General features: G+C 61.2%; 50 protein-coding genes, 4 tRNA genes and 1 pseudogene (2 of these 55 running past the window's edge). 28 read left to right on the forward strand and 27 right to left on the reverse strand.

Annotated features, from left to right (window positions below; translation table 11 throughout):
* The 9 genes from gltX to N5D61_RS04330 all read left to right on the forward strand — a co-directional run.
* Positions 1-1,172: the 3' portion of a glutamate--tRNA ligase gene (gene gltX / locus N5D61_RS04290; RefSeq protein ID WP_108576150.1), read on the forward strand. Its footprint begins 310 nt before the window's first position; only the last 1,172 of its 1,482 coding nucleotides appear in the window; the start codon falls outside the window, past its left edge; its stop codon occupies positions 1,170-1,172.
* Positions 1,173-1,365: 193 nt separating this feature from the next.
* A tRNA-Ala gene (locus N5D61_RS04295) sits at positions 1,366-1,441 on the forward strand.
* Positions 1,442-1,528: 87 nt separating this feature from the next.
* Positions 1,529-1,604: transfer RNA gene (locus tag N5D61_RS04300), tRNA-Glu, on the forward strand.
* Between the two features lie 52 nt (positions 1,605-1,656).
* Positions 1,657-1,732: transfer RNA gene (locus N5D61_RS04305), tRNA-Ala, on the forward strand.
* A 54-nt stretch (positions 1,733-1,786) separates the two neighbouring features.
* Positions 1,787-1,862: transfer RNA gene (locus tag N5D61_RS04310), tRNA-Glu, on the forward strand.
* 155 nt (positions 1,863-2,017) lie between these two features.
* Positions 2,018-2,557, forward strand: coding sequence for a TetR/AcrR family transcriptional regulator (locus N5D61_RS04315; protein ID WP_279891005.1), 540 nt, complete (start codon positions 2,018-2,020; stop codon positions 2,555-2,557).
* Between the two features lie 83 nt (positions 2,558-2,640).
* Entirely contained in the window at positions 2,641-3,081 is a 441-nt protein-coding gene (locus tag N5D61_RS04320) for a thioesterase family protein (RefSeq protein ID WP_279891006.1), read from the forward strand.
* Between the two features lie 66 nt (positions 3,082-3,147).
* Positions 3,148-4,107, forward strand: a complete 960-nt coding sequence (locus tag N5D61_RS04325; RefSeq protein WP_279891007.1) for a tRNA-dihydrouridine synthase — start codon at positions 3,148-3,150, stop codon at positions 4,105-4,107.
* Between the two features lie 114 nt (positions 4,108-4,221).
* Entirely contained in the window at positions 4,222-4,665 is a 444-nt protein-coding gene (locus N5D61_RS04330) for an Hsp20 family protein (RefSeq protein WP_108239742.1), read from the forward strand.
* 88 nt (positions 4,666-4,753) lie between these two features.
* Here N5D61_RS04330 and N5D61_RS04335 read toward each other — a convergent pair.
* Both N5D61_RS04335 and N5D61_RS04340 read right to left on the reverse strand, forming a co-directional pair.
* Positions 4,754-6,820: pseudogene (locus tag N5D61_RS04335) on the reverse strand (EAL domain-containing protein); the annotation flags it as partial.
* A gap of 118 nt (positions 6,821-6,938) precedes the next feature.
* On the reverse strand, positions 6,939-7,817 hold the full coding sequence (locus tag N5D61_RS04340) for a LysR family transcriptional regulator (protein WP_108239740.1): 879 nt from the start codon (positions 7,815-7,817) through the stop codon (positions 6,939-6,941).
* Positions 7,818-7,972: 155 nt separating this feature from the next.
* Between N5D61_RS04340 and leuC the strand changes: the two genes are divergently transcribed.
* The 5 genes from leuC to N5D61_RS04365 all read left to right on the forward strand — a co-directional run bounded on the left by leuC (position 7,973) and on the right by N5D61_RS04365 (position 13,758).
* Complete coding sequence (leuC, locus tag N5D61_RS04345; RefSeq protein ID WP_279891008.1) at positions 7,973-9,397, forward strand: 3-isopropylmalate dehydratase large subunit; 1,425 nt, start codon at positions 7,973-7,975, stop codon at positions 9,395-9,397.
* Positions 9,398-9,407: 10 nt separating this feature from the next.
* A complete protein-coding gene (gene leuD / locus N5D61_RS04350) occupies positions 9,408-10,046 on the forward strand; it encodes a 3-isopropylmalate dehydratase small subunit (RefSeq protein WP_108239738.1) in 639 nt (212 codons plus the stop codon).
* Positions 10,047-10,182: 136 nt separating this feature from the next.
* Positions 10,183-11,265, forward strand: a complete 1,083-nt coding sequence (leuB, locus tag N5D61_RS04355) for a 3-isopropylmalate dehydrogenase (protein WP_108239737.1) — start codon at positions 10,183-10,185, stop codon at positions 11,263-11,265.
* 111 nt (positions 11,266-11,376) lie between these two features.
* A complete protein-coding gene (gene asd / locus N5D61_RS04360; protein ID WP_108239736.1) occupies positions 11,377-12,489 on the forward strand; it encodes an aspartate-semialdehyde dehydrogenase in 1,113 nt (370 codons plus the stop codon).
* A 255-nt stretch (positions 12,490-12,744) separates the two neighbouring features.
* Positions 12,745-13,758, forward strand: coding sequence for a GlxA family transcriptional regulator (locus N5D61_RS04365; protein ID WP_279891010.1), 1,014 nt, complete (start codon positions 12,745-12,747; stop codon positions 13,756-13,758).
* A 43-nt stretch (positions 13,759-13,801) separates the two neighbouring features.
* Here the strand turns inward: N5D61_RS04365 and N5D61_RS04370 are convergent, their stop codons facing one another.
* A complete protein-coding gene (locus N5D61_RS04370; RefSeq protein ID WP_279891129.1) occupies positions 13,802-14,020 on the reverse strand; it encodes a glyoxalase superfamily protein in 219 nt (72 codons plus the stop codon).
* Between the two features lie 131 nt (positions 14,021-14,151).
* Between N5D61_RS04370 and N5D61_RS04375 the strand changes: the two genes are divergently transcribed.
* The gene (locus N5D61_RS04375) at positions 14,152-14,469 is read left to right on the forward strand and encodes a hypothetical protein (protein ID WP_108239733.1); all 318 of its coding nucleotides are present in this window, start codon (positions 14,152-14,154) and stop codon (positions 14,467-14,469) included.
* On the opposite strand, the gene N5D61_RS04380 is transcribed toward N5D61_RS04375, so the two are convergent.
* Positions 14,456-15,391, reverse strand: coding sequence for a hypothetical protein (locus N5D61_RS04380; RefSeq protein ID WP_279891011.1), 936 nt, complete (start codon positions 15,389-15,391; stop codon positions 14,456-14,458). The two genes, N5D61_RS04375 and N5D61_RS04380, sit on opposite strands and share 14 nt — an antisense overlap.
* A 264-nt stretch (positions 15,392-15,655) precedes the next feature.
* Positions 15,656-16,672 (reverse strand): zinc-dependent alcohol dehydrogenase family protein, encoded by a 1,017-nt coding sequence (locus N5D61_RS04385; RefSeq protein ID WP_279891012.1) that lies wholly within the window; start codon positions 16,670-16,672, stop codon positions 15,656-15,658.
* Between the two features lie 201 nt (positions 16,673-16,873).
* Here N5D61_RS04385 and N5D61_RS04390 point away from each other — a divergent pair, with 201 nt between their 5' ends.
* The gene (locus N5D61_RS04390) at positions 16,874-17,344 is read left to right on the forward strand and encodes a RidA family protein (protein ID WP_279891013.1); all 471 of its coding nucleotides are present in this window, start codon (positions 16,874-16,876) and stop codon (positions 17,342-17,344) included.
* Positions 17,345-17,406: 62 nt separating this feature from the next.
* Here N5D61_RS04390 and N5D61_RS04395 read toward each other — a convergent pair whose 3' ends face one another.
* Positions 17,407-18,309: a LysR family transcriptional regulator gene (locus tag N5D61_RS04395; protein WP_279891014.1), complete on the reverse strand. Its 903-nt coding sequence runs from the start codon at positions 18,307-18,309 to the stop codon at positions 17,407-17,409.
* Positions 18,310-18,406: 97 nt separating this feature from the next.
* Between N5D61_RS04395 and N5D61_RS04400 the strand changes: the two genes are divergently transcribed.
* A complete protein-coding gene (locus N5D61_RS04400) occupies positions 18,407-19,576 on the forward strand; it encodes an aspartate aminotransferase family protein (protein ID WP_279891015.1) in 1,170 nt (389 codons plus the stop codon).
* Positions 19,577-19,650: 74 nt separating this feature from the next.
* A complete protein-coding gene (locus N5D61_RS04405; RefSeq protein WP_279891017.1) occupies positions 19,651-21,120 on the forward strand; it encodes an MFS transporter in 1,470 nt (489 codons plus the stop codon).
* A 102-nt stretch (positions 21,121-21,222) separates the two neighbouring features.
* Here N5D61_RS04405 and N5D61_RS04410 read toward each other — a convergent pair whose 3' ends face one another.
* Entirely contained in the window at positions 21,223-22,500 is a 1,278-nt protein-coding gene (locus N5D61_RS04410; RefSeq protein ID WP_279891018.1) for an aminotransferase class III-fold pyridoxal phosphate-dependent enzyme, read from the reverse strand.
* Between the two features lie 75 nt (positions 22,501-22,575).
* A complete protein-coding gene (locus N5D61_RS04415) occupies positions 22,576-23,640 on the reverse strand; it encodes an ABC transporter substrate-binding protein (RefSeq protein WP_279891020.1) in 1,065 nt (354 codons plus the stop codon).
* A 313-nt stretch (positions 23,641-23,953) separates the two neighbouring features.
* On the opposite strand from N5D61_RS04415, the gene N5D61_RS04420 reads away from it, so the two are divergent.
* Positions 23,954-24,589 carry a cupin domain-containing protein gene (locus N5D61_RS04420; protein WP_279891021.1) on the forward strand — a complete coding sequence of 212 codons (636 nt, stop codon included), beginning with the start codon at positions 23,954-23,956 and terminating at the stop codon, positions 24,587-24,589.
* Between the two features lie 7 nt (positions 24,590-24,596).
* Here the strand turns inward: N5D61_RS04420 and N5D61_RS04425 are convergent, their stop codons facing one another.
* The 4 genes from N5D61_RS04425 to N5D61_RS04440 all read right to left on the reverse strand — a co-directional run bounded on the left by N5D61_RS04425 (position 24,597) and on the right by N5D61_RS04440 (position 28,805).
* Entirely contained in the window at positions 24,597-25,499 is a 903-nt protein-coding gene (locus N5D61_RS04425) for a LysR family transcriptional regulator (protein WP_279891023.1), read from the reverse strand.
* A 66-nt stretch (positions 25,500-25,565) separates the two neighbouring features.
* Entirely contained in the window at positions 25,566-26,102 is a 537-nt protein-coding gene (locus tag N5D61_RS04430; RefSeq protein ID WP_108239724.1) for a 2,4'-dihydroxyacetophenone dioxygenase family protein, read from the reverse strand.
* Between the two features lie 145 nt (positions 26,103-26,247).
* The gene (locus tag N5D61_RS04435) at positions 26,248-26,484 is read right to left on the reverse strand and encodes a hypothetical protein (RefSeq protein WP_279891024.1); all 237 of its coding nucleotides are present in this window, start codon (positions 26,482-26,484) and stop codon (positions 26,248-26,250) included.
* Positions 26,485-26,639: 155 nt separating this feature from the next.
* On the reverse strand, positions 26,640-28,805 hold the full coding sequence (locus N5D61_RS04440; protein ID WP_279891025.1) for a TonB-dependent siderophore receptor: 2,166 nt from the start codon (positions 28,803-28,805) through the stop codon (positions 26,640-26,642).
* A 300-nt stretch (positions 28,806-29,105) separates the two neighbouring features.
* On the opposite strand from N5D61_RS04440, the gene N5D61_RS04445 reads away from it, so the two are divergent.
* From N5D61_RS04445 to N5D61_RS04460, 4 genes are all read left to right on the forward strand, one after another.
* Entirely contained in the window at positions 29,106-29,858 is a 753-nt protein-coding gene (locus N5D61_RS04445) for an SDR family oxidoreductase (RefSeq protein ID WP_279891027.1), read from the forward strand.
* Positions 29,859-30,153: 295 nt separating this feature from the next.
* Complete coding sequence (locus tag N5D61_RS04450) at positions 30,154-31,236, forward strand: glycoside hydrolase family 3 N-terminal domain-containing protein (RefSeq protein WP_279891028.1); 1,083 nt, start codon at positions 30,154-30,156, stop codon at positions 31,234-31,236.
* A 117-nt stretch (positions 31,237-31,353) separates the two neighbouring features.
* Positions 31,354-32,118 carry a trans-aconitate 2-methyltransferase gene (tam, locus tag N5D61_RS04455; RefSeq protein ID WP_279891029.1) on the forward strand — a complete coding sequence of 255 codons (765 nt, stop codon included), beginning with the start codon at positions 31,354-31,356 and terminating at the stop codon, positions 32,116-32,118.
* A 137-nt stretch (positions 32,119-32,255) separates the two neighbouring features.
* A complete protein-coding gene (locus tag N5D61_RS04460) occupies positions 32,256-33,041 on the forward strand; it encodes a sulfite exporter TauE/SafE family protein (protein ID WP_108239718.1) in 786 nt (261 codons plus the stop codon).
* Between the two features lie 141 nt (positions 33,042-33,182).
* On the opposite strand, the gene N5D61_RS04465 is transcribed toward N5D61_RS04460, so the two are convergent.
* Complete coding sequence (locus N5D61_RS04465; RefSeq protein WP_108239717.1) at positions 33,183-33,512, reverse strand: hypothetical protein; 330 nt, start codon at positions 33,510-33,512, stop codon at positions 33,183-33,185.
* Between the two features lie 636 nt (positions 33,513-34,148).
* On the opposite strand from N5D61_RS04465, the gene N5D61_RS04470 reads away from it, so the two are divergent.
* Complete coding sequence (locus N5D61_RS04470; protein WP_279891031.1) at positions 34,149-35,135, forward strand: threo-3-hydroxy-L-aspartate ammonia-lyase; 987 nt, start codon at positions 34,149-34,151, stop codon at positions 35,133-35,135.
* Between the two features lie 48 nt (positions 35,136-35,183).
* Here the strand turns inward: N5D61_RS04470 and N5D61_RS04475 are convergent, their stop codons facing one another.
* The 4 genes from N5D61_RS04475 to N5D61_RS04490 all read right to left on the reverse strand — a co-directional run bounded on the left by N5D61_RS04475 (position 35,184) and on the right by N5D61_RS04490 (position 40,223).
* The gene (locus N5D61_RS04475; protein ID WP_218565131.1) at positions 35,184-36,485 is read right to left on the reverse strand and encodes an MFS transporter; all 1,302 of its coding nucleotides are present in this window, start codon (positions 36,483-36,485) and stop codon (positions 35,184-35,186) included.
* Between the two features lie 60 nt (positions 36,486-36,545).
* On the reverse strand, positions 36,546-37,703 hold the full coding sequence (tcuB, locus tag N5D61_RS04480; protein WP_279891032.1) for a tricarballylate utilization 4Fe-4S protein TcuB: 1,158 nt from the start codon (positions 37,701-37,703) through the stop codon (positions 36,546-36,548).
* Entirely contained in the window at positions 37,690-39,144 is a 1,455-nt protein-coding gene (gene tcuA / locus N5D61_RS04485; RefSeq protein ID WP_279891033.1) for an FAD-dependent tricarballylate dehydrogenase TcuA, read from the reverse strand. The genes tcuB and tcuA overlap by 14 nt, the downstream gene beginning before the upstream one ends.
* 149 nt (positions 39,145-39,293) lie before the next feature.
* Complete coding sequence (locus N5D61_RS04490) at positions 39,294-40,223, reverse strand: LysR substrate-binding domain-containing protein (RefSeq protein ID WP_279891034.1); 930 nt, start codon at positions 40,221-40,223, stop codon at positions 39,294-39,296.
* Positions 40,224-40,479: 256 nt separating this feature from the next.
* Between N5D61_RS04490 and N5D61_RS04495 the strand changes: the two genes are divergently transcribed.
* Positions 40,480-41,865 carry a methyl-accepting chemotaxis protein gene (locus N5D61_RS04495; protein ID WP_279891036.1) on the forward strand — a complete coding sequence of 462 codons (1,386 nt, stop codon included), beginning with the start codon at positions 40,480-40,482 and terminating at the stop codon, positions 41,863-41,865.
* A gap of 103 nt (positions 41,866-41,968) precedes the next feature.
* Here the strand turns inward: N5D61_RS04495 and N5D61_RS04500 are convergent, their stop codons facing one another.
* From N5D61_RS04500 to N5D61_RS04545, 10 genes are all read right to left on the reverse strand, one after another.
* The gene (locus tag N5D61_RS04500) at positions 41,969-42,925 is read right to left on the reverse strand and encodes a HAMP domain-containing sensor histidine kinase (protein ID WP_279891037.1); all 957 of its coding nucleotides are present in this window, start codon (positions 42,923-42,925) and stop codon (positions 41,969-41,971) included.
* 174 nt (positions 42,926-43,099) lie between these two features.
* Positions 43,100-44,326, reverse strand: coding sequence for an acyl-CoA dehydrogenase family protein (locus N5D61_RS04505; RefSeq protein ID WP_279891038.1), 1,227 nt, complete (start codon positions 44,324-44,326; stop codon positions 43,100-43,102).
* A 42-nt stretch (positions 44,327-44,368) separates the two neighbouring features.
* Positions 44,369-45,742 (reverse strand): LLM class flavin-dependent oxidoreductase, encoded by a 1,374-nt coding sequence (locus tag N5D61_RS04510; protein WP_279891041.1) that lies wholly within the window; start codon positions 45,740-45,742, stop codon positions 44,369-44,371.
* A 530-nt stretch (positions 45,743-46,272) separates the two neighbouring features.
* Positions 46,273-46,779 (reverse strand): peptide-methionine (S)-S-oxide reductase MsrA, encoded by a 507-nt coding sequence (gene msrA / locus N5D61_RS04515; protein WP_108239710.1) that lies wholly within the window; start codon positions 46,777-46,779, stop codon positions 46,273-46,275.
* Positions 46,780-46,996: 217 nt separating this feature from the next.
* Entirely contained in the window at positions 46,997-47,410 is a 414-nt protein-coding gene (locus tag N5D61_RS04520) for a hypothetical protein (RefSeq protein ID WP_279891044.1), read from the reverse strand.
* 50 nt (positions 47,411-47,460) lie between these two features.
* Positions 47,461-48,069, reverse strand: a complete 609-nt coding sequence (gene hxsA, locus N5D61_RS04525) for a His-Xaa-Ser repeat protein HxsA (RefSeq protein ID WP_279891046.1) — start codon at positions 48,067-48,069, stop codon at positions 47,461-47,463.
* On the reverse strand, positions 48,066-49,301 hold the full coding sequence (gene hxsC, locus N5D61_RS04530) for a His-Xaa-Ser system radical SAM maturase HxsC (RefSeq protein ID WP_279891048.1): 1,236 nt from the start codon (positions 49,299-49,301) through the stop codon (positions 48,066-48,068). Before hxsC ends, hxsA begins: the two co-directional genes overlap by 4 nt.
* Positions 49,301-50,788 carry a His-Xaa-Ser system radical SAM maturase HxsB gene (gene hxsB, locus N5D61_RS04535; protein WP_279891050.1) on the reverse strand — a complete coding sequence of 496 codons (1,488 nt, stop codon included), beginning with the start codon at positions 50,786-50,788 and terminating at the stop codon, positions 49,301-49,303. Before hxsB ends, hxsC begins: the two co-directional genes overlap by 1 nt.
* Positions 50,785-51,084, reverse strand: a complete 300-nt coding sequence (hxsD, locus tag N5D61_RS04540) for a His-Xaa-Ser system protein HxsD (RefSeq protein WP_279891051.1) — start codon at positions 51,082-51,084, stop codon at positions 50,785-50,787. Before hxsD ends, hxsB begins: the two co-directional genes overlap by 4 nt.
* 346 nt (positions 51,085-51,430) lie before the next feature.
* Positions 51,431-52,345 carry a LysR family transcriptional regulator gene (locus N5D61_RS04545; protein ID WP_108239707.1) on the reverse strand — a complete coding sequence of 305 codons (915 nt, stop codon included), beginning with the start codon at positions 52,343-52,345 and terminating at the stop codon, positions 51,431-51,433.
* A gap of 465 nt (positions 52,346-52,810) precedes the next feature.
* On the opposite strand from N5D61_RS04545, the gene N5D61_RS04550 reads away from it, so the two are divergent.
* The 3 genes from N5D61_RS04550 to N5D61_RS04560 form a co-directional block, all read left to right on the forward strand.
* Positions 52,811-53,845, forward strand: coding sequence for a zinc-dependent alcohol dehydrogenase family protein (locus N5D61_RS04550; protein ID WP_108239706.1), 1,035 nt, complete (start codon positions 52,811-52,813; stop codon positions 53,843-53,845).
* A gap of 678 nt (positions 53,846-54,523) precedes the next feature.
* Entirely contained in the window at positions 54,524-56,029 is a 1,506-nt protein-coding gene (locus tag N5D61_RS04555) for a hypothetical protein (protein ID WP_279891053.1), read from the forward strand.
* Between the two features lie 90 nt (positions 56,030-56,119).
* Positions 56,120-57,219, forward strand: partial view of an aminotransferase class I/II-fold pyridoxal phosphate-dependent enzyme gene (locus tag N5D61_RS04560; RefSeq protein WP_279891055.1) — the 5' portion only. Its footprint extends 298 nt past the window's final position; 1,100 of the gene's 1,398 nt are visible here — the first part of the coding sequence; its start codon is at positions 56,120-56,122; its stop codon lies beyond the right edge, outside the window.

The following is a 57,219-nucleotide window of genomic DNA, read 5'->3' on the forward strand; positions in this document are numbered from 1 at the left end:
CCTTCCCGTGCTTCTGCACCGCTGAAGAGCTGGACCAGATGCGCGCCGAGCAGATCGCTCGTGGCGAGACGCCCCGTTACGATGGCCGCGCGCTGTTGCTTTCCAAGGAAGAAGTGGAGCGCCGTCTGGCCGCGGGCGAGCCCCATGTCATCCGCATGAAAGTGCCTAGCGAGGGCGTCTGCGTCGTGCCGGACATTCTGCGCGGGGACGTGGAGATCCCGTGGGACCGCATGGACATGCAGGTGCTGATGAAGACCGATGGCTTGCCGACCTATTTCCTGGCCAACGTCGTCGATGACCACCTGATGGGCATCACGCACGTGTTGCGCGGCGAGGAATGGCTGCCGTCGGCACCGAAGTTGATCCTGCTCTACGAATACTTCGGCTGGGAAAAACCGGCGCTGTGCTACATGCCGCTGCTGCGTAACCCGGACAAGAGCAAGCTGTCCAAGCGCAAGAACCCGACTTCGGTCACGTTCTACGAGCGCATGGGCTTCATGCCTGAAGCGATGCTTAATTACCTGGGTCGGATGGGCTGGTCGATGCCCGACGAGCGGGAAAAATTCTCGCTGCAGGAAATGGTCGAGCATTTCGACTTGAGCCGCGTTTCGCTGGGCGGTCCGATCTTCGACATTGAGAAGCTGTCGTGGCTCAACGGCCAGTGGCTGCGTGAGTTGCCGGTGGAAGAGTTCGCGGCGCGCGTTCAGAAGTGGGCCTTCAATCAGGATTACATGATGAAGATCGCACCGCATGTGCAGGCGCGTGTGGAGACCTTTAGTCAGGTGGCACCCCTGGGCGGGTTTTTCTTCGCGGGCGGGGTCAACCCGGACGTGAAGCTGTTCGAGCACAAAAAGCTGTCACCGGAGCAAGTGCGCCAGGTGATGCAGTTGATTCTATGGAAGCTCGAGTCGCTGCGTCAGTGGGAGAAAGACACGATTACCCGCTGCATTCAGGCGGTGGTCGACCATCTTCAACTCAAATTGCGCGATGCCATGCCGTTGATGTTCGCGGCCATCACGGGGCAGGCCAATTCGGTTTCGGTGACGGACGCCATGGAAATTCTGGGTCCCGACCTGACGCGCTACCGGTTGCGCCAGGCCCTGGATTTGCTCGGCGGCGTTTCCAAGAAAGAAAACAAGGAATGGGAAAAGCTCCTCGCTGCGATGGCCTGAGTGAACGGCAAGCCCCTGATTTTGCGCGAGCGGAATCGGGGGAGGGCGGTAAGTGATTGTTATCCCGGAAAATTCTTTTGAAATTTGTTTAAAAAAAGTTTGACAGCTACAGGGGTCGCACTTAATATGCGCCCCGTCCACACGGCAACACAGAAACACGGCGGTGACGCAGTGTGATGTGAGAGTGTAATGTGGGGCTATAGCTCAGCTGGGAGAGCGCCTGCATGGCATGCAGGAGGTCAGCGGTTCGATCCCGCTTAGCTCCACCAGTTTAGAGGCTTCAAGGCGAGCTGCACAGCGTTGAGGTTTGTACCGAAAGATCGGAACCAGCACCGATCAGGTACACAAAGGGTTACGTCCCCTTCGTCTAGTGGCCTAGGACACCGCCCTTTCACGGCGGTAACAGGGGTTCGAGTCCCCTAGGGGACGCCACGATTCATCGAGATGGGCCGCAAGGTCGGTCTCCGCCGAGAGGCGTAAATCCGGGGCTATAGCTCAGCTGGGAGAGCGCCTGCATGGCATGCAGGAGGTCAGCGGTTCGATCCCGCTTAGCTCCACCAATTTTTGCCAGGGTTCGTGAGTGATGGTTTCACGAATCTGACTGAAGGTTTTGCGTCCCCTTCGTCTAGTGGCCTAGGACACCGCCCTTTCACGGCGGTAACAGGGGTTCGAGTCCCCTAGGGGACGCCACGATTTCTCGCTCTGCGAGACCAAGGGTCATTCGATTATTGAATGGCCCTTTTGTTTTTCTGGGGTTTGGTGCCCCACCCCTTGCTAATCCTTACCTCACGCTTGCCATCCCGCATGATGCAGATAATATTATCGTCATCATTCCGGAGGCGGCCATGAACGACAAAAAAGCACAGACCCGCGAACGCATTCTCAACGCGGCGAGCGTGGCGTTGATTGCGCGTGGCCCGGTTGAACCCAGCGTCAACGAAATTATGGGCGCAGCCGGCCTGACGGTGGGCGGCTTCTACGCCCACTTCGACAGCAAGGAAGCGCTGATGCTCGAGGCCTTCAACCAGTTGCTGAGCGAGCGGCGCGCCATGGTGGCGAACATCGATCATCAGCTCCCCGGCAGCGAGCGTCGTGCTTTATTGGCCGCGTTTTATCTCTCGCGCAGGCATCGAGATGCGGAGGAGCATGCGTGTCCGCTGCCGACAGCCATTGGCGAGATGGCGCGGCTGTCAGACGAATTTCGCGATGCCCTGTCCGAGCACATCGAACTGATGGTTGCTCAACTGGCCGCTTCTCCCGAAGAAACCGACAAAACGCTGGCTGATATCGCTTTGATGCTGGGCGGCCTGGCACTGGCCCGCGCCCTGGGCGCCAACGAGCTGTCTGACCGTGTGTTGCGAGCTGCCAAGTCGGCCATGCAATGAGGCGTTCGCGACAGGCCGAACCCCGGCCCCGATGCTTTTGGTTACACTGCTCGCCAACGCATTCATGAGCGGCGGGAATACGCATGGGCTGGGATCTGGCAACGCCATTCGTCATCGACTTACAGGTGAGCGAAGACGACATCGATGGACTGGGGCACGCCAACAACGCGGTCTACGTGACTTGGCTCGAGCGTTGCGCCTGGCGCCACTCTCAGCAATTGGGGCTGGATTTGACCGAGTACCGCCGCCTCGATCGTGCCATGGCCGTGGTGCGGCATGAAATCGACTACCTGGCCAGTGCTTATCAGGAAGATGAGTTGCAATTGGCCACGTGGATCGTCGACTGGGATCAGAAAATCAGAATGACCCGCCGCTTTCAGCTCAAGCGCCCTCGTGATGGGGTCACCCTATTGCGGGCGCAGACGACATTCGTCTGCATTGAACTGTCCAGCGGGCGGCCGAAACGCATGCCTGCCGAATTCCTTGAAGGTTATGCCCCGGCGTTGCAAATGGTCGCTTCCTGACGCGCGGCCCGTTCCCAAGCGTTTCGCCACTGCGTAAACTGCGTGACTTTTTTTCGAGTGTGCGCCATGCAAATTGCTCTGGCCCCCATGGAGGGCCTGGTCGACGACATTCTGCGCGATGTACTGACTCAGGTCGGTGGTATCGACTGGTGCGTCACCGAATTCATCCGGGTCACCGAGCGCCTACTGCCCGAGCACTATTTCCACAAGTTCGCTTCCGAGCTGCTCAACGGCGCGAAAACCCGGGCGGGTGTGCCGCTGCGGGTCCAGTTGCTGGGGTCCGATCCCGTGTGTCTGGCAGAAAACGCTGCCTTCGCCGCGCAGTTGGGGGCGCCGGTCATCGACCTGAACTTCGGTTGTCCGGCCAAGACGGTCAACAAGTCGCGGGGCGGGGCCGTGTTGCTCAAGGAGCCTGAACTGCTGCACTCGATTCTCAGCCACGTGCGCCGCGCAGTGCCCGCACACATTCCTGTCACGGCCAAGATGCGTCTGGGCTACGACAGTACCGAACCGGCGCTGGACTGCGCGCGGGCGCTGGAGGCGGGTGGTGCCGAGCATATCGTGGTCCACGCCCGGACCAAGGTGGACGGCTATAAACCGCCGGCGCACTGGGAATGGATCGGCAAGATTCAGGACGTGGTGAAGATCCCGGTCATCGCCAATGGTGAAATCTGGACAGTAGAGGACTGGCGCCGTTGTCGCGAGATCTGCGGCGCGCGGGACATCATGATCGGCCGCGGCCTGGTGGCGCGCCCGGATTTGGCGCGGCAGATCGCAGCGGCCGACGCGGGACGTGAGGTCGTCGAGATGACGTGGGAAGAGTTGCTGCCGCTGCTACGGGACTTCTGGTCGCAGGCCATGGCGAAGATGACCCGCATCCAGGCGCCAGGGCGCCTCAAGCAGTGGGTGGTGCTGTTGACCAAAAGTTACCCTGAAGCGACGTTGCTGTTCGATTCGTTACGCCGGGAGACGGACTGCGAGCGCATCAGTCAGATGCTGGGTGTGGTGGAGCCGGAAGTGGCCTGAAAAAATTTTCATAGTGACTCTTGAAACAGAAGTGACTGCACCTATTTAGGGATTACGCGATGCCGAAGTCGGGTCGCGGAGACAAACACTTGCTGATTCATTCAGGAGATTCACATGACTACTGCATTTTCTTTGGCCCCACTGTTCCGTTCGTCCGTAGGCTTTGATCGTTTCAACGATCTGTTCGAATCGGCGGCCCGCAACGAGTCGGCCAGCAGCTACCCTCCCTACAACGTCGAAAAACACGCTGACGATCAATATCGCATCGTCATCGCGGCAGCAGGTTTTCAAGAAGAAGACCTCGAGTTGCAGGTCGAGAAAGGTGTGCTGACCGTCACTGGCAGCAAACGCGACAAGCCGGCTGAAGGCGTGACCTTCCTGCATCAAGGCATCGCCCAGCGCGCGTTCAAGCTGTCCTTCCGTCTGGCCGATCACATTGAAGTGCAAAATGCCGCACTGGCCAACGGCCTGCTGAACATTGACTTGCTGCGCCTGGTGCCTGAAGAGGCCAAGCCAAAACGCATCGAGATCAATGGTCAGAAAACGCTGGCCCATTGATTGTCAGCCAGCCACAAAAAGGCGCCCTTCGGGGCGCCTTTTTTATGCGCGCGCAACGCCCACTTTCGGTGGGGCCGCTACCTGGGGCTCAACGGCTTAACCGCTCGCGCAGCAGGGCCTCGAACCCGTCCAGTGTCAGCGGCTCGCTGAACAGAAACCCTTGATAGAAATAACAATCCAGCTGTGTCAAAAACGCCAGTTGCTCTGGCTTTTCTACCCCTTCGGCAATGATTTCCAGGTTGAGGCTGGCGGCGATGGCGACGATGGCCCGGACGATTTCGGCGTCATTGGGGTCATTGGTGGCGTCGCGCACGAACGACTGATCGATTTTCAACGTGCTGACGGGCAGGCGCTTGAGATAGGTCAATGAGGAATAGCCCGTGCCAAAGTCGTCCATGGCGAAGCTGATACCCATCTGTTTGAGCGCCAGCATCCTGGCAATGGTTTCCTCCAGGTTCTTGATCACGATGCCCTCGGTGATTTCCAGCTTGAGCATGTGGTAAGGCACGCCGTGCTGCCGCAGGCAACGCTCCACGCGCTCGACGAAATCTGCCTGACGGAACTGGCGCGGGCTGATGTTCACGCACAGGCTGAACGTGTGGCTGTCGATCAGTCCCTTGCGCAGCAACTCGCTGCCTGCCCTGCATGCCTCTTCGAGGATCCAGTTGCCGATGTCGAGCACCATCCCGCTTTCTTCCATGATCAGGATGAATTGATGGGGAGGTACGTCGCCGAGGCTAGGGTGCTTCCAGCGCAGCAAGGCCTCGGCGCCTATGATCCGATCGCCTCGGGTGTCGACCTGGGGCTGATAGCTCAGGCTGAACTCGTTACGGCTCAACGCCTGGCGCAAGTCGTTTTCCATGCGCAAGCGGTTGCTGGCGGCTTTCTGCATGTCGCCATGGAACATTTGCGTGGTATTTCGTCCCGAGTCCTTGGCCCGGTAGAGCGCGATGTCGGCACGTTTGAGCAGGTCGGCGGGCGTGGCTCCGTGGTCGGGGATCACTGCCATTCCGATGCTGGGGGTGACCTGCAGGCGATGGCCATCGAGAAACATGGGCTCGGACAGCAGCGCGCGCAGGGTGTCGGCGAGGCCGTGCACATGCTCGATGACCTCATCCCGCGTGCCTTCCAGGCCGCTGACCAGCACCACAAATTCATCACCTCCGAGCCGGGCGACGGTGTCTTCAAGCCGCACGCTGGCCTCCAGGCGGGCGGTGACGATTTTCAACACGCTGTCACCCACCGGATGACCGAGCGAATCGTTGATGTGCTTGAAATGATCGAGGTCGAGAAAGAGCAGTGCACCTCGCAGTTCATGGCGCGTGAGCAGGGCGATCTGCTGGCTGAGGCGATCCATCAGCAGCGCCCGATTAGGCAGATTGGTCAGCGAGTCGTGGTAGGCCAGGTGCTGGATCTGCGCTTGGGCACTCTTCAACTGGCTGATGTCCCGCGCGGTGATCAGCAGGCAGGCGGTGTCGTCGAGTGTCAGCGGGTCAACGGACACGTCCACGGTGACGAGGTCACCGTTCTTGTTGCGTCCCAGCAACTCCCGATTACGTATCCGCCCTTGGTCCTGGACTTCCTGAATCAGGCGCTCGTACTGGAGCATGTCGGCAATTATCACGAAGTCGAATACCGTCTGGCCCACGACCTCGTTGGCGCTGTACCCGGATAGCCGCGAGAAGCCATCGTTGACTTCAATGTATCGACCTGTGGCTCTCTCGATAATGATGATGGCGTCAGGACTTGAGTGAAACGCGCGGGCAAATTTCTCTTCGCTCGCCTGCAGGGCTCGTTGCGCGCGCTTGTGTTCGGTGTTGTCGATGAAGGTGCTGAGCAGGTAGATCCCGTCGCTGAGCTCGATGCGCTGCGTATGCAGCGTGCCTTCGTGGGCTTGCCCATCGCGTCCATACAATTGGGCTTCGAGGCTTGCGGGTTCGCTGCCCAGCGATGCCTTGTCCAGCACCACCTGGCGTTGTTGAGGAGTGCCCCACAGGCCTATTTCCAGTGTGGTACGGCCCATGCAGTCAGCGAGCGGCCAGCCGAATGTGACTTCGAAATGACGGTTCGCTTTGCAGACCAAACCATCCGTTTGCCGCGTCAGCAGCACCACATTGGGGCTGAGGTTGAAGAGGGTCGCAAAATGGCGTTCCGATTCCTTCGCCGTGAGCGCCAGGCCGGTGAGCGGGTACAGCGAGCTGTCAGCGTTAGTGGGCATGTGATCACGAGCCTTGAAGGAATAAAGCCAGTATGTCGATCCATGAGCGTCACCCTCAGGCCTCGGCCGCCTGAGCATCGAGCAGCGCCATGAAGGCCCTTGCGGCGTTCGACAGCGTGCGTTCGGTGTGAACAATGTAGCCTAGCTGGCGCCGCAGCTGGATGCCGGGCAGCGGAATGCGCGCCACCTGTTCATCGAGCATGGTTCTGGGCAGCACACTCCATGCCAGACCGATGGAGACCATCATCTTGATCGTTTCCATGTAGTTGGTGCTCATGGCGATGTTGGGTTTGAGTCCCTGCGCCTCGCACAGCCCGCTGACAATGTGATGGGTAAAGGTGTTGCCCCCCGGGAATACGGCGGGGTACCCAGCGATGTCCGCCAGGCTCACATCAGGGGTCGTCGCCAGTGGGTGTTCAGGGGCGGCGACGAAGTCCAGAGGGTCATCCCATACCGGCACCGCCTTGATCAGCGAGTGGGGCTCTGGGGCGAGGGTGATCACCGCCAACTCGGCGCGGCCGTGAAGGATCTCCTCGTAGGCGACCTCCGAGTCAAGGAACTCGATGTCCAGCGCGACATCGGGATAGGTCCGAGTAAAGGCCCTCAACAAAGGAGGGAGCCGATGCAGACCGATGTGGTGGCTGGTGGCGAGGCTCAGCCGTCCGGTGACCTCTCCCGTCAGATTGGTCAGCGCCCGGCGTGTATCGTCCAGGACATTCAGTATTTGATAGGCACGGGGCAGCAATGCGCGTCCCGCCTCGGTCAAGCTGACTTCCCGACCCAGTCGGTCGAACAGCCGGACGTTGAGCTGCTGTTCCAGGCCCGCAATACGCTTACTGATCGCCGGTTGCGTCAGGTGCAGGTGCTCGCCCGCAGCGGAAAAGCTGCCCGTTTCGGCGATGGCGATAAAGGCATTGAGATTGGCCAGGTCCATTCGAATTCCTATCGGTTATCCAAAGCATGAAAAATATGAATTTGAGTTATTTAAGCATATTCCCTAGCATCTCCCCCACAAGCCGAAGGGTTTTAAGGTGTCGCCGTGACACCCATGCCTGGGGCATAGAAACAAGCTGATGAGGAAACCGTCTGATGGCTGGCAAAACGCTCTACGACAAGCTTTGGGATTCGCATTTGGTCAAGCAGCGCGACGATGGCTCGGCGCTGCTCTACATCGACCGTCACATCATCCATGAAGTGACCTCCCCACAGGCTTTCGAGGGCCTGCGCCTGGCCGGGCGCAAACCCTGGCGGATCGACGCCAACGTTGCGACCGTCGACCATAACGTGCCCACCACACCCGACCGCAAGGGCGGCGTCGAGGCCATTGCGGACCAGGTTTCGCGTCTGCAGGTCAAGACGCTGGATGACAACTGCGATGAGTACGGCATCACCGAATTCAAGATGAATGACGTGCGTCAGGGCATCGTCCACGTGATCGGCCCGGAGCAGGGCGCCACCCTGCCAGGCATGACCGTGGTCTGTGGCGACTCCCACACCTCGACCCACGGCGCGTTCGGCGCGCTGGCGCACGGTATCGGCACCTCCGAAGTCGAGCATGTGCTGGCTACCCAGTGCCTGGTGGCCAAGAAGATGAAGAACATGCTGGTGAAGGTCGAAGGCAAATTGCCGTTCGGCGTGACGGCCAAGGACATCGTGCTGGCCATCATCGGCAAGATCGGCACCGCGGGCGGCAACGGCCACGCCATCGAGTTCGCAGGCAGCGCGATTCGTGACCTGTCCGTCGAAGGCCGCATGACCATCTGCAACATGTCCATTGAAGCCGGTGCGCGGGTCGGATTGGTAGCCACCGATGAAAAGACCATTGCCTATGTTAAGGGGCGTCCTTTCGCGCCTACCGCCGAGCAGTGGGACGCCGCCGTCGAGGCGTGGAAGGACCTGGTGTCCGACGCCGATGCCGTGTTCGATACCGTCGTCGAGCTCGACGCCGCGCAGATCAAGCCGCAGGTAAGCTGGGGCACGTCCCCGGAAATGGTGCTCGCCGTGGACCAGAACGTTCCCGATCCGGCGCAGGAAACCGATCTGGTCAAGCGGGGTTCCATCGAGCGCGCCCTGAAATATATGGGCCTGAAGGCCAATCAGGCGATCACCGACATTCAACTGGATCGCGTGTTCATCGGCTCCTGCACCAACTCGCGCATCGAAGACCTGCGCGCAGCGGCGCAAATCGCCAAAGGTCGCAAGGTCGCCGCAACCATCAAGCAGGCGATCGTCGTGCCAGGCTCGGGTCTGGTGAAGGCGCAAGCCGAACAGGAAGGGCTGGACAAGGTGTTTATCGAGGCGGGTTTCGAATGGCGCGAGCCTGGATGCTCCATGTGCCTGGCGATGAACCCGGACCGGCTGGAAAGTGGCGAGCATTGCGCATCCACCTCCAACCGTAACTTCGAGGGCCGGCAAGGGGCGGGCGGACGTACCCACCTGGTCAGCCCGGCAATGGCGGCGGCAGCGGCGGTGAACGGCCGTTTCGTCGACGTTCGCACCCTGAGCCAGCATTGAGGAGTCCAGCATGAAAGCCTTTACCCAACACACCGGCCTGGTCGCTCCGCTGGACCGTGCCAACGTCGACACCGATCAGATCATTCCAAAGCAGTTTTTGAAATCCATTCGCCGCACCGGTTTCGGTCCGAACCTGTTCGACGAGTGGCGTTATCTGGATGTGGGCCAGCCGTATCAGGACAACTCCAAGCGCCCGCTGAATCCGGAATTCGTGCTCAATCATGCGCGGTACCAGGGCGCCAGCGTGCTGCTGGCCCGTGAAAACTTCGGCTGCGGTTCGAGCCGCGAGCACGCGCCATGGGCGCTGGAGGAGTATGGTTTCCGTAGCATCATCGCGCCGAGCTATGCCGACATCTTCTTCAATAACAGCTTCAAGAACGGCCTGTTGCCGATCATCCTGACCGAAGCGGAAGTCGATGAGCTGTTCAAGGCCGTGGAAGCCAAAGAAGGCTATCAGCTGAGCATTGACCTGCAGGCCCAGACCGTGACCGCAGAAAATGGCAACGTGTATCGCTTCGAAATCGATGCATTCCGCAAGCACTGCCTGCTCAATGGCCTGGACGACATCGGTCTGACCCTGGTCGATGGCGATGCCATTGCCGCGTTCGAGAGCAAGCACCGCGCGGCACAGCCTTGGCTCTTCCGCTGAACCGCGGCTTTAACGTCAAGCCACAAGCGGCAAGTTATACGCGGCGCTGCGGGTCTCGCAGCTTGTCGCTTCAAACGTGCAGCTTTCGAGTCGGCCTCGCTCCAGAGGCCGACCGCCATTTTGAAATGAGGGTGTTATGAGCAAGCAGATTCTGATTCTTCCAGGTGACGGCATTGGCCCTGAAATCATGACCGAAGCGGTCAAGGTGCTGGAGCTGGCCAACCAGAAGTATCAACTGGGGTTCGAATTGAGCCACGACGTCATCGGTGGCGCGGCCATCGACAAGCACGGCGTGCCGCTGGCCGACGAAACGCTGGACCGCGCCCGTGCCGCCGATGCCGTGCTGCTCGGGGCGGTGGGCGGTCCGAAATGGGACACCATCGAGCGTGACATCCGCCCGGAGCGGGGCCTGCTGAAAATCCGTTCGCAACTGGGCTTGTTCGCCAACCTGCGCCCGGCGATCCTGTACCCGCAACTGGCCGAGGCCTCCAGCCTGAAGCCGGAAATCGTCGCCGGTCTGGACATCCTTATCGTCCGCGAGCTGACGGGCGGAATCTATTTCGGCGCACCGCGTGGGACCCGCGAACTGGAGAATGGCGAACGTCAGGCCTATGACACGCTGCCCTACAGTGAGAGCGAGATCCGTCGCATTGCCCGCGTGGGCTTCGACATGGCCCGCGTACGCGGCAAGAAGCTGTGCTCCGTCGACAAGGCCAACGTACTGGCTTCCAGCCAACTGTGGCGCGAAGTGGTCGAGCAGGTGGCCAAGGATTACCCGGACGTCGAGTTGAGCCACATGTACGTGGACAACGCTGCCATGCAACTGGTCCGTGCACCCAAGCAATTCGACGTGATGGTGACCGACAACATGTTCGGCGACATCCTGTCCGACGAAGCCTCGATGCTCACCGGCTCCATTGGCATGCTGCCTTCCGCGTCGCTGGATTCGAACAACAAGGGCATGTACGAACCGTGTCACGGTTCTGCGCCGGACATCGCGGGCAAAGGCGTGGCCAACCCGCTGGCGACTATCCTGTCGGTGTCGATGATGCTGCGTTACAGCTTCAACCAGCACGTGGCCGCGGATGCCATCGAGCAAGCGGTCAGCCAGGTGCTGGATCAAGGCCTGCGTACGGGCGACATCTGGTCCGAAGGCCATGCGAAGGTCGGTACGCAAGAAATGGGCGACGCCGTAGTCGCCGCGCTGCGCAATCTGTAATATCTCGGGCCCACTGCTGCAATGTGGATGCGAAAACGCATGCGGATGCCATGCGGATGCGTCGCTTCTCCCCGCCACAGTGGCCCCACTTTTAATTAAGGTGTAGTTGCGATGAAACGTGTAGGTCTGGTCGGTTGGCGCGGTATGGTTGGTTCCGTGCTCATGCAGCGCATGCTGGAAGAGCAGGATTTCGATCTCATTGAGCCGGTTTTTTTCACCACCTCCAACGTCGGCGGACAGGGTCCGTCGGTGGGCAAGGACATTGCGCCGTTGAAGGATGCCTACAGCATCGACGAGCTCAAGACCCTTGACGTGGTGCTGACCTGCCAGGGCGGCGACTACACCAGCGAAGTGTTTCCGAAACTGCGTGAAGCAGGCTGGCAGGGTTACTGGATCGACGCCGCCTCGTCCCTGCGCATGGACGACAGCGCCGTGATCGTGCTCGATCCGGTCAACCGCAAGGTCATCGACCAGCAACTGGACGCCGGCACCAAGAATTTCATCGGCGGCAACTGCACTGTCAGCCTGATGCTGATGGGGCTGGGCGGTCTGTTCGAAGCCGGTCTGGTGGAGTGGATGAATGCCATGACCTACCAGGCAGCGTCGGGCGCCGGTGCGCAAAACATGCGCGAGCTGATCAAGCAGATGGGCGCCATCAACGCCTCGGTCGCGGACGATCTGGCCAACCCTGCCAGCGCCATTCTGGACATCGACCGCAAGGTGGCTGAGGCCATGCGCAGCGACAGCTTCCCGACCGAAAACTTCGGTGTGCCCCTGGCAGGCAGTCTGATCCCTTGGATCGACAAGGAACTGCCGAACGGTCAAAGCCGCGAAGAATGGAAAGGCCAGGCCGAGACCAACAAGATCCTCGGTCGCTTCAAGAGTCCGATCCCGGTCGACGGCATCTGTGTGCGCATTGGCGCCATGCGTTGCCATAGCCAGGCACTGACCATCAAGCTGAACAAGGATGTGCCTATTGCCGACATCGAAGGCCTGATCAGCCAGCACAACCCGTGGGTGAAGCTGGTGCCGAACAACCGTGAGGCGAGCATTCACGAACTGAGTCCGACCTCCGTGACCGGCACCCTGAACATTCCCGTCGGACGCCTGCGCAAGCTGAACATGGGTTCGCAGTACCTGGGCGCGTTCACCGTGGGTGACCAACTGCTGTGGGGCGCTGCCGAGCCACTGCGTCGCATGCTGCGGATTTTGCTGGAACGTTGATTCCCAGCGGTCGCCAACCCTGAAAGCCGCCTTGAGGGCGGTCGATGGGACGATTCCCCCACACCCTGCGAGGGCTACGCGTTCGCAGGGTGTTGCATTTTTGCGGGGCTTCCCGGGCCACTCGCTCGAATTCCGGCGACCTCTACCCGCGGACGCGATTGACCGGTAGTCTTCAACCGACAAATCACACCGTGAATGAGGGGCAACGATCTCCCTGCACCGGGACCGGCCCGTTTTCAGCGACCGAGGCGAACGTTGAGCGAAAGACGCGAGTTCAGCGGGGGCATGAAGGGCAAGAACCTTCGCTACCTGGACGATAACAAGAACACACCCAGTGCAACGACCCGGACCGGGTTTCTGTTGCTTGAACACTTTTCCCTGCCGGCCTTCACCCAAGTACTGGACACCCTCGTCACGGCCAATCTGCTGCGGCCCAGGCTGTTCACCTCGCGCACCTTTGGTTTGCACGAAGGCGAAGTCGTCAGCGATCTGGGGCTGGTCATCCGGCCTGACGCGAAGCTGGAATTGCCAGACCTCAAAGCCCTCGATCTGCTGGTCATTTGCGGCGGCTATCGCACCGAACTGAACACTCACGAAGCACTGACGACATTGCTCACCACCGCGGCCGATCTGGGCATTGCGCTGGCCGGGCTGTGGAACGGCGCCTGGTTTCTCGGCATGGCCGGATTATTGGAAGGCTATCGGTGCGCCATTCACCCTGAACACCGCCCGGCGCTGGCTGAGCTGTCGAAAATCACCCATGTGACCAGTGAGCCGTTCGTGGTCGACCGGGATCGGCTGACCGCATCCAGCCCGTCAGGCGCGTTCCATATGGCGCTGGAGTGGATCAAGGGTCTGCACGACAAGGCGTTGGTGGAAGGTATCGAAGATATCTTGTCTTTCGAAGAGTCCCGCTATCGCCGGATCAAACCCAGCCGTCACCTCTCGGTCAGCGCGCCGCTCAAGGAAGTCGTCAAATTGATGGACGCCAACCTGGAAGAGCCGCTGGAGATGGAGCAGTTGGCGCTGTACGCCGGACGTTCGCGGCGGCAGATCGAGCGATTGTTCAAAGAACAACTCGGCACCACGCCGCAGCGGTATTACCTGGAACTGCGGATTACCGAAGCCAGACGTCTGTTGCAGCACACCGAACTGTCCCAGGTTGAGGTGCTGGTGGCCTGTGGATTCGTTTCGCCGAGTCACTTCAGTAAGTGCTACAGCTCGTATTTCGGGTATCGACCGTCGAAGGAGAAGCGGTTGGTGAAGTGAGGTGTTCGCGCTGCTACCGCGTCAGCCAAACCGGGCGGATCGCTCAGTTCAGGGACAACTCGCAAAACCGCAGCCGGTTGCCAAACGGATCGGCCACTTCCATGACCTTGCCCCAGCCCTGTTCCTGAATGCCGGGGCGGGCATGTTTATAGCGCTTTGCGTTGAGTTCTTCGCACAGGGCTTCGATCTGCGTCACCGGCACGAAAACGCCGTGTTCCGACAATTGACAATCCCCGTGCCGCTTCTCTAGGATGCCGCTCATGCGCCGATTTAAACAGCTACTTGCGGGGCGCCGGATGTCGAGCATTCGTCACCGAAATACCGCTAAAGCGCTGGTTCGGTGTTGCCTCTCACCGCTGCCCAGCGGAACACTGAGGCGGAGAACCCAGCACCATGAGCAACACGTCCAGCCCACGCCCCCTGATTCGTCTGGTCCCACTGACCAGTCCGTTCAATCGTCGCAATCCGAAAATCCTTCTGGCCGGATCCCATCAGCCGACGCTGCTGCGTTATCTGGACGGTCGACCTCGCCGCCAGCACGGCCCCCATGCCTTTCTGATTCAGTTCATCGCGGCAGATGAGTCACTGGAGCGCTTCAACAACGATCAGTTCGATCTGGCCGTGGTTCAGGCGCCCTCGGCGGACAGGGCTGATGCGGTGATCCGCCACCTCACACGCATCGCCCGTCAGGGGTTGATTACCCGTTGTTGAGATGACGCAACGCAGGCTGCAGCGGCTCCTGGGGGTGAGTGAGCGCGCGCTGCCCACGGATGCGATTGGCGTGTTGGCATTGCGCGATCAAGCTGTGGCGCAGCGACCAATCGGTATTGATGATGTAAAAGTTCTGGATATAGCTCCACTCGTCCACTGACGCAAACCACTGATCGACCTTGTGTGACAGGTCAGTGGCTGCGTGAAAGGGCAGCGAGTATTTGGCGCATTGCACGGCGGTGAGGCGACAAGGTGTTTTTTCCTCTTGGGCGACGCTGTCGATAAAGGCTTTCAGGGTATTGGTGTTGAACAGGTTCTCCCCGGGCCAGCGCTGAAGTACGCCGTCCCAGAACTCATCACGGACGCTGCTGTGGTTGTAGGCGATGACGACGTTGCGACCCGGATAGTCCGCCCAGAAACTGCTCAGCGTCAGGTCACTCAACTGGTAGGAGATCAAGCGCTGTTCCATCTCGTCGAACAGCAGGCCCTGAAGTTCTGCGTGCGCTTCATCGGTAAAACCGTCGAACTGATGAAAATCCAGGATGACGATTTCCTGCGCAGGGGCGCCCTGGCTTTCCAGTTCCTGAAAGAACGCTTTGACCTTTTGCACGATGTCGACGGCCACCGTTCTGCCGGACGAGGTCAGGTGATAGAGCTGAAAACGCCGGGGGCTGTCGGCCGGCTGGTTCTTGTAGAACGCGACGCGCAGATCCAGTACGCGGATCCCATGGCGAAGCTGTTCGTGAGGTGACACATCCTGAGCGATCTCCTGAGGCAAGCCCAGGTTAGGGGATTGTTTGTCGCTGCCGGAGTTGTGTGTGCCCGGCAGGATCAGTTCGTCGATCCGCAGGTGTTGCAGTTCGGGCGTTTCGGCCATCCATTTCATGTGGATGGGTGGGTGGTTTTGTAGAGTCTGGCTCATGGCGTCGATCCTTGACGTTGAATTGATGAATGATGAGCGTTACGCGGCACAGCGAAGCGCTGCTCGTGATACCCATGGACAGGTTTGCGTGTTCGCCAGAACCAAGCAATGGGGTTCCGGCCGGTGAACCGTTGCGAGGTGTGTTCAGCGAAAACAGGCAGGGTGCGGTCCTAGCTCCGTTTTCCGCCAGCGTCGAGAACGTTGTGGATCACCGGTGTCCTACTGCCGCTGACAACTCTCGTTGCAATCGCGCCTCAGGCGAACTCAGCGCACCCGCAGCACGACGCGGCCCCGCACCGGTTCGTCATCCAGATGGTTGTGCGCCTTACCGAACTGTTCGAAGGGCCAGGTTCGATGAATGTCCGGCTTGAGCAGGCCTTTGATCGTCAGATCGTTGATCACCTCCAGCGCGCGTGCCATCGCTGCGGCGTTCTGCTCGATGCCCAGTTCCGGTTTGCCGGTGAAGTTCTCAAGGCAATGCACGAAGAAACGCATGTTCTTTCTGAACGCTTGCATCGCCGGGAACGGCGTGGTGTTGCCACCGCGCAAGCCATACAGCACCAAGCTGCCGCGGGGGGCAAGTACATCGCCCAGCAGCGACAGTTGGCGACCGCCGAAGCCATCGAACACCGCCTCGATGCCCTGGCCTTTGGTCAATGCCTGGATACGCAGGCCGATGTCGTCCTCGTCGGTGACGATGACGCGCTCGGCGCCGTTGGCCAACAGGTATTCGCGATCTTCGGCATGTTGCGCGGCGGCGATGACATGCAGGCCCAACGCCTTGCCTAACTGAACGAAGGCAATGCCGGGGCTGTAGGCCGCATCGGTCACCAGCACGGTCTGGCCAGTCTGAACGCCTGCCAGGTCAACGAGGGCAAAGTACGCCAGCAACATCGGCGTGTAGTGCACGCTGGCCTCTACGGGGGTCAGGACGTCGGGGTAACGGGTCAGGGCGTTACGCGGCACGATGACGTGATCGCCACACACGGGATAGTCGTTGGCGCTCATGGCCTTGAAGCTGGCCACCCTGTCGCCCACCTGCAGATCGGTGATGCCCGGTCCGATGGCCTCGACGATACCGGCCATTTCACTGCCGATACCGGCGGGCAATTGCACCGGGGCCAGGGCGAGATTCTGACGCCACAACACATCGTCCCAGCTCACGCCGAGGGCTTCTGCACGAACCAGCACTTCCTGCGGGCCGGGTAACCGGTCAGGCTGCTCCTCGCAACTGAGCACATCGGCTTTGCCGAAGCGATGAAATTTGATGGCGCGGGACATTTTCAACCTCGACTCATTTGATTAGGGTTGAGAAAACTTTAAGGGCGCGTGGCGTTACGCACTATTTCTGTCTGTCGATACCCGACATGCCTGCTATCAATTGGGGTTTGTGGAACGCGCACGCGATCGGAGCAGAGCGGTGAGCAGGCGCATAGAGCGCGCACCAGGTCGTTAGATTTTTCCATCATTCAGGGGTTGGCAATGTCGTGTGATGTTCGCTTCAAACAGGCGTGTGAGCAGGTCGGTCACGACTTCGATGGTGAGATCAAGATCGGCGGCAATTACGTCCCGCTGGTCCGTCATGACGATCAGCTGTACATCAGCGGTCAGATTCCGAGGGTGGGTGACCAGGTGATGGTGACGGGCAGGGCGGGCGCCGATGTGACCCTGGAGCAGGCGCAACTGGGGGCGAAGATCAGCGCCCTCCGCGCGATCGCATTATTGCAGCGCAGCCTGGGCAGCCTCGATAACGTCAAACGGGTCTTGCGCATGACCCTGTACGTGCAATGCACCGACAGTTTCACCCAGCAGAGCGAAGTCGCCGACGGCGCGTCCGAGGTGTTGTTTTTCGTGTTCGGCGAGGCGGGCGCCCATACCCGCAGCTCGGTGGGGGTGTTCCAGTTGCCGAAGAACGCAACCGTGGAAATGGACCTGATTGCGGTGGGCGGATAGCCGAGGAGCCACGATGCCCAATGGGGCACCGCGAACGGCTCGCCGCTCAGGCTCAACCCCTGTCACTTGCCCCACGCCGCCAGAGCGCTTTCGACAAAATGCCTGACTTTGGGCAAACGGTAGCGGTCCTGCGGGTACATCAGCCAGAGCGACCGACTCGGTGGCGGCCAATCCTGCAACAACGGGACCAGTGTTCCGGCGTTCAGGTCCCCGCGAATCAACACATCCGGGAGCATCGCGATGCCCATGCCGGTCAACGCCGCCTGGCGCAAGGCGGGTGAGCTGTTGACGATCATCGGCCCGGATACCGGGATCTCGATGATTCCTTCAGGGCTGGTGAGCATCCACAGCTTGTCGGCGGCGCGCCATTCGTCACCTGCCGGGTAGGCGAAGGACAGGCAGTGGTGGTCCCGCAAGTCTTCAGGCGTGATTGGGGTGCCGCGCCGGTCAAGGTATTCCCGCGATGCGCAGACGGTGAGGGTGTAGTCCTCGAGCGGTCGGGCGATGAGTGCCGAGGGATCAGGCTTGCCCAAGCGGATCGCGGCGTCGAATCCGTGTTCGATCAGGTCCATCAACTGATTACTCAGGACCACCTCGATCCTCAATTCCGGAAAGCGCTGGCTGAATGCGCTGAGCATGGGCGAGAGGCGTTCGGCCCCGAATGCGGGGGGCGCGGTCAGCCGCAGCGTGCCACTGGGCCGTGTTTGCGCATGCTCGGCCATGCGCTCGGAGTCGCTCACCAGGCCGAGCACTTCCACGCAACGTCGGTAGTAGAGAACGCCGAATTCCGTCAGGTTCTGTCGACGGGTCGTGCGGTGCAGCAGGCTGACCCCGAGGCGTTGTTCAAGGGCTTTGAGGTGGTTGCCCGCCATGGTCGTCGACATTTCGCAATGACGCGCCGCCGCCGTCATGCTGCCGCTTTCGACCACCTTCACAAATACGGTCATGGCCTGGAACACGTCCATTATCAACCTCTGCTTTAAAGTCACTCAACAAAGTCGATCTTTATACAGTAAAAGCGGTTAACGATACTGAGCTTCACACCGACCTGGAGCTCCGACAATGACCGCCGCCTGCCTGATGAACACGTATAAACCGCTGCCCTTGAGCTTCGTCAGAGGAGAAGGCGCTCGTCTCTGGGATGACACGGGTCGCCAGTACCTGGACGCCGTCGCAGGCGTCGCGGTGACCAATGTCGGTCACAGCCATCCGCGCATCGTCGAGGCCATCAGCGACCAGGCGGGGCTGCTGTTGCACACGTCCAATCATTACCGCATCGATTGGCAACAGCGGTTGGCGGGGAAACTGACGCAGTTGTCAGGGCTGGAGCAGGTGTTTTTCAACAACTCCGGGGCGGAGGCCAATGAGACCGCGCTCAAGCTTGCGCGCCTGTATGGTTGGGCCAAAGGCATCGAGCAACCGCTGGTGCTGGTCATGGACAACGCCTTTCATGGCCGCACCCTGGGCACGTTGTCCGCCAGCGACAACGGCGCGGCGCGCCTGGGTTATCAGCCGATGGCCAGGGACTTCATCAAGGTGCCGTTCGGCGACATCGTCGCCATCCAACGGGCAACGCACGCCTACGGTGAGCGCATCGTCGCGGTGATGCTCGAGCCGGTGCAGGGCGAAGGCGGCGTGGTGCTGCCGCCGCCGGGCTACCTCAAGGCGCTCCGGGCCCATTGCAGTCAGAACAGTTGGCTGATGATGCTCGATGAAATCCAGACCGGCATTGGCCGCACCGGCCAGTGGTTCGCATTTCAACACGAGGGGATTGCGCCGGACGTCATTACCCTGGCCAAGGCGCTGGGCAACGGCATCCCGATGGGGGCATGTCTCGCGAACGCTGCCGTAGGCCGTCTGTTCACGCCCGGCAGCCATGGCAGCACCTTCGGCGGCAATCCCTTGGCCTGCCGGGTTGGCTGCACCGTCCTCGATATCGTCGAGCAGCAAGGGCTGTTGAGCAACGCCGCCATTCAGGGCGAGCGTCTGCTGTCGGGCCTGCGCGAAGCGTTGAGCGGACATCCGGACGTGCTGCAGGTGCGTGGGTTGGGCTTGATGATCGGCGTGGAGTTGAGTCGGCCCATTCGCGACCTGTGCCTTCATGCCGCGCGCGCTCACGGCGTGCTGATCAATGTCACGCGCGGCCAGACCATTCGCCTGTTGCCGCCATTGATCATCGACGCGGCGCAGGTCGAGGCGATCGTGCGGGGGGTGGTCAGTGCGCTCGACTGAACAGCGCCGCTGAACTCCAGCGAAGCCAGGCGACTCTCAACCCACAGATCACTGAGCGGCTGTGGGCCCCTGACATGACTACCGAGAGCGTTCCATCGGACACCGGCCCCGCCAAGGGGCAACCTTTCGACACCGACCTCCCGGCGCGGCTGGATCGCCTGCCTTGGGGCCGTTTCCACACGCTGTTGGTGTTCGCACTGGGCATTACCTGGTTGCTCGATGGTCTGGAAGTCACGTTGGCCGGTTCGGTTTCCGGGGCGCTCAAGGAAAGCCCTGTGTTGCGCCTGACCAACGCCGACATCGGCCTGGCTGGCGGCGCCTACATCGCAGGTGCGGTGCTGGGGGCGCTGTTCTTCGGCTGGCTGACGGACCGTCTCGGGCGCCGCAAGCTGTTCTTCATCACATTGGCGCTGTACATCAGCGCGACCGCTGCGACGGCGTTCTCCTTCAGCCTGTGGAGCTTCATGCTGTTCCGCTTTCTGACCGGCATGGGCATTGGCGGCGAATACACGGCGATCAATTCCACCATTCAGGAATTCACCCCCGCTCGTTTCCGTGGCTGGGTCGACTTGACCATCAACGGTACGTTCTGGATCGGTGCCGCGCTGGGGGCGGTGGGGTCGATTGTGCTGCTCGACCCGGGCTGGATCGGCGCAGACCTGGGCTGGCGGCTGTGCTTCGGAATCGGCGCCGTGCTGGGGCTGATCATTCTGTTGATGCGCCTGTGGCTGCCGGAAAGCCCGCGCTGGTTGTTGATTCATGGTCAGGCTGACGAAGCCAGGCGGATCGTGGAAGGCATCGAGGCGCGTTTTCGTGAGCAGGGGCATGAGGTGGCAGCGTTCGACGGCAAGACGTTGCGCTTGCACGCCCGCGACCACACGCCGCTTAGGGAAATCTTCGACACATTGTTCAACCGCTACCGCCAGCGCGCCCTGGTTGGCCTGACCCTGCTGACCGCCCAGGCGTTTTTCTACAACGCGATCTTTTTCACTTATGCCTTGGTCCTGACTGAGTTTTATCAGGTGCCTTCAGCGGCCATTGGCTGGTACGTGCTGCCCCTGGCGTTGGGGAATTTCTGTGGCCCGCTGTTGCTGGGTCGGTTGTTCGACGTGGTAGGGCGACGTGTGATGATCAGCCTGACCTATGCCGTTTCGGCGGTGTTGTTGAGCATCAGCGGTTACCTGTTCGAACAGGGCGTTTTGAGCGTCACGCAGCAGGCGATCGCTTGGATGATCATCTTTTTCTTCGCCTCCGCGGCCGCCAGTTCCGCTTACCTGACCGTGGCGGAAACCTTTCCGCTTGAAATCCGGGCCTTGGCGATCGCGGTGTTCTACGCCTTTGGAACGGCGTTGGGCGGCATTATCGGACCGACACTTCTCGGCGAACTGATCGACAGCCACCAGCGAGGTCCGGTGTTCATTGGCTACCTCATCGGTGCAGCGTTGATGCTGTTGGCGTCAGGGGTGCAGGCGGTCTGGGGCGTCGCCGCTGAGCGTAAATCGCTGGAGCAGGTCGCCAGGCCGTTGTCTCAAGCCGACGATTGAGCGCTGTCGCGGGGTATCGCTGTCTTGGTAGCGGGAAGGACATCACGCTGAGGCCGTCCCGCAACAGTCAATGCATCGGCCCGCTACCGACGGGCCGGGGCGCTAACGTGTAGCGAATCGGGCGCTCATGCGCCGGGCCGCTGTGTCGAACGCCGCGATCATTTCTTCGATGACGTCATCGTCGTGCTCGAACGAGAGGTAGAGGCGTCCGTACGGCGACGGCATCACCAGCACGCCGGCCTCCCGCAGCGCCAGGTGCAGGGCCGAGCTGAACGCAGGATCGGCGATGGACGAGGCCTGTTGGTACGTGGAGGGGGCACCGGCGGCCGGCGCACCGGCGGTCGGCGCACCGGCGCCCGGCCAGATGCCAAAGACGTTGCCGTAGCCGCTGGTGACCACGTGGATGCCTTGCGCCGCGAAGCGGTTTTCGAGGGCGTCACGCAGCGTATCACCACGCTGGATGAGTCCTGCGTAATCTTGACTGTCGAGCTGCGCCAGGGTGCTGGTCACCGCCGCGCAGGCCAGCGGATTGCCGCTGAAGGTTCCCCCGCGGGTGACACGTCCCTCCTCGAACCCCGCGAGAACATGGGGTTTACCCACCACTGCGGAGACAGGCACGCCGTTGCCAATGGCCTTGCCGACGCTGGCCAGGTCCGGGTCCAGCCCTTCACGCAAGCCGGCCAGCCCGGGGAACAGGCGAAAACCCATCAGGACTTCATCACAGATCACCAAGGCGCCGTGCCGGTGAGCGACGTCCTGAACGTGCTGGAGATAGCCGGGCAGGGGCATGATGCAACCGGCGTTGGCCAGCATCGGTTCAAGGAGTACCGCTGCGACGTCAGGGTCCTCAGTGAACAGCCGTTCGATGTCGGCGAAATCGTTGAAACGAATCAGGGTCGTGCGTTCGGTGGACGGACGCGCACCGTCCTGGAAACCCGCTTCGGCGCTGGTGACGTTGCCGAAACTGACATCATCGAACCAGCCGTCGAACCCGGCGGCCATTTTGGCGATCTTGCGGCGGCCGGTGTAGGCTCGGGCTGCGCGGCAGGCGAGGTGCACCGCCTCGCTGCCGGAGTTGGTGAACATCACTTTGGTCAACGCGCCGGTGTGGCGAGCCAACGCCGTTGCAGCGCCGTGCTCGCGAACGTGTGCCCAGGACGGCGAGGCGCTATCGGCCAGGGCTTGAGCCACCTGGGCGTTGACGGCGTCATTGGCGTGGCCCAGTAACACAGCGCCGAAACCCAGCGCGGTATCGATGTAGCGACGCCCCCGGTCATCCCACAGATAAGCGCCTTTGCCATTGCGGATAAACAGCTTTTCGCCGTTCAGTTCAGGCAGGATACGGGCGGCGCTGGAGACGTCGCCCACTAGATTCGTCATGCTTGACCTCGGTGTCAGGGCAGTAAAAGGTGCCACTCGAGCCTGTCGGCCCAAGTGGCATCGAGCGCTGGGCGCTTATTGTTTCGAGGCGATCCATGCGTTGAAACGCTGGTTCAACGACTCGCTGTTGTCGACCCAGAAATCGACGTCCAGCGGCAGGGACTCGGCGAGGTTTTCCGGCGTGGTCGGCAATTCGGCCTTCAGCTCGGCGGGCACGAAGGCATTGGCTTTGGTATTGGGCAGGCCATAGGCAATGAATTTGGGCAGCTTGGACAGGTTTTCAGGCTGACTGGCGAAGGCGATGAAATCCATCGCGGCGGCTTTGTTCTCGCTCCCTTTGAGGACGGTCCAAGAGTCGATCGCCGATACGCTGCCGTTCCAGAGAAACTTGAAGTGCTTGCCTTCGTTGCGGTTGAAACCGCTGATCCGGCCGTTGTACGCCGAGCTCATCACCACGTCACCGGCGGAGAGCATCTGCAAGGGCTGAGCGCCCGCTTCCCACCAGACGATGCTCGACTTGATGCTGCCCAGTTTGTTGAAGGCACGGTCCACGCCTTCAGGGGTGCGCAGCACCTTGTAGACATCCGCCGGTTTGACGCCGTCGGCGAGCAGGGCGAATTCCAGCGCGTATTTAGGCCCTTTGCGCAGGCCGCGCTTGCCGGGGAATTTCTGAGTGTCGAAAAAATCGGCCCATGAGGTCGGTGCGGTTTTCAGTTTGTCGCCGTCCCATGCGACACCGGTGTTCCACACGATATTGCCGACGCCGCAGTCGCTGACCGCCTCGGGAATGAAGTCGGCTTTATTGCCGACCTTGGCCCAGTCGATCTTTTCGTACAGGCCCGCCTCGCACCCCAGCGCGAGGTCTTCGGCCTCGACTTCCACGACATCCCAGTTGGGGTTGCCGACTTTGACTTTGGCGTCCAGTACGCCGACGCCGCCATCCCAGCTTTGGTCAAGGACCTTTTTGCCGGTCTGGGCGGCAAACGGCTTGAAGTAAATCTCACGCTGCGCGTCCTGGAAGTTGCCGCCCCAGGAGACGATGGTCAGGTCACGGGCGCTGGCGGATTGCGCAGCCGCCAGGGTGGCGACGGTGAACGCGAGAGCGGCTAGGGCGTGGCACGGCTTGTGCTTCTTGTGCATGGGGAACCTCGACGCAGAGTGAGTGTGGGTGGTGGTAAAAATATTTACCACTCGCCCATCTGCGGAGCAAGTTTTATTTTCCTGCGCGTCTGAAAAAATCCAACTCGCCCGATAAGCCGGTAAGCGATTGATTTTTCACGTCCGTGATTTGATAGTGGGCAGCGATATTCAGTGCGCCTGCGCCGCAGCCCTGCGGGTCGGCAAGGTCGCACCGCCTGCGCCCCCCATCGGCAGCCTGTTACGGTGACGTCATCCAGCTGCCGCAAAGGGGTGCGAAATACCCAAACGGGCGCACCCATTCGAGGAAAACAGCGTGTCAGAAACACCGGCGAACAGCCGCAACCCCCATGCCCCCGAAGAGCGGGTCGAAGATCTGGACGCAGCAGAGGAGACGCTGTCGGTCGGCGAGCGGCTCAAGGCGCTGCGTCAGAGCCGGGGCCTGTCGATCCGAGGCCTTGCCGAGCTTGCCGGCGTGCCGCACGCCACCCTGTCGATCATCGAGCGGGACAAGTCCAGCCCCTCGGTCAGCATTCTCAAGCGCCTGCTCAAACCGTTGAACGTGACCCTCAGCGTGTTCTTTTCGGACTCGGCCGTGGTCGACCGCGCAGTGTTCTACAAAGCCAGCGATCTGGTCGAACTGGCGGACGGCAAGAAGCTGTCTTACCGGCAGGTCGGCGCGAACCTGGCCAACAGTTCGATGATGATTCTGCATGAACGCTACGAGCCTGGTGCCGACACCGGGCAGGAAGGGGAAGAACTGTATTCCCATGAGGCCGAGGAGGGCGGCATCGTCATCGAAGGCCGGCTGGAAATGACTGTCGGCGACGAGGTGCGCGTGTTGTCCCCAGGCGATGCCTACTACTTCGACAGCCGCCTTCCGCATCGCATGCGCAACCCGTTCGATGAAGTCTGCGTGGTGGTCAGCGCGGTCTCGCCGCCGACGTTTTGAAAACCGGTCAGCCCCACGGCGATTCTTTCAGCCGTTGTTCGAGGAAATCCCGAAACACCCGGATTCTGGGGCTCAAATGCTTGCGATTGGCGTGTATCAGGTAGATAGGCTCCTTGTGTGGCAGGCTGAAATCGGTGAGCAACGGAATCAGCCGCCCCTGTTGCAGGTCCGCGCCAATGTGGAACTGGGCAAGCTTGACGATCCCCGCACCTCTCAAGGCCATTTCCCTGAGCAGGTCTCCCTGGGCGAAGACCGCTTTCGGGACGATGGGCACGGTGCAGACGCCCCTTTCCCCGGCGCGGAATTGCCAGGTATTCCATGCACTTTGAAAACCGAACGTGAAGCAGTCGTGCTTCAGCAGGTCCATCGGGGTGTTCGGTGTGCCTCGGCGGGCGAGGTAATCTGCAGACGCGCAGGTGATCCACGCGCTCTCGCCGATCTTGCGCGCCACCCGCGAGGAGTCGGGCAGTCCGCCGCTGTGAATGGCGATGTCCAAGCCTTGTTCGAACAGGTCCACGTACTGGGGGCCGGCCTGCAGATCGACGGTCAGGCCCGGGTAGGCGGACAGGAAATCCGGCAGCCAGGGGAGAATCTGGTGTTTGGCGAACGTGGTCATGGTGTGAATGCGCAGCGATCCGCTGACTCGGTCCGGAAAGGCTTGCGCCAGTGAGTCGGCTTCGGCCATCGCGTGCATCACCCCTCGGGCGCTGACCAGATAGGCCGAGCCCTCTTCGGTCAGGGTCAGGCTGCGGGTGCCGCGCTGGAAGAGCCGCACGTGCAAGCGGTCCTCCAGGCGGGAGATCAGCTTGCTGATCGCCGACGGGGTCAGACCATTTGCCCGTGCCGCTGCCGAGAAACTGCCGTGCTCGGTCGCCCACACGAAGGCCAGCATCTGTGAATAGTGATCCATCCGCTCGCTCGCGACCGCCAGGTTGTGACGAAGCCTGCCAGTAATCGCCTGCTCGGACAACCGGGCTCAGCGGATGAATTGCTCGATGTAGTCGTCCGGCAGGCCCAGCGACTGGTAGTGCTTGCGCGCGGCCTCGAGCTTGGTGAATACATCTTCGTAGCCCACCGCGACCCCTTGCGGATCGACATAGGTGTAGCCGCCCTGCACGTGGAACCAGGTGATCATCTCGTCGACCCCCTCCGGCACGAACAGGGTGTGGGTCTCGCCCGGGGGCTCGTAAGCGAACGAGCCCTGCTCGGCCACCCAATCATGTTCCAAGTAGTACCAGCGACCTTTGAGCACCAGCGCGTGCACGCCGCCGCTGTGTCGGTGGCGAGACAGCACGCCGCTCTGACGCACACGGAGCAGGTTGATGTAGTAGCCCCCCGTGGTGCTCAGCAACAACGGTTTGAACGACACCGATGGCGTGACCGGTACCCACAGCGCGTCATCTGCGAGCCAGTCGGTCAGTACCCCCGCGTGGACCATGTCCGGCGTCATGAAAGGTACCTGGGGCCGTTGATAGGGAATGGCGAGTTCGTCGGGCTTGGGCGCTGTGCTCATTTTATTGGGGTTCCACGGTCGGTGAGGGGCCCCTGTCATGGGTGGGCCGGGTTGAGCACAGACTAGGCGAGCGGCAGCGCGGGGAAAACGCCCGTTCGGGCACAGCCGCTGTGAACGTCAGGCACAGAGGGGAGGGGGTGCCCCGTCAATGCAGCATGCGGCGGGTTTCGCTGAGGTTATCTTTGAGAATGTCGTTCAGTTCCTTCCAGGGATACCGTACGCCCTGCGCCGAAATCCGGCAGGCGTCGGTGTGGCGAAACGGTTGCTCGTTGAGCGTGGGGCACTGACCGGCGCCGCAGGCGCGGCAGACCAGTTTATGACCATGGATGATCCAGTCCCTGTTCCAACCGTCCATCGTGATAGGGGGGCGTTTGTTCGACATGCCTGTACCTCGCGTTCGGAGCATCGGATGAAGGGGCCCGCTTGCTTGCGCGGGCCCGGACGCAGGTGAACGACGGCATGACGTCATCCCCGAAGCAATCACGCTGAAGTGTAGGCGTGTTTTTGGGCATCAGGTCGGCGGGTCGTCGGTTGCCGTCACAGTGACCACTTGAGCGAGAACATCAGGTTGCGAGGATCGCCATAGACGCCGCTGCCGGTGGCCGTGGGAATGCCTTGCCAGTACTTTTCGTCGAGCAGGTTATTGAGGTTGACGCGCGCGTCCCAATGCTCGTCGAAGCGGTAACCGGCCATGAGGCCGACCACGGCATAGGCGTCTTGCACGGAGCGACCGTTGCCCACCCGGTTGTAGGTTTCGCTCTGGGCCAGGACGTCTGCGCCTACACGCACCTTGTTCCACTGGCCTGGGAGGTGGTAAGTCGTGGCGGCTTTGAACAAGTGCTTGGGCTGGTTCGGGGCGAACAGATCGCCTTTTTCGAAGGTCCGGTCCTTGACGTACTGGCTCAGCACCAGCGTATAGGCGGCGCTGAACTGCCAGTCCGGCGTCAGCGCACCGGTGATTTCGGCATCGACACCCCGGCTGCGCACTTCACCGGCGGCTTCGTAGCAGGTGCGGTTCTGCTGTTGGCAACCGGCGGGCTGATCGGGAATGGCGTAGGCACGGTTTTGCTGGGTCATGTCGAACAGCGCCACGGAGGCATTCAGCCCGCCGTCGAAATATTCGCCCTTCAAGCCGATTTCATAGCTTTCGCCGGTCATCGGGTCAAGGATGCCGCCGCCCACGTCCTGCTGGCTCTGGGGCTTGAAAATCTCGGTGTAGCTGGCATAGGCCGAGTAGGTCTCATTCAGGTCGTAGACCACGCCGGCGTAAGGGGTGACCTCCTGGGTCACCTTATAGTCGCCGGTGGCGGCGGAGCGGTTCTTGTAGTCGTACCAACTGACGCGACTGCCGAGGATAATGTGCAATGGATCGACCGGGTTGAAGCGTGCGGCCGCGTAGACACCGTCCTCGGTGGCCGTGTTCTGGCTGACGTAATCGGTGCGCGTCGCGGGGTCAGGCTTGGGAAGGCTGTGGGGGTTGAAGTGGTAGATATCGATCGGCGTCGAGCCGTAATACCCGCCTTTCTGGTCGAACTTCTCTTCCCGCCGACTCACCCCGAGCGTGAGTTCATGCTGTCGGCCGAATAATTGAAACGGTCCGGACACTGAACCGTCGAGGTTGGTCTGCACGTCGGTGGTGTCGTACTGGCCCGAGGCCTGCCCGAACCCGTTGGCGCCCGAGGCGGTCAGGTAGCTGGAGAACATGTCCGATTCGGCCCAGATGCGGGCCGCGGCCAGCTTGCCCGTCCAACCGTTGTCGAAGCGGTGCGTCAGGTCAGTGAAAACGCTGACGTTGTCCCGGTCCCAGTAGGCCCAGTCGTTGCTCAGGAAGGTGGAGCGGGGCAGGTGCAGGTTCTCGCCGTTGCGCCCGGAGGGCAGGCTGCCCCAGTCCGAGGTCGCATCGTCGCGTTGCTTCGACGCACCGAAGGTCCAGGTGGTCGCGTCGCCGAGGTCGGCTTCCAGTACGCCATAAAACGTCTGGCGTTCCCGGTCTCGCTCGTCGACGAAGCTGTTGCCCTGCTCGTAAGCCGTGACCACCCGACCCCGCAGCGTACCCGCCTCATTGAGTTTGTTGGACGCATCCACTTCGGTGCGGTAGCGATCCCAACTGCCCGCCTGGGTCGTCACGCTGACCTGGGGTGTTGCGGTGGGGCGTTTGCGCACCAGGTTCAATGTCGCCGAAGGGCTGCCAGCACCCGTCATCAAACCCGTGGCGCCGCGCACCACTTCCACGCGGTCGTACAGCCCCAGGTCGGCGCCGGAAATGGTGTCCAGCGTGAAGTTGCTGACGATGGTGGGCAAGCCGTCATACATCAAGTTGTCGATCGTAAAGCCGCGCGCGAGGAACTGCTGACGGTCCGACCCGAATTTGCGCAAGGTGATGCCGGGTGCGTACTTCACCACGTCGTTAAGGTCATTCATGCCTTGATCATCGATGCGCTGGCGCGTGATGACACTCACCGATTGGGGTGTTTCGCGAATCGACAAGGGCAGTTTGGTCGCTGTGGTCATCGAACCCGTGGTGTAGGAACCGCTGCCCTCCGTCGTCGCCTGCCCGGCCACACTGCTGGTCTGGGCATCGATGTTGATGGTGTCCAGTGTCAGCGACGTGCTGTCGGTCGATGGAGCCGGCGCAGCGAGGAGAACGGCAGGCGCGGCAAAGGCGAGCAGACCGGACAAGGCGGGCGAGAACGGACGAAGCATCAGGTATTTCCTAAGCGGGAGCGTATGAAGGCGAGGGGATCCGGCAATGAAGGCGATCACGCACTGGCCAGTGGCTAGACAGCGCGCCAGAGCGTAACAATTCTTTTACAAAGGGTTAATTGAGAAAGAGTAGCAATTGCATGCGCAAATGTTTCTTGATGTTACGCCTCGAACGTTTAGCGTCGGTCATTTCAAATCTGAAATGATGAGTTTCTGAGGGTTCTATTTTGTGCGCCAATAGCCCCCGATAAGCTTTTCCTACATTTAATTCAGCCCCAGTAGGGGGTCAGGAGAAGCATCATGGCTCGTAAGCTCGAAGGTAAAATCGCCTTGGTCACCGGTGGCACATCAGGGATTGGCCTGGCGACCGCTAAGCGCTTTGCCGAGGAAGGCGCTCACGTTTACATCACCGGGCGCCGTCAGGCCGAACTCGATGCCGCAGTCTCCCAAGTCGGCCATGCCACCGGCGTGCAGGTCGACTCGGCGAAACTGGAGCAATTGGACGCGCTGTATGAGCGTATTCGAAGTGAAAAAGGCCATCTCGACGTGCTGTTCGCCAACGCCGGTGGCGGATCGATGCTGCCTTTGGGGGACATCACCGAGGCGCACTACGACGACACCTTCGATCGCAACGTCAAAGGGGTGCTCTTCACCGTCCAGAAGGCCCTGCCGCTGCTGGCGAAAAACGCATCGGTCATCCTCACCGGTTCGACGGCGGGCAGTTCCGGCACCCCGGCGTTCAGTGTGTACTCGGCATCCAAGGCTGCGGTCAGGGCGTTCGTCCGCAGTTGGATTTTGGACGTGAAAGAACGCAAGGTGCGCATCAACACGCTCAGCCCGGGTGCGACCAAGACGCCGGGGTTGGTCGACCTGGCCGGACCTGACGCCGCCCAGCAGCAAGGCCTGTTGGATTATCTCGCCTCGCAGATCCCGATGGGCCGCGTTGGCGAGCCGGTGGAGATTGCCAACGCAGCGGTGTTCCTGGCGTCGGATGATGCCAGTTTCGTCAACGGTGTCGAACTGTTCGTCGATGGCGGGCAAGCTCAGATCTGATCGTCGCATCACGATGCGCAAGGGGGCAATGTTCAGCATTGCCCCCTTTTTTATTGCACGTCGCCTGCCTGCCTCCCACCACTCGCCTGAGCGGTCTGTTCCTTAAGGACTCAGCTTGAGACTTTCCCACTAAGACGCTTTTTATCGGCGCAAACAACGCCCTCCCTGAATCAGATCATCGAGATGCTGGATTGACTTCGAGCAATATCTCGCTAAAGTGCGCATAAACGAGCGATTAAACTGTGAAAGCGTCGGCACCGAGCATGACGCTACGCTCGCGATGGGAGGTGAGGAGATGTCGAGCGACTTGCACAGTGCGGCTTATGCGGTGCTGTTGCCCGCGTTGGCCGGGCTCGAACTGGACGATACCGTTCGACGCTGCCTGAGTCGGGGAGGGGTTTCGGTGCTCCTGGGCGAAACGAGTGATGAATACCTGGCGCGTAACATGAGCTATGAACGCCGGCGCACCGAGACCCATGAGCACATCGCGCGCATCGCCGATGCCGCCGCCTTTCACGCCGGCGCGCCCGTACTGGTGGCCGTGGACCAGGAACTGGGTGGCATTCAGCGTCTGCATCGGCTTGTGCCGGGCCTGCCGTCGGCCGAAGCGCTCAAGGGGCTGGATGCCGCCGAAATCGAGGCGCGCAGTTACGAAATGGCCAGCGTCGCTCGAGTCATGGGGATCAACCTGTTTCTGGCGCCCCTCGTCGATGTCGTCACCGGCACCCACCCTTGGCTGCATCGTCGCCACCTCGGGGTCGATCCTTCAGAGGTGTCGCGCATCGCCTGTGCGTTCATTCGTGGGGTACAACGTGCTGGGGTTATCGCGACCGCCAAGTATTTCCCCGGTCATTGCCACACCGAGCATGATCCTGCACTGGCGCTCGCCAGTGTTCTCGGGGCCCGTAAGGAGATGGAAGAAGGGCTGGAGGTGTTCCGTCAGGTCATCGCAGCCGGTGTGCAGGCCATCATGCCGGGGCCAGCGGTGTTTCCCGCGCGGAATCCCGAGCATTCCGCGAGCACCTCGGCGAAGGTCATCAGCTTGTTGCACGCGCGGCTGGGGTTCGATGGGTTGATTGTGTCCGACGACCTGGACGCCCTGTCAATCCTGCGGGGCAACAGCGTTGCGGACACTGCGGTCAACGCATTGCGGGCAGGCGCGCACTTATTGCTGGTCTCCAGCGAATCAGGGCTGGATGCCATTGCTCAGGCGATTGTGAGCGCGGTCGAGGGCGGCGAACTCGACGCGGGCCGATTGTTGGCCGCAGCTGCAAAGGTGCGCAGCGCGGCTCAGGCCTCCAAAGCGCAGGTCGCCTCTGGGCTGTATGTGTCGTACCCGATTTCCGGGGGCCACCTGACGCGTCGGGTCATGCGCTGAAGGCAGTATCAATGGCACGCAAGGAGGGCTTCGGCAAAGCGGCTGATCTTCATTTGTGCGGGAGGCGTCCAGCCCTTACCCTTTCCCAGATGCCTTTCACGAGAGAAGGAGTGCCTGATGAGCTGGTCCGCCAAACAATATTCGATGTTCGAGCAACAACGCACCCGCCCGGTTCGCGACCTCGTGGCGGCGATGCCCGTCGAGCAGGTGAACACCGCGATCGATCTGGGCTGCGGCCCCGGCAATTCCACCGAAGTGTTGGCCGAACGCTTCCCCACCGCGTCGATCACTGGCCTGGACAGTTCGGAAGACATGCTGGGCGATGCGCGTCGGCGTTTGCCCAGCATCTCCTTCGAACTCGGGGACATCGGCGTCTGGAATCCCGCGCAGCGCTATGACGTGATTCTGGCCAACGCGTCGCTGCAGTGGGTGCCGAATCACCAGGCGCTGTATCCACGGCTGGTCAGTCACCTCAACCCGGGTGGCTGTCTGGCGGTGCAGACCCCGGACAATCTGGAGGAGCCAGCGCACAGGCTGGCTCGGGAGGTCGCTGCGAGCGGCCCGTGGTCGGGCAAGATCGCCTCGGTCAAGCATCCGGACCGTCATCCGGCGACCTACTATTTCGAATTGCTGCAGCCGCACTGTGCGCAGGTCGATGTCTGGCGAACGACCTACCACCATCCATTGGCGGGGGGGCATGAGGCGGTCGTCGAATGGTTCAAGGGCTCGGCGCTGCGCCCCTATCTCCAACGGCTGGACGAGAATGAACAGGCCGGTTTCCTCGACGCCTATCTGAAGGCGATTTCCCAGGCGTATCCCGCATTGGATGACGGTTCGGTGCTGTTGCCCTTCCCGCGGCTGTTCGTGGTCGCTGTGCGCTGATCGATGCGGGCGGCCGAGTGGATTTGGTTATAACCATAGATCCATTCGGTCTACCTTCTATATAAGATAAAGCGAGGCCGTTAGAGCAAAAATCGCTATGCTGCGCGCCGGATTTTCTTTCGCATGTCAGGCAGTCAATGGATTTCGGCAATATCGGTTTCGTCGTCGCAGGGTTGGTCGTTGGCTTCATCGTCGGCATGACCGGGGTAGGGGGCGGGTCGCTGATGACGCCGATTCTGTTGTGGTTCGGCATCAACCCGGCGACCGCCGTCGGCACCGATCTGCTGTACGCAGCCATCACCAAGAGCGGTGGCGTGCTGGTGCACAAGCGAAACGACAACATCGACTGGGGCATTACCGGCTGGTTGACATTGGGCAGTGTGCCCGCCGCTGGGCTGACCCTCTGGTTCCTCAGTACCCTGCACACTGCGCCGGATGCGATGAACGCCGTGATCAAGCAGGGCCTCGGTGTTGTGCTGTTGCTGACGGCGCTGGCCATCTTCTTCAAGAAAAGCCTGTTGGCGTTCGCCCAACGCCATGCCGGTGATCACTACCGCTTGAGCAATCGCAGCCTGAACGCGCTCACGGTCATCACGGGCGTGGTGCTCGGTGTCATGGTCGCCCTGACGTCCATCGGTGCGGGGGCGTTGGGCACGGTCGCTCTGTTCATTCTCTATCCATTCCTCGACACCCGCCGGCTGGTGGGGACCGAAATCGCTCATGCCGTTCCCTTGACCCTGATCGCAGGCCTGGGCCACGCGAGCATGGGCAACATGAACTGGTCGATGCTGGGTTTCCTGCTGATGGGCTCTCTGCCCGGCATTTACATGGGCAGCCACTTGGCGGGCCGGATTCCAGATGCGCTGCTGCGACCCTGCCTGGCCGTGATGCTGGTCGCTATCGGCTACAAACTCGCGTTCTGAGCCAGACAACCGGGCCAGTGCCTGGTTTTCCAAGTGCACGCTGAAGCCTGCGCGCTTGCAGAGAAGGATTGGCGCACCGGCTGAATGGACACACGCCCTTGGCCGCCTGAGCGGTTCAGGTGGCCAAAGGCGTCATCGGCGTCAGCAGAGCCGATCGATCACGCGAACCCCTTCCTGGTGCCGGGCGGCGCCCCATTCGCTGCTGAGCGTTTCCAGCACTTGCCCCAAGAACTGCTTGTCAGCGGCGGCCTTCTTGCCGACATAACCCTGACCCTTGCGGTACATCTTCAGCCGCGCGCGCATGTGCGGGTGGCGGTCGACGAATTCCTGCTCCTCGGTGCAGGCCCCCAGGCCGTCCATGTGGACGTCACCCTTTTCACATACCCAGAGAATGTGGCTATCGAGGGAGTCCTTCTGCGCCGCGAACAGTCGAGCCAATTGATCAATGGTGGGTTGATTGTTCAGATTCATGATTGGATTACCCCTTTTTGCCCATTTGTCAGCTATCTGGTGAGTTCACACGTCATGGCGAATCGTCCATCGATTCGCAGCCTTGGCACACGCTGGCAAACCCAGGGCGTCGATGCCTGCAACGGCATGCGGCACACAGGATGTAGTGCAGATGAGAGGTCGCTACGGAAAGCGTCGAAACGCAGGGGAGAAATGGCGGGCGTCGGCAGACACTGGCGACGTATCGTGGTCGGCCACAAGTGTCATGAGGACGTTTCGCCAGCGCTCGGCCTATGGGTCGATCTTGCCGGTTCGGCTTCATCAATCTGCCTTGTGGGCAGCACACATCCAGAGGTTGTACGACGGCTACGTCGAACGGTCCCGGAATACTTTTGCCAGCTCTCCCGATCGGGGAGACGGCCTCACTATGCAATCGGGAAAACGCTTCGTCAACCGTTTTGTAGTGAATATTTTTAAATACTACATATTTTGTAGTTCCAATACACAAAGGTCCGTTCGTGACTACAAAGTCAGTCCTCGCGGAACCAATGCTCGGCGTTCTCGTGCACTTCACGGCGTGGTCGGGCGGCTGGTGTATGCTCTGCACCACGCCTGTCTCCAGGTGCTGGAGACCTATTCGGACAGCTGAGGATGATCATGCAACCACTCGTACTCCCGACCTATGACGACGTGCTCGCGGCGGCGCGGCGCATCGATGGCCACGCCCACAAAACGCCGGTGCTGACTTCACGCACGGCGGACCGCGAGCTGGGCGCCCAGTTGTTCTTCAAATGTGAAAACTTTCAGCGCATGGGCGCATTCAAATTTCGCGGCGCGTTCAATGCCTTGTCGAAGTTCGACGCCACCCAGCGCCGACATGGCGTCGTGGCATTTTCATCGGGCAATCACGCGCAGGGCATCGCATTGTCGGCGCAACTGTTGGGCATTCCCGCGACTATCGTGATGCCGCACGATGCTCCGGCGGCCAAGGTCGCCGCGACCCGGGAATACGGGGCCACGGTGGTGACCTACGACCGTTACCGTGAGGACCGTGAAGCCATCGGCCGGGCGCTGGCCGAGGAGCAGGGGCTGACGTTGATTCCGCCTTACGATCACCCGGACATCCTCGCGGGGCAGGGTACGGCGGCCAAGGAGTTGTTCGAAGAAGTGGGGCCATTGGATGCGCTGTTCGTCTGCCTCGGAGGCGGCGGCCTGCTCAGTGGTTCGGCACTGGCAACCCGTGCCCTGGCGCCTGATTGCAAACTGTATGGGGTCGAGCCTGAAGCGGGTAACGACGGGCAGCAATCCTTGCGGGCCGGGCACATCGTCAAGATCGACACGCCAAAAACCATTGCCGACGGGGCACAGACCCAGTATCTGGGCCAGTACACGTTCAGCATCATTCAGCGGGACGTCGACGATATCCTGGTGGCCAGCGATGCGCAGTTGGTCGATGCCATGCGCTTTTTCGCCGAGCGCATGAAGATGGTCGTGGAGCCCACCGGATGCCTGGGGTTCGCCGCAGCCCGAGCGATGGCTACGCAGCTCAAAGGGCAGCGTGTCGGTGTGATCATTAGCGGCGGCAACATCGACTTGAACAACTACGCGAAGCTCTTGGCGCCGTCGCTCGCGGCCACCGATTGACCCGTGCATGGCCCATGATCGTCCCGCTTGAGCCTGGTGGGCTGCGCCTCAGGCGGGCTCAGCCACACCCGCGCGCTGTCGACGGTACAGCGCCAAGGTTGCCGAGAAGCCGCACACAGCGGCGAACATCAGCCAAAAGGCCGGTGATGCCTTGTCACCGGTCGCCTGTACCAGCCAGGTGGACATCGCGGGCGTGAAGCCTCCGAAGATCGCCGTCGCCAGGCTGAATGCCAGCGAGAACCCCACCACCCGAACATTCTGCGGCATCACTTCAGTCAACGCTGCGACCATGGCGCCGTTGTACATGCCGAAGAAAAACGAGAAATACAGCAGCACGGCCAGCAGGCGTTCGAAGCTCGCGGCTTCGGCCAGCCAATGCATGGCCGGATAGGCCGTGACCATGCACAGCGTCGAGATGCCGAGGAGCAGCGGACGGCGCCCGATGCGGTCGGAGATCGCGCCGCCGACCGGCAGCCAGATGAAGTTGGTGAGGCCCACGAACAGGGTGACGATCAGGCTGTCGGTGGTGCTCAGGTGCAGCACCGATTTCCCGAAGGTCGGGGTGTAAACGGTGATCAGGTAGAACGTGGTGGTGGTCATCGACGCCAGCAGCCCACCGGCCAGTACCGTGCGCCAGTTGTCACGCATCGAGCGGAACACCTCGCCCGCGCTCGGGTGATGCACCCGGGCGCTGAATGCTTGGGTTTCCTGGAGCGAGCGACGGATCACGAAAATGAACGGGATGATCGCGCAGCCGACGAAAAATGGAATACGCCAACCCCACGCCGCGATCTGCGTGCCGTCCAGCCAGGCGTTGATGCCGTAGCCCAGCGCCGCCGCCAGGATGATTGCGATCTGCTGGCTGGCCGACTGCCAACTGGTGTAGAAGCCAGTGCGCCCCGGCGTGGCGATTTCGGCCAGGTACACCGAGACGCCGCCCAGTTCGGCACCTGCCGAAAAGCCTTGCAGCAGACGACCGAGCAGCACCAGAACAGGCGCCGCCAGGCCAATGCTGGCGTAGCCGGGTACCAGCGCGATCAGCACCGTGCCGCACGCCATGATCGACAGCGTGACGATCAGACCTTTGCGTCGCCCGACCTTGTCGATATACGCCCCCAGAATGATGGCGCCCAAGGGACGCATCAGAAAGCCGGAGCCGAACACCGCGAAGGTCATCATCAGCGATGCGAACTCGCTGGTGGCGGGAAAAAAGGTCTGTGCGATATAGGTGGCGTAGAACCCGAACAGAAAGAAATCGAACTGTTCGAGAAAGTTGCCGCTGGTGACGCGGACGATGGCGGCGAATTTCGCCGTCCGCGACGAGGAGGTGGAGGCTGTACTGTTCATCATGGCTAGGGTGTGCTCGGTATTGTTATTGGAATGCTGGATGCTGCGATGGGCAGGTGCGTATCAGTCGGTCCCGGCGTTGATCGGATTCGGCTGACGTTTTTCGATGGAAAATTTCAATAGGGCCGCGCTGCGGAAAACGCCATGGGCGAACTTGCTGTAGGGCATGGTCAGAAAGAACGCCATGACGAATCCAAGGTGCACCGCCAGCAGGAGGCCCAGCGCGGCGGTTTCGCGGAACGCCAGCAGTGCCAGGCCGCTGATGCTCAGGGCCAACAACAGAGCGATGAATCCCCGATCCATGGGTTTCTGATCGCTGTCCCCATGTTCCGGGTGCCGACGCAGGTTCATCCACAGCAGGCCGGCCGGGCCGACCAGCAGGCCGATGCCGCCCACGACTCCGAGCATGACCGGGAGACTCAGGACCGGATAGGGTGCATGCCACTCGAGCAGGAAGTGGTAGAGCGTCGCTACCCCGGTCGCCGCCAGGCACAGCATGAAGCCGTAGAACGTCAGGTGATGAAAACGGCGACGCCATAAGGTGAAGCGATCGTCTTCGTTGTTGCAGCCCTGGCCGTGCCCCCCGTCCAGGTAGGTGAGTCGTGCAACATTGGCGGTGGCCTCCAGTGCGGCAGACGTCTTCAGCGAAGGGGTGGCTGCGCCTGGCCTGACATCTTGCCAGAACCGTCGTACCCCGATGACCAGGGCGAGCACGGCAAATGCGAAGACTGCGCCGAACATCAGGGCCAGGGTGTTGTGTGGGAAGATGCGGTAGAAGTCGCCACCCGGGACGGCGGTGAACAAGTTGCCCATGAGCAGCAGCGTCAGGCACAAAAACAGCGCCAATCCAGCGCCCGAGGCCAGCGCGAGCAGGAGACCGTTGCGTCGATAGAGCCCACCCAGAGGTTTTGGCCAGGCATATTCGCTGTAGGTCTGCAGTCGCACCTTGGCCATCGCGGTCGGTACGTTGACCGCGAATTCATGGGGTGCGGCGTATTGACAGGCGTGCAGGCAGGCGCCGCAGTTGTGGCAGAGGTTGGCGAGGTAGTGGATGTCCGCCTGGGCGAACTCCAAACGACGGGTCATGGCGGGGAACACCGCGCAAAAGCCTTCGCAATAGCGGCAGGCATTGCAGATCGTCATCTGCCGCTGGGCTTCGGTTTCCTGAAGGTTGAGCACCGGGATCAGTTCACCGGGCGAGGCGGGATCAAACAGCTGCATGGTGCGGCTCCGAAAAAGTGTGGAAAGGCCCCATGCCCGCGGCAGCAGCGGCCTGTGTGCCGGCAATGCGGCCGAACGCCGTACCGATCGCCATGCCGATGCCGGCGGTGTAGCCCTTGCCCAGCACGTTGCCCGCCATCATTTCTCCGGCGACGAACAGGTTGCGGCTCGGTTGGCCATTGAAGTGCACGGCGGCGTTCTCATCGGTGGCCAGACCCAGGTAGGTGAATGTCACCCCGGGCTTGAGCGGATAGGCCTGGAACGGTGGCTTGACCAGCGGGCGCGCCCAATGGGTTTTGGCGGGGGTCAGGCCTGAGGTGTGGCAATCGTCGAGGGTGGTGTGGTCGAAGGTGCCGACGCTGCAGGCGCGGTTATAGCGCTCTACCGTGTCGACGAACGTCGCTTCTGGCAGCCCCAGCTTGCGCGCCAGTTCCGCGAGGGTATTGGCCTGGGTGCCGGGAAATACCGGCGGCATGAAGCGGCCAATGGCTTGCTGATCGATGATCGAATACGCTTGCTGCCCCGGTTGCCCCGCGACCAGTCGTCCCCAGATCGCGTAGCGCTTGGGCCAGAAATCCTCTCCTTCGTCGTAGAAACGCTCGCCGTCGCGGTTGACCACCACGCCCAGTGATACACAGTCAATGCGTGTGCAGATGCCGCCGTCGTAGAGCGGCGCACGGGCGTCGATCGCCACCATATGCGCCTGGGTCGGGTCGCCGATCACGTCGGCGCCCAGTTCGATCATGCGCCGCAGCAGCACGCCGGTGTTGAAACGCGTGCCGCGTATCAGGAAGTTATCCGAGGGCCACTCGCCGCGCTCATTCTGGCCCCAGGCCTCCCGCAGCCATTCGCGGTTCGACTCGAAGCCGCCGGCGGCGAGCACGCAGGCGCGGGCTTCAATGCGTTCGGCAGGCAAGCGCTGGCCATCGACGGTGCGCTCGGCGAGGTGAGCGGCGACGAATTGCCCGCCATCCAGTTCCAGATCGCTGACCTGAGCGTCATAGCGGATCTGCACGCCCAAGCGCTCGGCACTGCGGAAATAGGCATTCACCAGCGCTTTGCCGCCGCCCATGAAGAAGGCATTGGTTCGCGCGACATGCAACGCGCCTGACAGTGGAGGCTGAAAATTCACGCCGTGCCGCCGCATCCAGTCGCGGCAGTGTGACGAGGCGCGGATGGCAATGCGGGCCAGTGTTTCGTTGGTCAACCCGCCAGTGACTTTCAGCAGGTCTTGCCAGTATTCCTCCTCGGGGTAGGCGTCTACTAAAACGTCCTGTGGTGCATCGTGCATGCAGCGCAGGTTGCGCGTGTGCTGGGAATTGCCGCCCCGCCAGCGCTTCGGCGAGCCCTCCAGCAGCATCACGCTTGCGCCGGCCTCTCGTGCCATGAGGGCGGCGCAGAGCGCGGCGTTACCGCCGCCTATGACTAGAACATCGATCATGCTTTCTCCTCGAACGCCTTCAGTCGGAACAGGGCTGTCGGCGAGTGGGAGAACAGTAGGGACCGGTCGAGAAGAGCGAAAGACCGGATTTACCCTGGGGTGTTTAGTTTTAGTAAAGGGTCAGGGCGGTGGATGGCGCTCGCTCCGAGTCACCGTTCCCCCAGCCAGCTCGCGCCTGGCCATTGGCGGTGAGCGACCAACTCCCGCGCGACATCAGTGATGACCACGCGTGTAGCCAGCGCCGCTGGCGACAGCTCGTCATCGCTGAGCGTCGCCAGGAAGTTGCGGCGGCCGACGTGAGGGTCGGCAATCTGCACCAGCGTGAGTCCGGATTCACCGCTGAGTGCGGCTGCCGCACCGGGCTGAATGGTCGCCGCATGCCCGGCTCGCACGGCATTCATCAGCACCGCCAGGCCGTCCACTTCCATGATGATGTTGGGCACCACGCCTGCGCGCTCGAAAGCCGTGACCAAAGTCGAACGAAGACCGTGTTGCGCGCTTGGCGCGACCAGCGGCAGGTTGCCCAGCTCGGCCAGGCGCACGCTGTCGCCCACTGGGGCGCCGCGCAACGTCGGGCAGGCGAGGACAAACAGCTTCTCGTCCAGTAAAGGGGTGACGCTCCAGCGTTTGCCGCCTTCCAGCTGAAACAGGATCGCCAGGTCGATCTGGCGGGAGTTGAGCTGTGAAGCGAGGTGGCCCGAGAGCATCTCCACCAAATGCAATTGAATGTCCGGGTAGCGCTCACGCATGGCAGCGATCAGTGGCAGGGCCAGCACCGTCGCCGTGGTAGGTGGCAGGCCAACGCTGACGTAGCCGCTCATGCGCCCACGGTGCGCCGCCAGTACCGCGTTGTCGGCCTGACGGAGGGTCAACTGGGCATGGTGGAGGAAGGCAAGGCCGGCGGGGGTGGCGGTGACGCCGGTCGATGTGCGGTTCAGCAGGCGGGTGCTTAGCTCGCTTTCCAGCTTGCCAATCTGCTGGCTCAAGGCGGAAACCCCCACCTCCAGTTCCAAGGCCGCCCGCCCCAGGCTGCCCAGTTCGACGATTTTCACGAAGTAACGCAATTGGCGCAGTTCCACGCGGGGTTCTCCAGTGGCGGTGCGGTCAGGGGTAAAGGCGCGGGGTCAGTCTACCTGCACCGGGCCGTGGTATCGGTCGTTGTGCACCAAAAAGTGCCTGTCATGGCCTTGGCAGAGACGGAAACCGCGCACGTTTGCCTTGTCACGCGGCGACGGAACCCACGGCGGTCGCCGCGTGCGAGGAATTCGCTGAAGGAGGATGCGCTGATGGCATTGTGCTTGCAGCGCTTGCTGCACACATGGAGGGAGAAACCGAATGTTTTCATTGCGTGGCAACAAACGCCGGGCCCATGACGATGACGCGTTGAACCTGTTGTTCGAGGACTTGGACCTGACGGTGCAATTGTCCGACCACTCGCCACTGAATACCCGTTTGAACGGCTTCAGCAAGACCCTCCACCAGCGGCTGGGCGAGAGCCTGGCGGCCTCCGTGGACATCGCCGCCCATGCCCCCGAACTGGCGCGCATCGCCCGCGCCACCGAGCAGAGCGGTCAGTTGTTGGCTCAGGCGTCGGAACTGATCGCCAGCGCCAGCGAGCAGGTCAGCACCTCGCTGGACACCGAACTGGTGCCCGGCGCCGCGCAAGTGGCCAAGCTCTCCAGTGAGGTCACCTTGACCCTGCGCCAATGCCAACAGACCGGGGAGCAAGTGCTCGGGCAAGTGGATGCGATCGGCGCCAGCGAGCAAAAGCTCGAAGCGGTGATTGGCCAATTGTTCGGGCAGCTCGAAGAAGTCAGTCAGGTGCTGGGGGTGATCGCCAGCATTTCACAGCAAACCAACTTACTGGCGTTGAACGCTGCCATCGAAGCGGCCCGCGCAGGCGAACATGGCCGGGGCTTCGCTGTGGTCGCCGACGAGGTGCGCCGGCTGGCAGGGCACACCACCGAGTCCACCGCTCGGGTCAGCCAGATCATCGAGCGCTTCAGGTCAGACATGGATCAGTTGGGTGCTGCCGGGAAAATCATGCACGCGGCCGTCGCCGATGGTCGGGAAGGGATGACCCGCATGGGCGAGGACCTGCACGGTACTCAGTCGGCCATGGATCAGTTGGACCAGCGCGTCGGTCACATCGCCTCGGGCACCGAACACATCGGGATCGCTGTGCATGCCATCAACCGCGACGTGCAGAACATCGCGGGGGTGGCTGCCGAGCTGTTGAGCAATGCCGGTCAGGTGCTGACTCACAGTGACGCCGTGCGCAACAGTGGCGATCACTTGTTGAACGGCCTGGGAGGCTTTCGGCTGGAGATGCACAAGGCCATTCAGCACACCGTCGAGCGGTTGGGCAGCGAGGCCGCCATGAATGGCGATGTGCAAACCGCCGAGCGCTTCATGCGCGACACCCTGCAGCGCGATCAGCGATTCGAGCTGTTCTACATGGTAGATCGCAACGGTACGCAGATCAGCGAGAACATCGGTTTGGAAACGGACAGCAAAGCACCGAGCTGCAAAGGGCGCAACTGGGCGCAGCGTCCATGGTTCAGAGCGGTGGCCGAGCAGCTCAGCAGCCATATCACGCCGGTGTACCGTTCCTCGGCGACCGACGCCTTCTGCATCACGGTCTCGGTGCCGATTTTCGCGGCCAACGGGCAGTTGCACCGGGTACTGGCAGCCGACGTGCGCCTGTCGGCATTGCTCTAGGCTCTCGTTGAAGCGTCTTGGGACGAAGGTCAGGCGAGGCGGTTTTCAGCGCAGCATCACCGCGTATCAAGGCTTCTCAGACAGAGCCAAGGCCGCACCGGACTCAGGCCCGATTCAGGCACCCCGTGGGCAGTTGGAAACGGATCATCGCGCCGCCCAGTTCAGAGGTCTCGGCGTAGAGGTTGCCTTTGTGTGCTTCGATGACTGATCGGCAAATGGTCAGGCCCATGCCCAGGCCGCTGGCCTTGGTGGTGTAAAACGCGTCGAAGATCTGCTGCCGGGCGTGGAGCGGAATGCCGGGGCCGTTGTCTTCGACACTCACTTGCACGCCATCGCGCAGCGAACGGGACGAGACCCTGAGCACCCCTCCCGTACGCAGGTGGGCGGCCACCGCCTCGATGGCATTGGCGATCAGGTTGAACACCAATTGCTGGATCTGTATCGCATCAGCGGTCACGCATTGATCGGCGTCCAGTCGTGGCTCCAGCGTGATGCGGTGACGCAACAACGCGGGGGTGTTCAGGCGGATGGCTTCCTCGATGACCTCGTTCACGTTCACCGCCTGCGGCGTGCAGATCGATTGCTTGGCCAATGCGCGCAGCGAGGCCACGATCCCGGCGGCCCGTTCGCAGTCCTTGCGGATGTCCGCCAGGCCATCCAGGGCCTCGTTCAGGTTCGGTGTGTCGCGCTGCAGCCAGCGCATACACGCGGCGGCATTCGAGGCGATAGCCAGCAGCGGTTGGCAGATTTCGTGAGCGATGGACACCGTGAGCTCACCCATGGCTTTCAGATGCGCATTGCGGGCCTGTTCGGTCGGGCTACAGGGCGTTGGAATTGACGACGGGTGCGAGAGGGAGGGCGAGCGCAGTGACAAGGTGGCCAGGCGTTGGGGCGCGTCGGCAGAAAGAGACGGCCCAACGTCACCGTGTGACTCGGGGGTAAAGTGCCAGGTCGGCCCGCCATTGTCGCGCCCGAAGGCCACGTCATAGCGGTCGCACCATGAATGATCTGCAGCGCTGCCGGTGCCCGGAGAACGCCTGAATGGACTTTCTTCTGGCATCGTGCCCTCCGTTATCTGAGCGTTTTCCTGTCATCGCCCGAGTATACGCAGGGATATTGAGCGGACACCGGCCAGCCTTTCCTTTGGCAGAATCGGGCACCCGGATGGCCGTCACAGACCCCCGTGACGACACACGGGAGCCGTCAGCCCCGTGAGTGAGCCGAACGCCCGCACTCAGGCGATGCCGATTTTCCATTGCGCGGGCGGTGGAGTGCCGTTGACGGCATAGTCCCCGACGATTCGATCCTTGTAGATGCGAGGGTTATGGGAGGTCAGGGTGCGGGCATTGCGCCAGAACCGGTCCAGGCCCTGAGGGCGCAGCGTGGCCGACGCACTCAAGGCATCGAACATCCGCGTGCTCGCGTCCAGAATCAGCTCGCTGACCACTGTTTGTGACTGCGCGATCTCCAGCTCCGCGATATCGACCGCTTGCTTCAATTGGGCTGCATCGCCGTGCAGCCGGGCCTGGTAGGCGCGCTCCAGCGCTTCGGCCGTTTTCAGAACGATGGCCCCGGCGCTGTAGGCTGCCGCACGCAGACTGCCTACCACTTGGAGCACTTGCGGATCCTGGGCCACCCGCGTGGCGTTGCCGTTGCTGAAACTGCGGGTACGGCTGGCGACTGCCGCGGCCACTTCGCCGCTGAGTGCACGGCCGATGCCTGCCAGATTGGCCAAGTGGACGATCTGATACAGGGCCGGGGCATACTGAAATTTGTCGTCCACACTGACGATGTTGCGGGTGTCCACCGCAACGCCCCTGACATGGGTGGTGCCGCTGGCGGTCAGGCGCTGGCCGAAGCCGTTCCAGTCGTCCACCACCTCGACGCCTTCGGCATCGCGCCGCACCGTCACGAAGACGCGCTTGTCCTCGTGATCGCTGACGGCGACATCGATCCAGTCGCTGTATAGGCAACCGGTGGTGTAGAACTTATTGCCGTCGATGCGCCATTGCTCGCCGTCCAGGTACAGCTTCGAACTGAGGTGCGATTGCAGGCTGGCCCCCACCTCTCCGGTGGCCGGCCCTACGGTCTCGCCACGCACCAGGCGTTCGAACCACAGCTTGCGGCGCTCTTCGTCGCGACTGTTGAGCAGGTTTTCGATGAAGCCGATATGGCCGCGCAACGCCTGCACCAGGTTGGAATCGGCCTCGCCCAATTCGATCAACAAGTTGGTCAGTTCCGGCAGGCTGACGCCGCCACCGCCGAACGCCTTCGGAACCCGCAGCGCCGTGAACCCGGACGCTTTGAGCAATTGCAGTTCTTCGATGGGCAACCGACGCTCCAGTTCGCGGCTGATCGCTCCTTCGCGCAAGTGCGCAAACAGCGGACGAAAGCGCTCGGCCAGTTGTTCATAACTGGCCGAGGGGCCTGCGCCCCAGGCCGCGTTGATTTGATGGGTCATACACGCTCGCTTCTTCAAGTGGCCAGTGAATAGGGTGAGGGGTCAAACGGTCGCGGGCTGGCTTCGCAGCAGCGTGGCCGGGTGTGCAGGCCGAGGCAGGCCCAGGCGTTCGCGCAGGGTGCTGCCACTCGGGCCGTCTTGGGGCACCAACCCCCGACGCTTCAGTTCAGGGAGGATCAGCGCGATGAAGTCGTCCAGGCCTTCCGGGTATGTCGGTGGCAGGATGTTGAACCCGTCCGCGCCATAGCCTTCGAACCAGGCCTGCAACTGATCGACGACTTCTTCGGGCGAGCCCACCAGTGTCCAATGCCCGCGAGCGCCCGCCAGTCGCAAGTACAGCTCACGGATACTCAGCCCCTCGGCCGCCAGTTGCAGAATCAGTTGCTGTCGGCTCTTCGAGGCGTTGCTGGCCGGCAGGTCCTGAGGCAGGGGGCCGTCCAGCGGCAGGTGAGACAGATCGATGCCGCCCAACAGTCCGGACAGCAAGCTCAGCCCCACCTGCGGATGCACCAGGTTTTGCAGGCGCTGGTGTTTGGCGTGGGCTTCGGCTGAGGTGGGCGCGGTGAAGATGGTCACCCCCGGCAGAATCTTGATGTGTTCGGGTTTGCGGCCCAATACTGCGGCGCGTGTCTTGATGTCGCTGTAGAACGCCTGGGCATCGGCCAGGCTCTGGTGGGCGGCGAAGATGGCTTCGGCAGTGGCAGCGGCCAGCGCGCGACCATCTTCCGAGGCCCCGGCCTGCACCAGCACCGGTCGGCCTTGAGGCGACCGCAGCACGTTCAGCGGTCCGCGCACGTGAAAATGCTCACCGTGGTGGTCAGCCAGGTGCAATTTATTGCGGTCCAGAAACACACCTTCAGCCTTGTCCAGCAGCAGGGCGTCGTCCTCCCAACTGTCCCAGAGCGCGTTCACCACCTTATGGAACTCCCTGGCTCGGCTGTAGCGATCAGCGTGCGCGGGTTGATCCCGCTCGGCAGCCCCGCCGAAGTTCTTGGCGGCATCCGGGTCACTGCTGGTCACCAGGTTCCAGCCAACCCGGCCACCGCTGATGTGGTCCAGCGAAGCGAACTGGCGCGCAAGGTTGAACGGTTCGCTGTAACTGGTGCTGGCAGTGGCGACCAAGCCAATGCGTGACGTTACGGTGGCCAGTGCCGACAGCAGCGTCAGCGGCTCGAAGTTCAGGCTAGGGGCGATCACCCGGTCGAACGTCGGCGCATCGATGCCCCGTACCGACACACTGTCGGCCAGGAACAGGGTGTCGAAACCGGCCGCTTCTGCCTTGCGGGCCAAGTCGATGAAATGGTCAAGGCGGATGCCCGCGTCCGCCTGCGAACCGCTGTCGCGCCATGCGGCGATATGGTGCCCGGTGGCCCGCAGAAACAGGCCGAGTTTGAGGGTGTCGGGACGTTGGCTCATGAAAGGCTCCTTGGAATCGTGGGCTCGGCGGCTCGCTGCGAAACCGACAGCTCGCGGGGCTGGATAGGCGAAACGTGCTGAACGCGATGTACACCTTCCCCGACCCGCCGGGCACGCTGCAGTGAAGCGTCCGAATGACCACCACTGCGCGATCGCGGCGTGGAATGACTCGGCAGACACACAAAGCGGTTCGCGAATCGATAGCTTCAAAGCGTCATAGCAATGGCTGTGCCGGTGACCGGCAGGCGGCGGTTTGAAAGGGCAAACCGGGCGGGGGAGGGAAAAGAAGCCGTCAAAAGCGTTGACTGCAGTGCGTCAATGTCACCCGTTTTGCTTGGCGACTGTTGCTGGACAAACACTTGGACGCGCAACGGCTGGCGCGATGTGGCAGGCCCTGGAGAAACGCTTGGGCTGGGCAGGCTGCGATTGTGGGCATCGTTGCCCGGGAGGATCGGCGCTCAGGCACGAGGCGCCGTTTGCTCGGCTCTGACAGGTGAGCGCGATCAAACGGCGTCTATCGATGGCGTGCCTCAAGACCGCTTCGGCAACACCCAATCCTTGCGAATGAAGTGACAGGTATAACCGTTCGGGATGCGCTCCAGATAATCCTGATGCTCGGGCTCGGCTTCCCAGAAGGCGCCGGCCGGACTGATCTCGGTCACCACCTTGCCGGGCCACAGGCCCGAGGCGTCGACGTCCTTCACCGTGTCTTCGGCGATCTGCTTCTGTTCTTCGTTCAGGTAGAAAATTGCCGAGCGGTAGCTCAGCCCGATGTCGTTGCCTTGCCGGTTGGCGGTGGACGGGTCGTGGATCTGGAAGAAGAACTCCAGAATCTTGCGGTAACTCAACACAGATGGATCGAAGACGATCTCGATGGCTTCGGCATGCGTGCCATGGTTGCGGTAGGTCGCATTCTCCACGTCGCCGCCGGAGTAGCCAACGCGCGTGGAGACCACCCCCGGATAGCGGCGCAGCAGATCCTGCATGCCCCAGAAGCAGCCGCCAGCCAGCAGCGCGGTTTCGGTTCGATTGGTCATGGTTCAATTCTTCCTGTGGCTCGATGGGCGCCCTGCGCCTGGCCGGGCAGCGGCCGGGTTCACGGTGCGCAGACTAGCTAAATGGAGATTAGTCACGCGAATTACTAGCCCGCCCGGCGTTTTTTCCAGCCAGGCCGCGTCGGGCCGCGTGCAATGATCGCGAGCGAAGGTTTTCCGCGACCACGGATGCTGATCGCGGCCGTGCGCGGGCTTCTGTTCAGGGCAGCAGCCAAGTGCTGTTTGGGGTGGTGGACCGGATGCCGACTGCCTGGCACTGCTCCAGGATCGGCAGAATGTAGGTGATGTTGGTACGGCCCGGCCTGCCTTCTGCTCTGTAACGAGCTGCGCGGCAAAGTGGGCCGGCTTTTTCGTACGTATGGCTGGATCTGATTTCCACAGCTCGTGCTTCGCCGAAATGATTGTTACCGGCGAGGTAGTCCAACGTTTGCTGAAAAGCTGCTCGAGTCAGCTCCAACTGCGAGTCTTCCGATCCGGTCTCAATTACAACGCGATTTGCATCAACATTCGCGATAAGGAAACGGGCGCTACGCGACGGTGTTTGCAGTTCCTTGCCTTGCAGGCGGCTGATCAATGCCCAGAGAGTGTTGTCGACTTGAGTGATGTGCTGCATGGGATAGTTCCTTCGTTGCTGAACGGGCGCGAGTTTTAACCTGAATCGACTTATGGAATCTTGATCCCCAACGCATTCAGCGATGGTGTATCCATTCGGCCATTCACCGTCAGCCCACTGTCCATCTGAAAGGCCATCAACGCACCACGTGTCGCGTTGCCCATCACCCCATCAATGGTGCCTTGGTAATACTGGCGCACCATCAGTGCGGTCTGCACTCGGGTGACGAGGTTGCTTTTCTGCTCATTGGTCGCGCGGCTCTTTGAAGTGCTCGAACTTGTCCTACTGGTAGTGCCAGACGACTGATAAAGGCTGTTGCTGCTTGCCGTACTGCTCGAAGCACTCGGCACGGTGTAGCTTCGGGTACTGGTAGCGGGAGGGCTGTAGTAGCGAGGTGTGCTATAGCCACCCGAACCGCTGTAGTGAGAACTGTGCGAGCTGTGGGACCGGTGTGAACTGTGCGAGCGATGTGCCGCATAGATGTTGACGGTGTCTGGCGCATTGAGCGTATCGGAAAATACCGGGGGCTGTAGCTTGTCGTTGGGTTGCCAATTCGCATCGGCGAGCGGCAGATGGCCCGCCTGTGCCAGGGGGGTACCTGCCATTGGCAGCAAGCTGATCCCACTGATCAGGACTTTCCAGCGGTCGAGCAATTTCACTGTGCACTCCTTGCATAGGCGCTAAAGGCCTCGGTCGATAATAGTTTTACGCCGCGGCTCTGCCATCGGTCGGTGTGGGATTTGAAGAAGCCTGAGCAATGCTTGACGGCAGCGCATTGCTGGCAGGTATCGATGAACAGGTTCTTCCAGTCCGAGATGCTCTGGCGGGCGAAACGCGAGAGGTGGGCTGGGATCAGGCACAGGGGCAAGTTGTAGATCGAAACCGGTACTCCGCGGTTGAACAGGAAATACACGGCCTGGCTCAACGACTCTTGATAGTCCAGCGGGTCAACCCATAATTCTTCGTAGTTCTTCCTGGCCAGGCCGGTACTTTCGATACCCATCAGCGCAACGTGCCGGACGAAGGGCAAGTTCCTGAAGACGTATTGGGCGAGCTCGGGCAAGCGTGGCGTGGTCAGGCGATTGAGCACCACGCGTATCTCGATGATCTGGTTGGCACGCGCCAGGTTGTAAAGACCTTGCAGCGTTTCGCTGAACGCGCCTGGAGCCTGCACCACATGGTCATGGTCTTCGGCATTGTCGGCATACAGCGGGATGCCCCAACTTAACTGAGGATGGCCGATGGAAGAGAGCGCTTCGATCCAGCTCAGGTCTTGGAACAGACGCCCGTTGCTGAGCACATGAATGGATTTCTGCGGCAAAACGGCTTTGCACTTGGCCAGGATTTCGAGCAAGCCGTCGCGATAAAGCGTTGGTTCTCCGCCGCTAATTCCCAGATTTTCCTCGACCGGGTCCATTAGGTCGATCAGCCGTAGATTCTCCTCGATGTGCCAACGGTCATCGATATCTTTGGGCGGCTGTGAGCACATTAGACAGAGGCTGTTGCAACGATCGGTCATGAACAGCAGGTTGCTGTCTGAGCCCCGTCGATAGAGCACTCGCACCAATGCGTTGCCTGGTGTGATGGCAATGACATCGCCGGGCTGCACGACACCCGCATCTTTAGGGGTGTGCAGATGTGTCCGCGCGCTGTCGAGGTCGCCGATCAATGGCTCCGGGATCAGGAACCCACCTACTGGTAATGAGAGCAGATGCGGGTTCCGTAGCCGTTCTTCGTTTGGCAGCCAAAGCAGCAGGTCGCTGAACTCAGCGCTTCCGGCACAAATATCCAGGCCTTGTTCGATGAACTCATCCAGAGTGATGACCTTGAGTAGTTTCGGCTCATCCAGGTGATGGATTTCGAATTGGGTATCTTTGCGCAGCATCTCCATCAGCCCCTAAAACCCGGAAACCGGACATCGTTATAAGAGCGCCTGCTCAACCAAGACAGCAGCACCCTCTGCACGTTGTCGTCGCCATCGCAAAGCAGGCCGAAAAGATGCTTCAGCAGCCCCATGTTCTTCTTGCAGAAGCTGCTGAACACTCGGTGTCCGATCGGGTCAGCTTGGCGGGCATAGTGTTCGACGGGGTCAGCACCACAGTACGGAACAAGTGCGCAGTCGGAGCAGCCTGGCAGCGCCTCTGCTACACCACTGGCGAGCAACGCGTTCATGACGGGCGATGCGAGTAATTCATACAAGGGTTGCTGCACCGTGCCGAGCCTCAAGCCGTCTTCACCCATCTCCAGCAACATTCGGGCTTCGTCCGAGGGATAGACGTAACCGTCATAGTTGTAAACCAGCGCTGCAGTGCCTGCGCCAGCAGGGGAGCGCAGGTCTACATAGCCGGAGGAGAAGGGTGTCAGGATATTCTTCAGCAACAAGCTCGTATAACTCTCTGAGAGGTATACACCTTGTTGGTTGATATGCAGCAAATAGGCCAGTGCTTTCTTGTAGAAGGCCAGGTATCGCTCAATAGGGTAGTCAAGTCGATGGGCACTCTTGGTAGCAAACCCATAAGGGCTTAGAGGCCGAAGCGAGATGCTGGAGAAGCCTTGGCTTACATACTCATCGATGATCGCTTCAGGTTGTTCGAGGCTTCTTGAAGTCAGCGTGGTCAGCGCGGAAACTACATCATGGCCAAGGCGCTCACGGACCCATTGGATACCTTTTACAGTGCGTTCGTAGGAGTCTCGTGACGGGGTGGGGCGGTTGGCATTGTGCAAGAGCGCCAGGCCATCGAGCGAGGTCGAAAACTGGATGCGATTTTGTTCTGCGAAGTCGAGTATTTCCTCCGTCAGGTGGTGCAGTGTGGTGGTTATGACGAACTGGATATCCCGTTGTTCGACCACGTTCCTTTCAACGATCCATTCGACAATCTGGCGGACGCGCTCGAAGGCCAAAAGCGGCTCGCCACCCTGAAACTCCACAGTCAGGGCGGGAGCGTTCGATTCGAACAGGCGATCGACCGCCGCCTGTGCATCCGCTTCCGACAGATCGTGGCCGGATCCTCCCAGAGGGGCCCGGGACACTTGGCAGTATTGGCAGGTGTGGTTGCAGCGCAATGTAACCACGAACAAGTGCAATGCAGGGCCCTGGAAGAGGAAGTCCTTGCGGCTGCGATACTGCGCAGCCATTTCCGGGAGCGGGTCGTGGCGGCCTGGTTCGTAGATAAAGTGGCGGGCCAGCAAGTCTTTGTAAAAAGGCGTGCTTGCTTGAACGTCGAAGTAAGTGAGAGCTTGTAATTGCGCGTCGTTCACGTGCATGTACTCACCGGTATCAGAGGTGAGGAGAATGTCGCGGTTATTTCCCGTGTTCATGCGCATGAATCGAAACGGCAGCAAGCGGTAGTGCTTGGCGTCTGTCGCAATCAGTTTCACTTGGAAATCCCACATCCAGCGAGCGCGGCTCGGGCCAGGACTTCGCGCAACCCTGCTGTTTCGCGGTGGATATGGTCGCGTAGGGCGAAGTCGTTCAGGTGCTGGAGGATCAGCGAGTGAGCCTGCACCGGGGAGAGCACTAGCCTTGATTCAACGGGATGGGCTGTGAGGCTTATCTGATTAACTTCAATACCGACCTGGATCGTGACAGTGTCGGCCAGGGAATAAGCAGCGCGTTGTACCACGCTGAGCGGGTAGGCTGCGCTGTCAAGTTTCAGCGTGACTGGCCATGTCATCGGAACCGATCCTTCAAATCCGTTGGGAGCATGGGGATTTTGCCGGTGGACGAGGCATTATGCCATCTTAATTTTTTACATTTGCACGCAATTGTTAAGCGTGGTGGGCGGTGAGCTCACTACGGCTCGATCATTGAGACGGGGATAGGGTCGCGGGTTAATATCTCCCTCAGCCCACCCATCGTCATGTATACCCTGCTTGGCCTTAGACTGGGGGCATCCTTTTCAAACCATCTAAAACATGCCCTCAGATATGGCCCAATGTAGCAATCCACTGGAAGTAAATGGGCCCCCATGGTTTGTGGAAAGGCAGAAATGATCAGCCGAACAGCCCATCCGACAACACCTACAGACTGTCAGGATCCCCAAAAAACATCTGAATGCGCGACCGTAACCAACGCTCGCCGGGGTCGTTGTCCTGGGAGCCGCGCCAGGCCATGTGCAGTTCGAAGGTGCGGGTTTCCAATGGGACTTCTTCGGCGCGGACGCCGCCCGCTGCGGTGAGGACGTCGGCGGCGTAATCCGGCACGGTCGCGACGATGTCGGTGCCGGAAATCAAAGTTGCCAGGCCATTGAACTGCGGGACCGCCAGGACCACGTGGCGCTTGCGGCCGACTTTTTCCAGGTACTCGTCGATGAAGCCGCCCAGGTCCCCGGCGAAGGACACCAGCGCGTGGGGCCGTGCGCAGAAGTCGTCCAACGTGATCGGACCAGGCATCGAGTCGGCGCGCAGTAGCTTGGGTTTGCTGCGGCGCAGGACCTTGCGCTTGGCGTTGGCGGGCAGGTCGTCGGTGTAGCTGACGCCAATGGAAATTTCGCCGGACGACAGCAGCGAGGGCATCAGGATGTAGTTGGTGCGACGCACCACCAGCACGATGCCGGGGGCTTCGGATCGCAGGCGCTTGAGCAAGGAGGGCAGCAGCGCAAATTCCGCGTCGTCCGACAGGCCAATGCGGAACACCGCAGTGCTGGTCGCCGGGTCGAAATCGGCGGCGCGGCTGACAGCGGTGGAGATGGAATCCAGCGCGGGGGAGAGCAGGCCGAAGATTTCCACCGCACGGGCGGTGGGTTCCATGCTGCGACCGGTGCGCACGAAGAGCGGATCGTCGAACAGACCCCGCAAGCGGGACAGGGCCGCACTGATGGCAGGCTGGCCGAGAAACAGCTTTTCCGCCGCGCGCGTGACGCTGCGTTCATGCATCAGGGTTTCGAACACGATGAGCAGATTGAGGTCGACGCGACGCAGGTCGTTGCGGTTCATGACGGGGGTCTCGGAGACGTAGGTCGATACTTTGACGGCCAGGACGGCAGCCTGTGGTCAGCTCGGAAACGCATACTACGGGTAAATGCCGATTCTCCACACCGTTGAATTCATCTGCAAGCATACAAACGTGTTAGCTATCACGACCGTCGATAATACGGGCTGAACCTTGAGCCCGCCCAGACGATCCACTGAGGTGTCAGCGTTGCCGAACGCCGGTCACGGGGCGTTTCAGTCCCTCGGGGAGCGGGCATTCATCCGGAAGTCGCCCCTCGGGTTGCAATGTCGAGGGCAGCCAACAACAATGAGCGCCTTGAATAACGGAGCGTTCGATGGTTATCTAATGAACGCCCGGCAACAACAGAATCGATGACAGGCATGTCGACTATTAATAGCCACTGATAGTGTTACCGGCAGCGCCCGGATAGAGTTCATGGCATCAAGGTTCATAAGGCGAGGTTCGAAATGTCCCGCACGATCCGTTTTCATCAGTTCGGCCCGGCCGAGGTGCTCAAAATCGAAGAGCTGCCCGTCGCGCAGCCCGCACCCGGAGAGGTGCAAGTGCGCGTCCAGGCAATCGGCGTCACCTGGTACGACGTGCTGTGGCGTCAAAATCTGGCTTCCTCCCAAGCGCAACTGCCGGCTGGCCTGGGTTCCGAGATGGCGGGCGTGATCACCGCTGTCGGCGACGGCGTGAATGATCTGAACGTAGGTGACAAGGTTGCCAGCTTTCCATCCGCCAACCCTAACGTACACCCGGTCTACGGCGAGCACATCGTGCTGCCGCGCACGTCCGTGACCAAATACCCGGACATCCTCACCCCCCATCAGGCAGCGGTGCATTACACCCCGATGCTGGTGGCCTATTTTGCCTACGCCGAGCTGGCGCGGGTGAAGGAAGGTCAGGTCGCATTGGTCACCGATGCGGGGCACTGCGCGGGCCCGGCCTTTCTGCAATTGGGCAAGGCGCTGGGCTTGAAGGTGATTGCCGCCATCAAGACCGACGACGAAGAGGGCACGGCTCGCAAGTACTTGACCTCGCTCGGGGCCGACAAAGTCGTGGTGACCGAAGAGCAGGACCTGCTGATGGCGGTCAACAAATACACCGACAAGCGCGGTGTGGACGTGGTCCTCGACGGTCTCGGTGGCCCGCAGATGTCCATTTTGGGTGATGTCCTCGCACCGCGTGGCAGCCTGATCCTCTATGGCTTGCAAGGCGGTAACCAGGTTCAGTTCCCGGCCTGTGCCGCGTTCCAGAAAAACATTCAGTTCTTCGTTCACTGCGTGGGTAACTTCACTGGCAAGCCTGAACTGGGTATTCCTCAGGACAAGGAAGCGGTCGAGCGCGCCTTGGTGAAGATCAACGAGCTGACCCGGGACAAACTGCTGTTGCCGCAACTGACTAAAGTCTTCCCCTTCGAGCAGATCGTGGAAGCGCACCGTGTGATGGATGGCTGCCCCGTGGGTGGTCGTGTGGTGGTAGAGGTCGAATCGGCCTGAGCGCAATTGACCGCGCTGGGTAAAAGGTGCGGCGCCGCTGGCCAGGCGTCGACGTAAAGGATCCGGTCACCGATTCAGGGTGTCCGCCCCATCATTTTTCGGCCACGTACTCTCCGACAAAGCCTTCCCGACTGCTCAGGAAGGCTTTTTTGTTTATCGCGTTTTAATGATTAAACACGGCAGACGCCAGTTCGGCCCATCAGCGCAATACTTCCTTATTAAGAACATTTTATAAACAGCATTGTTTGTCGTGCTGTTTAGTGAATGAATAGCTGACAGGGAAAGTGTTGAATATCTGTATCTTGTAATTGCGGTATTCGCTTTCGATAATGACGGCGTACAGAACACTCAAGGAACGAGTCATGCCCTCTTCGTTATTCCGGCCGACTTCAATATGGCACGTGCCGTTCTTCTTGACCGCCGGTAATGCGATCGTCATTCCTGAGCCCTCGCTTGCGTCAGCTGATCGATATGCATTGCCCGTCCTTTTTCCATTGCTGGAATGCCGGCGATACCCCATGGCGCTTATTCAATGCGGGTTGCCAGGGCCGGCAGCGGTTGAGCGACCGCGACAAGGTTGAATGAGACGATCAGCAAGGTAAGTCATTGACAGGCAACGTCATGATTAATGATTGACGATGAACGTGTCGCCGGACCGAACATATCAGGTAAGTGGTTATGAGTTCTCTACACGAACAGGCAATGAATTATGTCTATCAACAAGTGTTGCAGCGCCTGCTGAGTTATTTCAATCGCGCCGAACGCACCGCACTCCAATTGTTGATTCAGCGGTTGCTCGTGGCTGCGGGCGGTATTGAACGTATCGGCGACTATCGCATTCTGGTCGCGTTCAGCGGCGGCAAGGACAGCGCGTACACCGTCGCGCTTCTGCGGGCGGCGCAGTTGAGCATCGCCGGGCGAGCGCCGGTGACGTTCAAGCTGCGACTGGCGACGATGCGCCACGCTGGCATGACCTCGGCCGTCATGGCGAACATCCATCGGTGTTACTCGGCGTTATTCCTGCACGATGATCCCAGGGTGGAGTTGCTCGTCGTCGATCACCACGCCGTTCGTGCCTTCGAGCCGGACTTGCCCTTTTCGACGATGGGGCGCGAACAGAGCCGCTCCGATATGCTCTTGGGTGGGCACCTCACGCAAGGGGATGCCCGCACGACGTTCTGCAACAGCTGTTACCTGGGCATGGCCGAATTCCTGGGCCGCGCCGTCTCCTGGGGCGAAGGGGTGGATGCCGTACTCAGTGGCGATTCCCTCAGGGAGCAGAAACAGTACGCCACGTGGGCAATGCGCCTGGCACAAGGCAATGGCGAGGCCATCGAGCAGTGGCACACCCTGAGTTTCAGCGCCGCGTTGCGCACCCTCGATCGGGTAGGTCGCCGCTACTATCAGGCTTTGTATGGGGAGGAGCCGACAGCGAACGCGCTTGTCTCCCGGCCGCTGTACCCTCCGAACAAACGGCAGGCGCCGACGTTCCTGACGATCGCCGATCTCATCGGCTTCCGGCTGGAGGAACGCTGGGCGTTGCTGACGGACTTTCTGGATTTCCGCTTCGACGATCTCGCGTTCAGTTTCAGTGAGTCCGATTGTGCCAACCCGCTGCTGATGGCTCACATGCGCGGGCTGAAGGCGGCGTTCATTCAGGGCCGCGAATACGCCGACGGTATCGCCGAGTACCTCGAACTGGCGGCGAAAATGATGCGCCGCAAGCGCATGCCCAAGCGCCTGATCACGCAGGCCATGGCCGCTTACGAAGGACCGGAGCGAATCGAAGCACGGCGGGCACTGGCCGACGGCTATGCCCAGGAGGCATTCGGGCTGAGCGAGGTTCAATTGGTGTGCCTGCTGTTCGCGCCTTTCGTGGAAGGCGGGGTGCGCCTGGAGAGTTTTTTGCGCCGCTGTCACCCGGGGATGCTGATTGCGCTGGTCGATTTGCACAAGGCGTTGTCCGGCGAGCCCGCGCCGGATCAGGTGACCCAGTGGCTGGTCGAGGTGAGCGGGCTGAGTCTGAAGGGGCTGCAAAACCTCTACGGCAGATCCCACGTGGATTTCGACGACGCCCATTCGGTGATCGCCCGGGTGCGGGCCAGTGACCCGGACAAGGGCCGCATCATGACCCTTGATCCCGTTACCGGCGAGCCGGTGCGTGAGCTGATCTCCGGTCGCTGACCGGTGCCTTCCAGAGGTGACGCCGATGCGGGCGCTCACTGTGTTTCCTCTCAATGACCCTGCGACTTGCGCATGGATGGGGTGTGTCCGATGCAACACAACAAGACCGATTTCGCTTATCAGAAGGTGTATCGCTACCTGTCGAGACTGACCAATGAGTTGCCCCAGGGCCCTGCGGTAAAATTACCCTCCCTACGCTTACTGGCCCGACGGCTGCGCGTCTCGATTTCAACGGTGCAGAACGCCTACGCCCTGTTGGAAAAAGAAGGGCGGATCTGCTCGGTGCCCAAATCCGGGTATTACGCGCTGCCACAGCCCAGCAATGACATTCAATGTGAAGGCGAGGGGCTGCTGGAGCGCTATCAGGCCAGCGCCCGTCGGCCCGACATGTTCGTGTTCGGCGCTGACGAGCCGACTCTGCTGCAATCGCTGGACAGCACCTTGCTGAGTGTCGAACGCGACCTGATGCGCCATTACCCCTGCCAGCCCGATCCGCGATTCCAACCATTCGGTGACATCGAGTTGCGCACGGCGTTGGCAGCGCATTACACCTCGTCGACGGCCTCCTGTTGGCACCCGGACAACGTCTTCATGGGGCCGGACAAGACCGGCGTGCTGAAAACCGTGCTCAATGCCCTGCAGCTGCGCGACTGTGCCGTGCTGGTGGAAACCCCCTGCGGCTGGAGTCTGTTGCGCACGCTGCAGTCGTTCGGCATCCGCGTGATCGAGTGGGAGAACCCGGCCGACGGTGAGGTGGACACAGACGCATTGGATGCCTTGCTGACCGGCCACGACGTCAAGATGGTTATCCTGGCATCGCGTATGACGCCGCTACGCGGGCGTGCTCGCAGTCAGGCAGCGCTCGAGCAAGTGGCCCAGGTGCTGAATCGGCGGGTCGTCTGGGTCGTCGAGGATGACAGCCATGGCGGCCTCTGTGAACCCGACCACGGCGCCCCCCTGCGCGACCTGATCGATCCACAGCGCTTGTTGATTCTCGGCGCATTCGACAAGACCATCGGCCTGGAAGCGCCGTTCGGCTATCTGCTGAGCCGTCACTCCCGTTCGCTGTGGCATCAGCAACTCCTGTTGCGCTCATTCCGTTTGCCTCCGATTCGGCAGAAGGCCATCGCCCGCTTGTTCGGTTCCGGCCAACTCGGCCAACACCTGCAAGGGCTGCGCGAGGCCCTCGA

The sequence above is a fragment of the Pseudomonas sp. GD03842 genome (assembly GCF_029841165.1).
Lineage (GTDB): Bacteria > Pseudomonadota > Gammaproteobacteria > Pseudomonadales > Pseudomonadaceae > Aquipseudomonas.

Coding starts and splice junctions, on each gene's coding strand:
- N5D61_RS04470 (WP_279891031.1), top strand. CDS start 34,149: ATGCAACCACTCGTACTCCCGACCTATGACGACGTGCTCGCGGCGGCG.
- N5D61_RS04320 (WP_279891006.1), top strand. CDS start 2,641: ATGGGCTGGGATCTGGCAACGCCATTCGTCATCGACTTACAGGTGAGC.
- hxsD (WP_279891051.1), bottom strand. CDS start 51,084: ATGACATGGCCAGTCACGCTGAAACTTGACAGCGCAGCCTACCCGCTC.
- N5D61_RS04520 (WP_279891044.1), bottom strand. CDS start 47,410: ATGCAGCACATCACTCAAGTCGACAACACTCTCTGGGCATTGATCAGC.
- tcuB (WP_279891032.1), bottom strand. CDS start 37,703: ATGCAGCTGTTTGATCCCGCCTCGCCCGGTGAACTGATCCCGGTGCTC.
- N5D61_RS04390 (WP_279891013.1), top strand. CDS start 16,874: ATGTCGTGTGATGTTCGCTTCAAACAGGCGTGTGAGCAGGTCGGTCAC.
- leuB (WP_108239737.1), top strand. CDS start 10,183: ATGAGCAAGCAGATTCTGATTCTTCCAGGTGACGGCATTGGCCCTGAA.
- asd (WP_108239736.1), top strand. CDS start 11,377: ATGAAACGTGTAGGTCTGGTCGGTTGGCGCGGTATGGTTGGTTCCGTG.
- N5D61_RS04430 (WP_108239724.1), bottom strand. CDS start 26,102: ATGAGCACAGCGCCCAAGCCCGACGAACTCGCCATTCCCTATCAACGG.
- N5D61_RS04510 (WP_279891041.1), bottom strand. CDS start 45,742: ATGAGCCAACGTCCCGACACCCTCAAACTCGGCCTGTTTCTGCGGGCC.
- N5D61_RS04495 (WP_279891036.1), top strand. CDS start 40,480: ATGTTTTCATTGCGTGGCAACAAACGCCGGGCCCATGACGATGACGCG.
- N5D61_RS04555 (WP_279891053.1), top strand. CDS start 54,524: ATGAGTTCTCTACACGAACAGGCAATGAATTATGTCTATCAACAAGTG.
- tcuA (WP_279891033.1), bottom strand. CDS start 39,144: ATGATCGATGTTCTAGTCATAGGCGGCGGTAACGCCGCGCTCTGCGCC.
- N5D61_RS04395 (WP_279891014.1), bottom strand. CDS start 18,309: ATGGACGTGTTCCAGGCCATGACCGTATTTGTGAAGGTGGTCGAAAGC.
- N5D61_RS04415 (WP_279891020.1), bottom strand. CDS start 23,640: ATGCACAAGAAGCACAAGCCGTGCCACGCCCTAGCCGCTCTCGCGTTC.
- N5D61_RS04435 (WP_279891024.1), bottom strand. CDS start 26,484: ATGTCGAACAAACGCCCCCCTATCACGATGGACGGTTGGAACAGGGAC.
- N5D61_RS04550 (WP_108239706.1), top strand. CDS start 52,811: ATGTCCCGCACGATCCGTTTTCATCAGTTCGGCCCGGCCGAGGTGCTC.
- N5D61_RS04325 (WP_279891007.1), top strand. CDS start 3,148: ATGCAAATTGCTCTGGCCCCCATGGAGGGCCTGGTCGACGACATTCTG.
- N5D61_RS04330 (WP_108239742.1), top strand. CDS start 4,222: ATGACTACTGCATTTTCTTTGGCCCCACTGTTCCGTTCGTCCGTAGGC.
- leuD (WP_108239738.1), top strand. CDS start 9,408: ATGAAAGCCTTTACCCAACACACCGGCCTGGTCGCTCCGCTGGACCGT.
- N5D61_RS04315 (WP_279891005.1), top strand. CDS start 2,018: ATGAACGACAAAAAAGCACAGACCCGCGAACGCATTCTCAACGCGGCG.
- N5D61_RS04440 (WP_279891025.1), bottom strand. CDS start 28,805: ATGCTTCGTCCGTTCTCGCCCGCCTTGTCCGGTCTGCTCGCCTTTGCC.
- N5D61_RS04545 (WP_108239707.1), bottom strand. CDS start 52,345: ATGAACCGCAACGACCTGCGTCGCGTCGACCTCAATCTGCTCATCGTG.
- leuC (WP_279891008.1), top strand. CDS start 7,973: ATGGCTGGCAAAACGCTCTACGACAAGCTTTGGGATTCGCATTTGGTC.
- N5D61_RS04370 (WP_279891129.1), bottom strand. CDS start 14,020: ATGAGCGGCATCCTAGAGAAGCGGCACGGGGATTGTCAATTGTCGGAA.
- hxsC (WP_279891048.1), bottom strand. CDS start 49,301: ATGGAGATGCTGCGCAAAGATACCCAATTCGAAATCCATCACCTGGAT.
- N5D61_RS04385 (WP_279891012.1), bottom strand. CDS start 16,672: ATGTCCCGCGCCATCAAATTTCATCGCTTCGGCAAAGCCGATGTGCTC.
- N5D61_RS04450 (WP_279891028.1), top strand. CDS start 30,154: ATGTCGAGCGACTTGCACAGTGCGGCTTATGCGGTGCTGTTGCCCGCG.
- N5D61_RS04460 (WP_108239718.1), top strand. CDS start 32,256: ATGGATTTCGGCAATATCGGTTTCGTCGTCGCAGGGTTGGTCGTTGGC.
- N5D61_RS04340 (WP_108239740.1), bottom strand. CDS start 7,817: ATGGACCTGGCCAATCTCAATGCCTTTATCGCCATCGCCGAAACGGGC.
- N5D61_RS04405 (WP_279891017.1), top strand. CDS start 19,651: ATGACTACCGAGAGCGTTCCATCGGACACCGGCCCCGCCAAGGGGCAA.
- N5D61_RS04475 (WP_218565131.1), bottom strand. CDS start 36,485: ATGATGAACAGTACAGCCTCCACCTCCTCGTCGCGGACGGCGAAATTC.
- N5D61_RS04445 (WP_279891027.1), top strand. CDS start 29,106: ATGGCTCGTAAGCTCGAAGGTAAAATCGCCTTGGTCACCGGTGGCACA.
- N5D61_RS04505 (WP_279891038.1), bottom strand. CDS start 44,326: ATGACCCATCAAATCAACGCGGCCTGGGGCGCAGGCCCCTCGGCCAGT.
- N5D61_RS04425 (WP_279891023.1), bottom strand. CDS start 25,499: ATGGATCACTATTCACAGATGCTGGCCTTCGTGTGGGCGACCGAGCAC.
- msrA (WP_108239710.1), bottom strand. CDS start 46,779: ATGACCAATCGAACCGAAACCGCGCTGCTGGCTGGCGGCTGCTTCTGG.
- N5D61_RS04375 (WP_108239733.1), top strand. CDS start 14,152: ATGAGCAACACGTCCAGCCCACGCCCCCTGATTCGTCTGGTCCCACTG.
- N5D61_RS04500 (WP_279891037.1), bottom strand. CDS start 42,925: ATGCCAGAAGAAAGTCCATTCAGGCGTTCTCCGGGCACCGGCAGCGCT.
- N5D61_RS04465 (WP_108239717.1), bottom strand. CDS start 33,512: ATGAATCTGAACAATCAACCCACCATTGATCAATTGGCTCGACTGTTC.
- N5D61_RS04400 (WP_279891015.1), top strand. CDS start 18,407: ATGACCGCCGCCTGCCTGATGAACACGTATAAACCGCTGCCCTTGAGC.
- N5D61_RS04380 (WP_279891011.1), bottom strand. CDS start 15,391: ATGAGCCAGACTCTACAAAACCACCCACCCATCCACATGAAATGGATG.
- tam (WP_279891029.1), top strand. CDS start 31,354: ATGAGCTGGTCCGCCAAACAATATTCGATGTTCGAGCAACAACGCACC.
- N5D61_RS04410 (WP_279891018.1), bottom strand. CDS start 22,500: ATGACGAATCTAGTGGGCGACGTCTCCAGCGCCGCCCGTATCCTGCCT.